The following is a 57,671-nucleotide window of genomic DNA, read 5'->3' on the forward strand; positions in this document are numbered from 1 at the left end:
AATAGTCTCATATATTGTTGTTAATTACATTTGTTATACTCAATCGCTGCTTTAATAAACTGAATAAATAACGGATGAGCTTCAAAAGGTTTAGATTTAAATTCCGGATGAAATTGTACTCCTACGAACCAACGCAGTAGCGGTAGTTCAATTATTTCTACAATCTCTTCATCTTTTGAAAAACCGCTAAATACTATTCCGTGTTTTTCAAAAATATTTTGAAATTCATTATTAAATTTATATCTATGACGATGTCTCTCATTTATTTCAAGGCTTTTATAAGCATTAGCTGCAATGGTACTTGCGACCAAACTACAAGGATAAGAGCCGAGCCTCATAGTCTTTTTTACATTTTCAATTGTTATTTTTGAGTCTTTACAGTTTTTATTTATTTTCTCAATAATTTTTGTACCGTCTACTTTAAATTCTTCCGTTACTGCATCTTTAATACCGATTAAATTCTGAGCTATTTCGATCGTCGCAAGTTGCATACCGAAACATATTCCAAAAAAAGGTATGTTATTAGTACGGGCATAGTTTATTGCTATAATTTTTCCTTTAGTTGCCCGTTCTCCAAATCCACCTGGTACTAAAATCCCATCTATATCTAATAATTTTTTATTAATATTCTCTTCAGTTAGATTTTCAGCATTTATCCATACTAAATCAATTTTGTATTTGTAATAAATACCTGCATGATCAAGTGCCTCGATTACTGATTTATAAGCATCTTTTAATTTATGATATTTAGCTATTATAGCGATTCTTACTTTTGAATTAGAATCTTTTAGCCTATTAATTATATCATGCCATTTATCTAATTTAGATGGTATGATATTAATATTAAAAAATTTTAATACTTTATTATCAAGACCTGAATTATGATATGCAATCGGTACTAAATATATATTTTTTTGATCTATTGCCGGAACAACATACTCAGATTCTATATTACACAATAAAGATATTTTATCTATTTCGCCTTTTGAAATGTTACGTTCTGCACGACACACTAGTATATTAGGTGAAATACCTATAGCGCGTAATGCTTTAACTGAGTGTTGGGTAGGTTTTATTTTTAATTCACGGGCGGTTTTAACATAAGGTAATAATGTTAAATGAATAAATAAACAATTTTCGCTTTTTAATTTGTTACCAATTTGCCTTATAGCTTCAAAAAACGGTAGACCTTCAATATCACCGACTGTACCGCCTATTTCACAAATAATAAAATCAAAACCCTTGGTGTTTGAAAGTATAAAATCTTTTATTATATTTGTAACATGCGGGATGACTTGAACAGTAACGCCGGCGTAATTTCCTAAACGTTCATCTTTAAGTAATTTTGAGTATATCGCACCTGTTGTGATGCTATCAAATTTGCATGCGGAAACTCCGGTAAAACGTTCATAATGTCCAAGATCTAGATCGGTTTCTGCTCCGTCATCGGTTACATATACCTCACCATGTTCGTGAGGATTCATAGTTCCCGGGTCAATGTTAAGATAAGGGTCTAGTTTTCGTACACTTACTCTAAAACCTTTCGCTTGCAATAGCATAGCAAGAGATGCTGCCGTTAGACCTTTACCGAGTGATGAAACAACGCCGCCGGTAACAAAAATGAAATGTACCATTATTATAAACCTAGTTTACTAATATTTTCGTAAAATGTTACTGCTTTTTTTAAGTCTTCTTCCGTATCTACGGAAATAGGAACATTCTCAACTAAACATGTACCTATAGTCATGCCGTTTTCAAGGACACGTAATTGTTCTAAACGTTCTGTTTTTTCTAAAAAAGTTGGCTTAAGAGATACAAATTTTTCTAAAGCGTTTTTGCGAAAACCATACATGCCTACATGATATAAAAATTCTTCTGCACCGTTTGGAATAAGACTACGCGAAAAATACAATGCTGTCCCCGCCGAGTCAACCGCTACGGTAACATTACTACTAGCTTTCACTGATTCCCTATCTACTTTTACTATCGGTGTAACAATATCGTATTTGCTGTTTTTTAAATATTCTATAATTTTCAAAATAGAGCTAGGTTCAATGAAAGGCATATCTCCCTGTACATTAACTATGTAATTAATGTTTTGATTATTTGGAATTAATTTAAAAGCTTCATAAGTACGATCAGTACCGGTTGGGATAGCACTATCCGTGAATATTACTTTTCCTCCGACTTTTGTAATAACGCTTGCTATCTCTTCCGAGTCGGTCGCAACATATGTATGCTCAAGGCCCGCTTGATTTACTTGTTTGAATACCCGCTCGATTAAAGTTATAGAGCCGATAAGCTGCAGCGGTTTTTGTTTAAGCCTAGTTGAACTTAGCCTTGAGGGGATAATTATAGCCACGTCCTGATGCCGCATAAACTTCCTAAGTTTAAATTAAAAAATAATTGTTGACAGATTAGCCTTTTTCGGCGATAAAGTAAAACATAATTTTTGAATATATGCAATATATTTAAGAGCTCGTAGCTCAGTCGGTAGAGCATTTGACTTTTAATCAAAGGGTCCCGGGTTCAAATCCCGGCGAGCTCACCATACTTCTACACTGTGGGTTTGTAGCTCAGCTGGTTAGAGCACACGCCTGATAAGCGTGAGGTCGGAAGTTCAAGTCTTCTCAAACCCACCATTCAATCTGCTACAACAATAAAATCTGTATTATCATAATTATAAATCAAGGTGATCATTTATTAATATTGCTAAGTTAGGATGATATTGTCAAGCTAAGGATTAGATTATGAAAAAATACAAATTTACTGAAAAAGAATAAGAAATACTAGATTATTTTGAACAAGATGAGCTTTTAGAGTTGCCTAAAAAAGAACTAGAGAGCCAAAAAATATAGCTAAAATTGCCGCAGCTAATTTTTTTAAAAAATCGGAAAGAATTAATATTAGATTGCCGTTATACGATTTAAATCATATAAAAAGAATTGCAGCACAAGAAAGAATGTCTTATCAAACTCTTATTGCTAGTGTTTTACACAAATACGCGTCCGGATATTTAAAATTAGATAAACTTAGTTAATCAATACTTTTTTTATATAAATAACATTTTTTCTCAATGAGTCTTTTTAGAGGTAGAAAAAGGTTAGAGGGTAAATTATCAAGAGCAAACCACTACCAGCTTTCTACTTTATGAGCCTCAAGATTCTGTAATTCATGCTCATTTAAACAATGAGCTTTAAGGCAAATCAAGATGTAATACTTTTGTTCTTTTTCAAAAATATCGTTAGTCACCGCTATCAATTGTGGATTTTCAATGATCAGATTTGTTTCTTCTAAAACTTTACGGATAGCACATTCTGCAAATGTTTCTCCAAATTCTAAATGTCCACCGACAGGAGCATAACTAGACTCACCATGGGAACTAATATGTTTACCTAATAAAATTTCATTCCTATTATTCAAAGATTAAAATACCGATACCGATACCGATGCGTAGGTGGTTAGTCATATCTAACTATTAACTCTGGATTGACTTATTAATATCGTATGTTAGCTTCTAAAGCAAATAAAAAAATATTGCTTATTTAAATACTGTGAGCTATTTGTAGATTATATTTAATATTTACCTGTAGTTATGAATTCTACCAATCAATTACAAAATAATAGCTTAACTAATTCTTGGCTTAAGCTTGGTATTTTATCCTTGGGATTTGCGGGTTTATATTCAATTATTTTGGTGGTACTACGTACCCCGCAATTATCAAGCTTTTTCCCAAATCCGCATATTTTCAAATCTGCTTTAATTATTCATGTTAATTTATCGGTATTGATTTGGTTATTGTCTGTTACGGCTAGTGTTTGGGGGGGTGAAACGTCATTGCGAGGAGAGGCAAAGCCTCGACGCGGCAATCTCATGAAACAATACAAAATTTCTGAGATTGCCACGCTCTCTACGTTCGCTTGCAATGACGTGTTTCGCCTTTACCCCAAACTTGCTTTTCTAGCTACTCTTCTAATCGCCATCTCCCCAATAGCCGGGCATAATCCGGTGATGAATAATTATATACCGATGCTTGAAAATATCGTATTTATTGGGGGGTTAAGCTTATTTGGTGTTACGTTGCTATTGTACGCTATAAATATTTTATATTTCTTCGATTGGACGAACTTAAATAGTCTAGTTAATTTTACCGTATTATCGACTATTATAATGTTTATTTTAAGCTTTGTTTGTTTTGGATGGTCTTATAATGGCTTGCAAAACATCATTCAAATTATTCCAATCGAGATAGAATTTTATTATGAATTACTTTTTTGGAGCGGAGGTCATTTACTGCAATTTATATATACTCAAATATTAATATTTATTTGGGTTAGTTTATTTAGAGAATTAATAGCTAGAGAAGTGAAATGTCAAAAATTCTATCTTTTCTTACTTTATTTAAATTTTATTTTCGGAATTCTTACACTTTTCGGTCATATATTTTATGATATTATCGATGGAGCCTTCAAAGTATTCTATACAAATCATATGAAATATCTAGGCGGCATTGCTCCTGTTTTATGTTTAATAGGTATGGGGGTTGAGTTGGTGTGGGTATTTGTCATCCCGCGGGATGACACGGTTACAATAAATGACAGAGTAATCAAAACCATCTTACTTTGCTCTATTACTTTATTCTTACTTGGCGGGCTTATAGCAATGAATATCACAGGTATAAATGTAGCAATTCCTGCTCATTATCACGGGTCTATAGTAGGGATTAGCATTGCTTGTATGGGGTGTAGTTATTTGGGTATTGGGAGGTATCAACGTCATTGTGAGCGACTAAAAAGAGCGTGGCAATCTCATGAGGTAATACAAAAACTCCCTAGATTATCGCGTCGGCACTTCGTGCCTCCTCGCAATGACAATATTATTAATTTTACATTTTACCTCCTAACATTCGGGCAGATTCTGCACATACTAGGTCTAGCATTCGCCGGTGGTTACGGTGTTATGCGGAAAGACCCAAATAGTGTAATGCCGATGTCAGCTAAGCTATTAATGGGAATGATGGGCGGAGGAGGGGTTATTGCTATAGTAGGCGGCTTGATGTTTGTATATATTTGTGTTAAAGTAATATTTTTTAAAAGTATAAAACTAGCACATGAGTAAACCAACTAGAGAAGAAGCTAAAGAGGCAGTAAGAACGTTACTAAAATTCATTGGTGAAGATCCAAGCAGAGAAGGGTTGCTTCAAACGCCTGATAGAGTAATTAATAGCTACGTAGAAATATTTTCCGGTTATGGAAAGGATGTAGCAGAAATATTAAATACCAAGTTTTATGAAACTTGTAATTTTCGAGATTTTATCTTACTGAATATAAAATTTACCTCTTTCTGTGAACATCATATATTACCTTTTAACGGTACAGTAGATATAGCTTATGTTCCTGATAATTGTATTGTCGGCATAAGTAAGCTAGCACGAATAGTAAATATTTTTGCTAGAAGACTACAAATCCAAGAAAAAATGACGGTACAGATAGCAGAAAGCGTGCAGGAGAATTTAAAGCCGCTTGGCGTTGCCGTTAAGATTTCTGCCGTACATAGCTGTATGTCAATGCGTGGCGTAATGCAAGATAATAGCGTTATGAATACCATGCATTATACGGGTATATTTGCCGAACAGCAGAAATATCGTCATGAGTTTTTAAACCTTACTGCTAAAAGGTGATACGTTATTAATGTCATTTCTGCGGAAGTGGGAATCCAGTCATTTTGTCATACCGCGACTTGATCGCGGTATCCAGAAAAAAATTTAAAAAAACTGGATCCCGTGGTCAAGCCACGGGATAACCAAATAAATGATTATAAATATAGCAAGAAAGTAAATAAAATATGTTATTATCAAAATATTTTTTACCTGTGTTAAAGGAAGAGCCAAGTGAAGCTCAAGTAACTTCGCATAAATTAATGCTTAGAAGCGGAATGATTAGGCAGCAAGCAGCAGGGATTTATACTTGGCTTCCGCTTGGCTTAAAAGTATTGAAGAATATCGAGAATATAGTACGCTTAAATATGAATAAAGCGGGAGCTTTGGAAGTTCTAATGCCTTGCATTCAGCCGGCACATTTATGGATGGAATCGGGACGTTTTGATAATTACGGTAAAGAAATGCTGAAATTTCAAGATCGTCACGATAATACTTTACTATTCGGTCCTACTAACGAAGATATGATTACGGATATTTTTCGTCATAATATTAAGTCATATAAGGATTTGCCGAAAAATCTTTATCATATCCAATGGAAATTTCGTGATGAGATTAGACCTCGTTTTGGTGTTATGAGAGGACGAGAGTTTTTAATGAAAGATGCTTATTCTTTTGATATAAATGAAGAAAATGCCGTTAAAACCTATAATCAAATGTATAAGGCTTATATCAATGCTTTCAGGGATTTAGGCGTGTTTGCTATCCCTGTTATTGCCGATAACGGTCCGATCGGTGGCAATTTAAGCCATGAGTTTCATATAATCGCTGAAACTGGTGAAAGTACTATTTATTACGATAAAAAATTTAAGACATTAAAAGATAATCCTGATATCGATGTAGAGGAAATTAAAAGTTGGTACGCAGCAGCTGAAGAAAAATATGAAGTAAATAAATTACCTATATCTGAACAAGAAATAACCAGCAGTAAAGGAATAGAAGTCGGGCATATTTTTTATATAGGCTCAAAATATTCGGTTAATATGAATGCACTTATTAATGATGAGTATGGTAAACTAACTCCTATAGAAATGAGTTCTTACGGCATAGGCATTTCAAGGTTAGTTGCTGCTATCATAGAAGCAAATTGCGATGAGAAAGGTATCATATGGCCTTCTAGCGTTGCTCCTTTCAAAGTTTCTCTAATTAATTTAAATATTCATGATAGTAAATGTGTAGAGCTTGCGGAAATGGCTTATAAAGAGCTATCAGATAAAAATATAGAAGTGTTATATGACGATACCGAAGCACGTCCAGGCAGTAAATTTGCAACGCATGATCTTATAGGCTCACCTCATCAAATTATAATTGGTCCTAAAAAAGCCGCAAATAATATTGTTGAATTAAAAGATCGTAAAAGTGGTGTTATAGAAGATATTGAGGTAGGTAGTCTAATGAGTGTATTGTAAAATAAAGAGATATACGTCATTACGAGAAAATTGCATAGCAATTGATGAGGCAATCTTAGGAGTTTGTTATTATTTCATGAGATTGCCACGCAGTCTACGGCTGTTCGCAATGACGATTTTGGAGTCATGCAATAAGGCTAATACCCTATGGGAATGATATAGCAAAAATATTCTGGGTAGACAATGATAGTATCATATGATACTATCATATAATGAATAGTAAACCGTCTTTTCAAATAACTAATAAAATCTTGGAGTTATCACAAGATATTTCTTATGAGCTTGGTATTTTAGCCGGTAGCAAGCTTTACTCTCAACCTATAAAACTTAGAAAAAATAATCAAATTAAAACCATCAATTCTTCTTTAGCAATTGAAGGAAATAGTTTAAGCGTAGAGCAGATAACCGATATAATAAACGACAAGCGTGTACTTGCACCTGAAAAAGATATTGTAGAAGTAAAAAATGCTATAAAACTATACAATAATCTGACTATATTTAATCCCTTCAAAATTGAATCATTATTAAAAGCACATGAGATATTAATGCAAGGATTAGTAGAAGATAACGGAAAGTGGCGTAAAGGTAATGCCGCTATATTTAAAGGCACAGAGATTATATATTTTGCCCCTACGGCACGCCGTGTATCTTTATTAATGCAGGATTTATTTGAGTTTATAGCACAAGATAAGCAAATTTCTGGAATAGTTAAAGCTTGTATATTTCATTATGAGTTTGAATTTATCCATCCTTTTTCAGACGGTAACGGACGAATAGGTAGATTATGGCAACAATTATTACTAATGCAAGCTAATAAAATTTTTGAGTATATTTCCGTTGAAAGTTTGATAAGGAATAATCAAAGTGAATATTATAGTGTTTTAAGTAAGTGTGATAAGCTTGGTGAATCGACCTTATTTATCGAGTTTATGCTTGATAAAATAGTTGCAGCATTAAGATTATATAGTAATAATATTACATATGAGGCAAATACGCCTTTATCTAGAATGGAATTTGCTAAGGTTAATTTAATAGATCAATGGTTTTCTAGAAAAGATTATATTACTGTACATAAAAATATTTCTACGGCAACGGCTAGTAGAGATTTGTTATATGGTTTAGAGCGTAAACTTTTAATAAGTAAAGGGGATAAGAATCAAACTTATTATAAGTTTGTGTAGTTTTTAATGTCATTCCCGCTTTCGTGTATGAGTGTTAACTTAAGAGAAGAAAAAACCTCTGATGCCATTTCCGCGAAAGCCGGAATCCAGTACTTTAAAGCTTTTTAAAAGCTCGATTTATCTTGCTTTACCCCTAGATTTCTGCTTTCGCAGGAATAACATCATATCACTGATTCAAAAAGAGATTAACATGAAAAATTTTATAAAATATTTGTTTTTCACCGGTCTATATATAGTAGTGACGATAATAGTTGCTTATATGGTTTTGGCTCAAACTATTCCTAATGATGGGCAGTGTCATATGATGGATAGACCGTTTGTTATTCATTACATCTTAGCAGCAATTATTACCGCTTTACCGACACTAATTTTAATATATAGTAAAAAGAAAAAGTAAATATATGATCGGTCAATTAAGTGGTAAAGTTGATTCCCAAGGCGATGATTACGTTATAATTGACGTAAACGGGGTAGGGTACTTAGTCTATGCTTCAGGTAAAACTTTAGGTAAACTTGCTGAAGGGGAGTTTTATAAACTATTTATCGAAACCCATGTTAGAGAGGAACATATTCATCTTTACGGTTTTTTGACTCTAGAAGAGAAGATTTTTTTTAATTTACTACAATCAGTAAACGGTATAGGTACAAGAATGGCTTTATTTATCTTATCAAGCCTTACGCCTTCAGATATTCAAATTGCTGTAAATAATGAAGATAAAAATATATTTAAAGCAATATCCGGAGTAGGGGCTAAACTTGCTGAACGTATAGTGCTAGAGCTGAAAGGTAAAGTAGCGAAAATATCAAGCGGTTCAGCTATTATTAAAGAGAGCTTAAATATTAAGAATATCACACCCGTTGCAAGTAATGAAGTAATAAAAGCTCTAGTAAATCTAGGATTTTCTAGATTTGAAGCTCAAAACGCTGTTCAAGGCATCATTACCCAAAATCCCGAAATCTCTATTGATGAATTAATCAAAACAGCCCTGAAAAATCGAAATTCTAATTTTTAGTTGATAAATTAGCAGTTATTTTACCTATTAATTTTAATTACTAAAATTAATAGGTAAAATATATGTCCAAGTTAATAGAATATTTAGGAAAAATACAGGCTGAAGAAATATTAAAAGAGCTATAGAAAGACCCTGCTACTTTAAGTATTACCGAGGTTAATTTTGTACCACAATCACCGGTATTTGCAGCTGCTGGATACTCTAAAATTCCTGAAGATGCTTTAAAATGGGTTATTTAATGCTTTACAAGGAGACGCTACTATAAAGTACTTAAGTACTGATAGTTTTGCGTGGAGTTTAAAATCAATAAAGTTATTTGCTGAATTTTTTAAAGATCCGCTATGCCGCATTACCGACATTAGTTTTATAAATGCTTTGAATAATGTTAATAAGATAGATGTTCTTTTAGATACCTTAAGAGTAAACGAAACAAAAATAAGCGATTTAGATATAAGTGGGATATTTTTTGATAATAATGTTCCTGCCTGATCCTCATTTGTTAAAAATACTAAACTTGCCGGATTGAATTTTTCATTAAGTACAGAAGTAAGCGAGGAATCAAAGAAAGCCTTATCGGATGCTATAAAATAGAATAAAAGCTTAATTGGATGTAATATTTTAGGTTATAAGATAGGAATGAAATCTCAAGATAGACAAGAATTGGACGCACAAATTACAGAAATAACTGATAAAAATAACCTTACTCTAAAAGATGTAGCAGAAGTTTTGAAAAATTATTATGAAAATCCTAATATAATATTATCAAATGAGATATTTGGCCATTATTTCAAGTTATATAAAGGATTAAGTCAAAATTACCTTAAAGAAGAATTACAAAACTTAGGCGTCACTGATACAGAAAAATTTTTTGAAACCGTAGATAAACTTAGAGAAGGGGTAACTAGTTTCTATGAAGAGGGCTAATATAAAAGTCTAAAATAATTTATAGCATAAAACTATTTTTTGGCTATTATTAGTCATTATATTCGATTTAAAATAATGACTAATATATTATCACCTGAAAAAAGTGAAAATGATCAAGAATTGCCGATAAGGCCGTCATATTTGCAAGAATTTGTCGGTCAACAGCAGATTAAAGAAAATCTTTCGGTATTTATTAAGGCTGCAAAATCTCGAAATGAGCATCTTGATCATACTTTATTTTACGGTCCGCCCGGGCTTGGTAAAACTACGCTTGCTAAAATTATCTCTAACGAAATCGGCGGTAATTTTAAATCCACCTCCGGTCCTGCTATACTTAAGGTAGCTGATCTTGCTGCTATTCTTACCAATCTTGAAAAGAACGATGTATTATTTATTGATGAAATCCACCGCTTAAATACTGCGGTTGAAGAGGTTTTATATCCTGCTATGGAAGATTTTGAGCTTGATATAATTATCGGTGAAGGATCTGCCGCAAGGTCAGTGAAAATAACCTTGCCGAAATTTACCTTAATCGGTGCTACCACACGCCTCGGGCTGTTGAGTAATCCTTTGCGTGATAGGTTCGGTATCCCTATGCGGCTAAATTTTTATAATACCGAGGAATTGAAGAAAGTTCTAAATAGAGCAAGTAAACTACTTGATATTGATTTGACCGATTCGGGTTCTGAAGAAATAGCTAAAAGAAGTAGAGGAACGCCACGAATTGCATTAAGATTGCTTCGTCGTATAAGAGATTTTGCAGCAGTTGACGGTAAATCAAGAGTAGATAAGGAAATCTCTGATTTTGGGTTAAATCGTTTGGAAGTTGATCGCATAGGACTTGATAGCAATGATTATCGTTATCTAAAATTCATAGCGGATAATTATAACGGCGGTCCTGTCGGAATTGAAACGATTGCAGCTGCCTTATCTGAACAACGTGATGCACTTGAAGAAACCATAGAGCCTTATCTTATACAGATAGGTTTACTACAAAGAACTCCTAGAGGTAGGGTAATCACGATTGCCGCTTTTGAGCATTTGAAAATGCCTGTACCGAATCAATCACATCATCAATTTAATATTTTTAACGAGAATGAATAACAATAATTTAAATGATAACTACACAGCCGCAGATGTTATAAAAAGGCTGATAAAAGATCATGTTAAACCTTACGCAAATAAAATATATTTTTCGATATTTTGTATGGTTGTTGCAGCACTTTGTACGGCAGTGATCGTACATGCGGCTAGACCTATTATTGATAAGGTTTTTTTAACGCATGATAAGGAAATGCTTATAATAATGCCTATAGTGCTTACTGTAACTTTTGTTATAAAAGGAATTTCAGAGTATTATCAGAATTATCTAATAAAATTTGTTGGGCAGAGGGTACTAAACGATTTACAGATAAAAATGTATGAGCATTTGTTATTTGCCGATATTTCTTTTATTCAAAACCAATCTTCAGGACGTTTAATATCTCGTTTTACTAATGATATTTCTTTGATGCGTGGAGCTGTTTCTAACTTACTTGTCGGATGTGCTAAACATTTCCTAACTGTAGTATGTTTAATAGCAACAATGTTTCATTTAGAACCGCTATTATCTTGCGTAGTTTTTCTTGTTTTCCCTTTAGCTGTTTATCCGGTGCAAAGGATGGGTAGAAAGATAAGAAGAATATTTGCACAGTCACAAGAAGAGCTTGGGCATTATACCTCTCGGCTTGATGAAACATTTCAGTCAATTAAGATTATTAAATCTTTTGTAGGCGAACAAATAGAAAGTAATAGAGCATCGTTGATTATTAATAATATTTTAGAGTTCTACAAAAAAACATCTAAGCTAGATGCGATGGTTTCACCGATTATGGAGGGTTTAAGCGGTCTTGCAGTTGGAGGGATGGTATGGTATGGAGGTAATCTAGTCCTGGAGGGGAAAAGTACGCCAGGGGCTCTTTTTGCTTTTTTGGCTTCTTTTGCAGCGGCTTATAGACCGTTTAAAAGTTTGGTATCGTTAAATATTAATTTGCAAGAAGGAATAGCAGCAGCTAAGAGGGTATTTAGTATTTTGGATACCGAGCCTCTTATTAAAGATCATGAAGATGCTAAAGACGTAGATTTATATAATCCACAAATTACTTTTGAAAAACTAGCTTTAAGGTTTGAGAGTAAAATAGCTATAAAATATATAGATTTAAGGCTAGAGCCTCATAAAATTATTGCGTTTGTCGGGCGTTCAGGTAGTGCTAAGACTTCGCTTAGTAATTTATTAGTGCGTTTTTATGATCCAAATGAAGGAAGAATTTTAATTAATAATCATGATATTAAAGATATTAAGCTTACTTCACTTAGAGGTCAGATTTCCTTAGTTACTCAAGATACTCATTTATTTGATACAAGCGTTGCAGAAAATATAGCATACGGTCAGGAAAACGCTACAAGAGAAGAAATAATTAGAGCAGCAAAATATGCCGATGCTCATGAGTTTATTATGCATCTGCCGAATGGTTACGACACGCAGATAGGGGGGCAGGGGACGACTCTTTCAGGCGGTCAGCGTCAGCGTTTATCTATTGCTAGAGCTTTCTTAAAAGATGCCCCTATTTTAATTTGGGATGAAGCAACAAGTAGCTTAGACCAAGCTTCCGAACAGAAAATTCTAGAATCGTTAAAGAAATTACGCCAAGGAAAAACCACTTTAATTATTACGCATCGTTTAAGCAGTATTACCGATCTTGATAATATTATCGTCATGAAAAACGGTGAGATTTGTGAACGAGGAACTCATACACAATTGCTTAAGAATAAAGATGAATATTATAGGTTGTATAATAAGGAGTTAAGAGAAAATGGTTGATTTATAAAGTAAATAGCTTATATTTATTAATTATTATTACAACACTAATATTTTCGTCATTGCGAGGAAAAATTGAAAATTTTGACGAAGCAATCCAGTAAAAAATGCATAGCATTTTTTTATTATTTTCCTAGATTGTCATCACGTTGGGACTATGCCCCTCCTCGCAATGACGATTTAATGAAATATCACAATGCGCATTACCAAGATTTTTAAAGACTATCGATTATTTGAAATATTTATTTTAGGAATAGTTAGCGGTATGCCGCTGGTTATAATTTTTTCTACTCTTGCGGTATGGTTAAAAGAATCTGGTATAGATATCGCCGTTATTACTACTTTTGCGGTTGCAAGGTTATCATATTCGTTAAAAGTATTTTGGTCGCCTCTAGTCGACAATTTTAAAATACCTTTTTTAAGTAGGTGGGGACATCGCAAAAGCTGGCTTATATTATGTAGCTCTTTAATGGCTTTAGTACTAATTGCTATGAGCAAGGAAAATCCTGAAGTTTCTTTAACTTCTTTCTATTTTTTGACTATATTATTAGGCTTTTTATCTAGCACGTTTGATATTGCCGTTGATGCGTTGCGTATAGATAAGTTTGATCAAGAAACACAAAGCATAGCTAGTGCAACCGCTGTATTCGGTTATCGAATCGGTATGCTTATTACAGGGGCAGGTGCTTTGTACCTTGCAGAAATAACTGGAAATAATTGGCAACTAACTTTCTGTGTTATAGCTATAATATTTGTCGTTGCAACGATATTTATAATAACCGTAAACGAAAAAGAATTAGTAAGAGAAAAAATTAATATTATTTCTATTACTTCATGGATTTCTACAGTAATTAATCCTTTCAAGGATTTTTTCAAAAGAGAATTTGCTGCAACTATTTTACTTGCGGTAATATTTTTTAAATTAGGCGATGCTATGCTTGGAGCGGTTGCCTCACCTTTTTATATAGAGCTTGGTTATACAAAAGGCGAAATAGCAATAATAGCTAAACTTTATGGATTGATTGCAACCTTAGTCGGCGGTTTTGTCAGTGGTATTGTAATGTATAGGGTGGGGAATTTTAAAGGTTTGATTATTACCGGTATTGCCCAAAGCTTAACGCATTTTGCATTTATTTGGCTTAATCATCAGCCTTCTTCTTTTGAAGCTTTATTAATTGCTATTACTATAGAGAATTTTGCTGCCGCTATGGGTGCTACTGCTTTAGTCGGATATATAGGTAATTTATGTAATAAAAAATATTCCGCAACACAATATGCTTTACTTAGTAGTGCTAGTAGTTTATGTAACAATACTGTCACTATTTATGCTGGAAAACTCGTAAATATGATGGGCTGGGACGGTTTTTTCCTCTTTACTATAATTTTAGCCTTGCCTGCTTTGTTTATATTAATGTATCTTAATAAAAAGGTTAATGTGTAGTAAGTATTATTTTCATTGTCATTGCGAGCGACCGTAGGAAGCGTGACAATCTAGGAAAATAATAAAAAAATGCTATGCATTTTTTACTGGATTGCTTCGTCAAAATTTTCAATTTTTCCTCGCAATGACGAAAAATCACACTTGGTTTAATTTGAATAATATTTTATTTAAAATGTTTAGGAAATTTTTATTACCTTATATTTTTGTCGTAACATTTTTCTTTGCGCCTATAAGCGAAGCAAAAAAAGCCGTAAAAAATACCCCTAAACCTCCTGTTCAAACTAGTTTAGTAATTGATGCAAAAAGCGGTAAAGTGTTGCAGGCCCATAATTCACAAATTCGGATTTACCCCGCTTCTTTAACTAAGCTAATGACTCTATACTTAATGTTTGAAGCAATTGAAGCCGGTAAGTTACCTTTAGATAAAAAATTACTTGTATCAGCAAAAGCTTCAAAAATGCCACCGTGTAAACTGGGTTTAAAAGCAGGGGAAACTATAACCGTTCGAGAGGCAATTAATGGATTAATTATAAAATCTGCTAATGATGCTGCTGTAACGGTTGCTGAGGGCATGAAAGGTTCAGAGAAAGCTTTTGCTCATTTAATGAATGTTAAAGCTAAACAGCTCGGTATGAAGAATACCTATTTTAAAAATGCTTCAGGTTGGCATGACCCATTGCAGCAAACTACCGCAAGAGATATGGCTAAACTTGCTATGGCTTTGAAGAGAGATTATCCTAAATTTTATCCGTTATTTGCTAAAACCAGCTTTGTATTTCGTGGAAATGTAGTAAACGGACATAATAGGGTTACTAAAAATTATCAAGGTGCAGAAGGGATGAAAACAGGTTTTCATACACCGGCAGGTTATAATTTAGTAACTACTGCTTCTAGGAACGGTAAATCATTGATTGCCGTTGTTACAGGTGGTAAAAGTGCCGCATCTCGTGATCAAAAGATGATGGGGCTATTAGATCAGCATTTTAATATTAAGCCTATAGTCCCTAAACCTTCAATCAAGCTTGCCTCTAATAATAAATCTACTACAAAAGCTAAATCAAAAATAATAAAGAAAAAGAATATACGTAGTTGATATGTATCGTCATTGTGAGACCACAAAGTGGTCGTGGCAATCTCATGAGGTAATACAAAAACTCCTGAGATTGCTTCGTCGAAACTTAAGTTGCTCCTCGCAATGACGTTAAAAATAGAGCCATGCAACAACGCCTACGACTATTGACGATTTAATATTCACACATTTTTTAAGGAGTTACTGCCAATTTATACTTTAAATTTATAAGTTTTATATGACAATTAACGCTACATTTATTGTTGTTTGTAACTTTATTAGATGAAGATTTTTTAGAGTTTTTAGCTAAAGTTTTACTTTGTGGTTTTTTTAGATTAATATTTTTTAGAAATTTCTCAGTTTCATTAGGTAAATATTCTATTTTTACTTTAGTTATACCTTGATTTTTAAATGCTAAAATTTCAGCCGCTTTTTGAGAAACATCTATTATACGATTTTTCTTAAAAGGACCTCTATCATTAACCATTAAAATTACTGCTTTATTATTGGCTTTGTTGGTAACTTTAACTAAGCAAGGGAGCGGAAGAGTTTTATGTGCAGCAGTTAATAAATTTCTATTAAATCTATCGCCATTAGCTGTTTTTTTACCGTGAAAACCGTCTTTAAGTCCACCGTACCATGAGGCATAACCTGTTTCGGTAAAAGATTTAGGGTTGTGAGGTTTGTAAGTCTTTCCTTTTATTTTATAATTTTTACCGACTTTATAATGTCCTTTATAAGTTAGATTATGAGGATCATCTTTTGATAATTCTTTGTAAGAATATTTGTGGGAATAAGGTAATCTTTTTGAGGTATTACAACCGCTTAGACCAAAACAAAAAATTAACAAAAGTAATAAACCCTTTGCATAACTTGCTCCTAAAGGTAATTTGTATACCTTTGATACTTTAAGATTTGGTAAGTCAAATTTCGGGATTCGCCTGTGTTCACGTATTTTTATACGCTGTGCAGGCTCACCACTTATTTGATTTCCAACTTTTGAAATATCTGCGGTATACGTCAATCCGGTACTCGCATCCTCACGTACTAAAGTGTATGCTGCAGTGCTACATGCCGTGTTTCCTTCAAATTTCTCTTTATTAGCTTCATTCTGCAAGAGGTCTAATTTGAATTTATGATTCTTCACTATTATCATTATTGGTGTTAAAGTTATTCATTATTTTAGCGTAACACACAACTTTTTCAACACCTTTTATTTTTGATGCAATAGAAGCAAGCTTTTCTAGCTCTTCTTCTGATCTTGCAACTCCAAATAAATAAACAATATTATCTATAGTTAGAATAGTATAATTAGCAAATTTAATGTCTTTTCTGACTAAATTTTTAGCTTTAATTTGCGTGGTTATCATACTATCTTTAGTATATTGGGCTAAGTCAAAATGATTACTGTTTTTATTTACTTTCAACTCATTAATAACTTCTTTTACGCTTTTTTGATTCCAAGCAATTTCTACGGCTTTTAACGCATCAGATTCTTTTTGAATATTTCCTGTTAATAATACTCTTCCTTGTGATACTTCAACCTTTATTTTAGCACCTAAATCTCTAAAATTATTTTTTACTAAATCAGCTTTAATGCTGGCAGAAATCCTTGAATCATTTAATGTTTCAGATATTGGTTGATCTTTTGAAGCAACAATACCGGTAGTGGTTGCTGCGGTAAAAATAGCAGGTAAACAAGCAGATAGACTAAAAGAAAGAGCTATAAAAATTAGAACTCGTAATATCATAACAATAGTACCCTACGATTTTTAAAAAGCCATCGGTGTTATCTCTGTGAAAGCAGGGATCCTGTGTCATCCCGCGACTTGATCGTGGGATCCAGCTTAAAATACTAATATTATTAGTATTTTAAGCTGGACCCCGTCGTCAAGCTACGGGGTGACACAGTGGATTTTACCGGTCCATGCAACAACACCTACGTGGTAATGACATAAAGTAAAAATAGTAAGATATTATATATCATATCTTACTATCCGGTAATTTATTCTTTAATAAAAGAGGTAATTGCAGTAAAATAAATATAAAAGTAATAGGTATTACACCGAATACTTTGAATTTTACCCATGTTTCATCTGAGCAATTACGCCAAACTACTTCATTAACTACAGCCATAAAAAAGAAAAAAGCCGCTGTTCTATAGCTTAAGGTTATCCAACTTTCTTCTTTAAGACGTACTATACTCTCTAAAGCATATTTGATAAAAGGATTTTTTCTTATACCGCTCATGAGAAATATTATTCCAAAAATAACATATAATATAGTAGGTTTGATTTTTATATACATTGAATCGCCGCTAATTAAAGTAATGCTTCCCGAAACTAATAAAACAGTTGTAGAAATAATAGAAAGCTTGGATACTTTCTTATCTATAACATAACAAAGGGTAATACAAATAACAGAGGTAATAAGCATATAAAGAGTAGCGTGTTGTATACCGCCTCCATAAAAAAAGCCTGCAAAAAATGCTATTACCGGACCAATTTCTGATAAAAGTTTTAACATATTTAATTTAATTGTTCTCTTTGATAAAATTAATTTGATTCATTTTTTTGTACTGATATTAAGTTATTTTTGGAATATCTTAATTTTATTTGTATGAAAATATTTATCAGTAATATAGTAGTAAAATAAGCCAGTACTTGTAGCCCGTTAGGTCTTGCAATATAACCGGTAACAACATGTAAGATTTTACCTATCATACTTCTATCTGCTACTAACCATGAACTATCCCAAAGTTGATCGGATAAAAACATAATTAGACCGGAAGAGGTTAAAATACCTGCAGCACTTGCTGCAAATCCGCCTGCTATTAGCATTAATAATATGGTAGAGATTTTAAAAATATATTTTTGATTAGCAATCTTAATGAAACCGAAATATATTACTAAACCAAGTAAGAAGCCACTTGTAGCACCTATTATCACTCCTTGCAAGTAAATACTGCTTGATATTGTTTCAACTGAAGATATACTATATACTAAAATAATAATTTCTGCACCTTCTCGTAATATAGTAGTGGCAACTAAAAAAAACAACATGAAATAACTGGCATTACCTTCATGAATTTTTACTGATAAGTCGTTTATATGTTGCTTTACTTTTATACCGTAACCTTGCATCCATATTATTGTCCAGCTAATCAGAATTGTTATTAGTATCATAATTCCGGAATCGAATAACTCGTCGCCTATTCCGCCAAAAGATAAAGATAATTTACGTGTAAAAAATGCAAAAATTGAAGCAAATACTACTCCAAGCATTACTCCAGCAATAATATAAAGACGAGATTTTTCTATTTGTTTTGTTACGACGAGTATTACACCAAGTAATAAGGATATTTCTAAACATTCACGAAACACTACTAAAGCAATTTTAAACATATTTTTTATCTAATCATTAACAATTATAAAACCCTGAGCCGTATCTTGATGAAAATCTCCAAAAAATTCATATTTTCCGGACTTGAGAGGTGCAAGTATAATATGTATTGACTCATTTGGCATAACTATTTTTTCACGATGTAAATCATGACTTTCAAACTCTTCTACCGTATCATCTTCATTATGAACAATTAACCTTATCTTAGTCGATTTTGGTACTTCAACTATATTCGGAACAAATTTATGATCTTGTATAGCTATCTTTACTTCTAATATATTATCGTTTGTTTTATTATCGGAACTCTTACTTGTAGAGATATAAATAATTACTGCTAAAAATATTAAACCTACTAATATAATAATATTTTTGTTTTTTTTAATAATTTCCATACTATAATTAAAGTTTAAAGTAAGATGCTTATATACTCGTTTAATTTGAGTTTTAAATTTTTAATAATTACAAAATTTATCCTGCAATTTTTATTAATGCTATAAGATATACAATTATTATCATTATGACAAGGATAGATAATAAAATATAATTTTTTTGTCTTTGAATTTTATTTTGTTTCATATTTATTTAATTTTGTTTAAAGTCTCCTAGTTCAAGCAAAAGATATTCATTTGTCGGTAATGATTCATGAGAAATAATTTTATTTATGTTAGAACCTAAAGTTTTAAATGTTTTGCCTTCAGCAATAACACTGCGTGTTCCAATCGTTACTTTACCTTGCAAGGCGTAAGAAAAAATTAAAGGATATGTAATATCGCCGATTTTCATATCTATTTGTTGTCCTTTTGCTTTTGAATCATATAGTATTTTACCGTTTGATAAGCGAGTAATTTTAGCATTAAAGCTTACTTTTTCACCACATAATAAAGGAACACGATAAGCTATCTCATCGTCATAAATTTTAACTTCATTACTTTTAACAAAATTTTGCGGTAATATGGATTTTAAAATTACATTAACTTTATAATTATAAGCATCATCGAAGATAATATTATTACTATTATTAACAGCATATTTTGCCGGAATAATAGCTTCTCGTGCTTCTCCTACCATCATACCGATTATTACATTATCTAAGCCAAGCATTACAGGAGCAGAGCCTAAAGTAAAAGTCTTAGTATCTTCAGATATTAAAGTATTGTTCATATCTGATATTTGATAAAATACGGTAACTACATGTCCGCAAGAAGCGGGACCGATATTACCGCTACCGAGCGTATTAATTTTGAACAGTGTTTTTACTAAATCCTTACGTACTTCAATAGTGTAATCATTAGGATTGATAGGTCCATTTAACGGTTGTAAAATATTTTCAAAAAATGCTTTCCCTTCTTCGGTTTTAAGAGCATTTATTACTATTTTTGAAACCGTACGTTCAAATAAGTTGCCGTTTAATGAAATAGGAGGTTCATTATTTATACTAGTTTGGTTTTCATCGGTAGATGAATTATTTGAAGCCGTTTGCTCTACAGTTGTAAGATTATTGTTGTCGGGAGATATTTTTAACTTTACTATATTGTAAAGTATTAGAATTACAATTATTAAAGATAAAAATTTTTGCATATATATATAATATTTTTAGTATAACAAAGTTTACTATAACAATCAATTACTTAATAATCAAATGAGAATAAAAATAATTTGATTAATAAAAATAATTGATTTAAATTTAGATGCAGAATTTTATAAATATAGCGGTGAAAAGTGAAAAAATTTATATTTTGTTTTTTATGTTTATGGACATTAAACATATTTGCTGCTTCTAAAACTTACCCTAATAAGCTTAATCGTTGTAAAATTACTAGAAATATATTTAATGATTATGAACCGAAAGTTTTTGAAACTACTAATAATTTATTACGTAAAACAGGAAGATTATCAAAATTTTACGGTGAAAGGATATTAATTAAAGGAAAAGTATTAGATCAAAATTGCGTGCCGGTTGCGGATGCTAAAGTTTATTTATGGCAAGCAGGAAGCGGGGGTAAATATCCTTACGAACCTTTAAAAACTAGAGTTGATAAAAGAAGATTTACAAGTAAAAGCGATTCAAGTTTTACCGGTTCCGGTATTGCTACTACTAATAATAAAGGAGAATATTACTTTATTAGTATGTTGCCTTATACATCTTCTCGTTATTTGAGAAGTGCAAATATAAGAATAGAGCATCCTAGTCTTACTACTCTCGAAACACGCTTAGACTTATCTGATCAAAATATGTGTGATAATGAGTGCGGTGAAGTAAATCCGATATTGATCGAACCGCAAGAAAATATGCCGTCTTATTGTTTTGACTTAGTTTTGCAAGGTACGACGCTTAAGAGGTATTGATACAGTACGTCATTGCGAGGAAAATTACGAAGTAATTTGACGAAGCAATCTCAGGATATTTGACGAGATTGCCACGCAGTCTACGACTGCTCGCAATGACGTTTTGCCTCTTTCTGCGGTGCTTCTAAAGGCTTTTTTATACCACAACTACATAATGTAAGTGCTAATACGAATAAATAAAATGTCTTCATTACTATAAATTATTATATGACCTTAAGAAATTATAATAAATATCTTATATATATTATAGTATTTTTATTATCTATAATAATTTTTATTCCTAAAATTCATGCTAGGCTCTATAAGCAGCCTAAGGATAAATTAGCATTTTTAAGAGGTTCAAGCGTTCCTGATAATATAATTTTTTTTGATGAAGAAAAAAATCAATATTCTCTTGATCAGTTTGAAGGAAAGACTATATTGTTAGTGTTTTGGGCTACTTGGAGTGCTCCTTGTGTCAAAGAAATGCCTGACCTTGATATGTTGCAAAAAGATTTTAGGAAATTACCTTTTTCAGTAATTCCGATTTCAGAAGATTATCAAGACATAAAAGTTGTGAAAGAATATTTTAAAAGCTATCAAATAAGATATTTGCCGATTTATCATGATTATAGAAATGAATTATTTAAAGCCTTATGGGTTGTTAGTTTGCCGACTAGTATATTAATAGACCCAAACGGCAAAATAGTAACTAGCTTTGTCGGCAATACAAATTGGTATGACGAAAAAGTTAGAGGTACTATTTTATCTGCCATTTCCGGAAATTATCCTGAACCTAAAAATAGTTATAACGCGCAATCTCTGAATAAACCGGCTAAGCCTTTGCTGCCAATAAAAAAGGATGCTCTATAGTAACTCCAAGTAAATAGACGAAGTGTAATTTGGAAAAGAGCAAGGAGTCTATAAGGCGAGGAGCGGAGCGTATACTTAATAGGTGAGTACCGCAGATCTTATAAGACAACATAGCCAATTTTTCAAATGAAACGAGTATATTAAATTAAAAATGAGTAAAATTAATGAATGAAGTAAATAAATCAACTATGGCGAATGCTGAATTTGATCAGATAATAACCAAACGACAGATAAGTAAATTAGACCAATTATTTGCTTCGGTTTTTGGTAATTCTAAAGAGGTGATTGCCGTTTTACGCCTTAGCGGTGTTATCGGTAAAGTAAGTACTATGCAATCGGGACTTACGTTAGAATCATTAAATGCACTAATAGAAAAAGCTTTTAAAATAAAGAAATTAAAAGCATTATGTTTAATTATTAATTCTCCCGGCGGTTCTCCGGTACAATCTGAACTTATTGCAAAACGTATTCGTGATCTTGCTGAAGAAAATAAAATAAAAATTTATAGTTTTATTGAAGATATGGCGGCTTCAGGCGGATATTGGCTGGCTTGCAGCGGTGACCGGATATATGCTTTGCCGAGTTCGGTTATCGGTAGTATCGGAGTAGTATCAAGCGGATTCGGTTTTCATGAAGCAATTAATAAACTTGGGATAGAGAGAAGAGTTTATACAGAAGGCAAGAATAAATCAGTATTGGATCCGTTTAAACCTATTAATAAAGATGATCTTAAAATTATCAAAGATTTGCAAAAGCAGGTTTATGAACATTTTATAGAATATGTAAAAACAAGAAGAGCAGGGAAGTTAACTCAGCAAGACGAAATTTTATTTAACGGTGAATTTTGGGCAGGGCAAACGGCGCTTGATTACGGCTTAATTGATGGCATAGGTGATATGTATAGCGTAATGAAAGAAAAATTCGGTGATAATATTAAGTTTCAATATCTGTGTGCTAAGCAACCTTGGCTTAAAAAGAAACTTGGCATGGGAAGTAAGATATTAACCGATAATCTTGCTCATTCTTTAATTGATGCGGTAGAAAATAAAATTATTAACGATAAATTTGATATGAAATAATATGACAATAACACAAGTTAAAATTAAAAAACTAGAAAATTTTTCCGGCAGTTTGCCGGAATATGCTACAGAGCATAGTGCGGGGATGGATTTAATAGCCGCAAACGAGCAACCTATAACAATAAAAGCAGCCGCAATACAGCTAATTCCAACAGGCATCGCTATAGCACTACCGGATTCGTTTGAAGCCCAAATAAGACCCCGTTCGGGTCTTGCCGTTAAACACGGTATCACGGTTGCTAATTCACCCGGTACTATTGATGCAGATTATCGAGGTGAAATAAAGGTCATTCTTATTAATCTCGGTAAAGAAGATTTTATTATAGAAAAAGGCATGCGAATTGCACAGATGATAATCGCAAAGTACGAACGTATATTATGGGAAGAAAGTAGTAGTCTTATGGAAACGATGCGTGGTAGCGGTGGCTTTGGTTCTACTGGTGTTTAGTGGGTCTCTATGTCATTCCCGCGTAGGCGGGAATCCAGAAAAATAACCTTAATATTGATACAAAAATTACATATTAGATAAACCTATAAAAAATAAGTTTTTTATAGGTTTTACTGGATTCCTGCTTTCGCGGGAATGACATTAACGAGCCATGCAACAACGCTTTTAGTAGCTCGTAATGACTATTAGGTATCCACGCAACAAATCATAAAACTTATGAAAATCACAATAAAATTGTTAACCTCTATATTGTTGTTATTAGCTTTGAAAGTAAATGCTAATTCTGATGCTGTAGATAATGTTAAGCAAGTTTTTACCTATATCGATCAAAAAAATTGGTCACAAGCCGAAGATTTAGCTCTAGAAGTAAATAATAAAATTTTAACAAAAATTGTACTTTCTCAGAAATATTTAGATAATAAATATTCAGATAATAGTTTTGAACATGTAATAAGGTTTTTATGCAATAACCCGGATTGGCCTCAAAATAAGCTGCTTGAAGAAAGAGCAGAAGAATATCTAAATAATAATACAAATAAAAAAGTCATTGTTGATTGGTTTAGTAAACATCCTCCTCTTACCGGCAAAGGTTATAAATTTTATGCAGCAGCTGCAAGTAGTTTAATCAAAGATCAGAAGATATTACTACCTATTATTAAAGAGGCTTGGGTATACGCCAATTTCACTCCTGAAGAAGAAAATGCATATTACAATAAGTGGCATAAATATTTAACTGCGAGTGATCATTTAGAGCGAATAGAAGAACATTTATGGAAAAATGATATTAGATCTGCTGAGCAATCCCTGAAATATGTAGAGCAAGGTTACCGTAATGCTTTTAAAGTCCAAATTGCGATTATAGGTAAATCGCCAAATGCTGAAAAGCTTTTTAAAAGTGTTCCTGAAAAATACTATACTTCCGGTTTATTATATCGTTATTTAGATTTTAAAAAAATGCAAAAGCCGACAAAGGAAATTATTACTTTGTTTAAGAAAGCTAAAAATAACCGTAAACATTTTGCTAAATGGTGTCGTATTCAGTCCTATTATGCTCGTGAATTCATCGATTACAAAGATTTTGCTAATAGCTATAGAATGGCAACGCTTCCTTTTGCTACTTGTCCTGAAACTATAAGGGAGCAGGAGTGGCTTGCGGGCTGGCTTTCTTTAAGTTTTTTAAAAAAGCCTGATCAAGCATTAGTACATTTTAATAAGTTTATTAAAGTTGTTAAGACTCCGATTAGTTTGGCACGTGGGTTTTATTGGCTCGGTCGTACTTATGTAGCAAAAGGCGATAAGCAAATGGCTAGAAAATTTTACGAGCAGGCAGCTAAATATTCTTTTACCTTTTATGGGCAGGTAGCAAATATTGAATTAAATAGGACAAAGTTAGTTTTACCTCCTATTCCCGTAATAACTTCTGAAGAAAGGAAAATTATAGAAAATAAAGAGATTATTAAAGCAATAAGGTTATTGGTTAAATATAATAAAAACTACTTAGCCCTGATATATTCCAAAGCAGCAATGAAAAATACTAAAAATTCTGCAGAAATTCAAATAATTGCGAATATTATTAAAGCCAATAATAATACTAATCATATGGTTGAGGTGGCAAAAATTGCTGCCCAAAATAATGCTTTTATTCCGGATTGTGCTTTTCCAACGCCTTATAATCTAGTAGGTTTGCCTATCCCACCTCATTTAACTTATGGAATAATTAGACAAGAATCGGTTTTTGATCATAAAGCAGTAAGTTATGCAAATGCTATGGGGCTCATGCAACTTATTAAAGGTACTGCTTGTGATACCGCAAGATCCATAAATGTTAAATGTAATGTAGCAGACTTAACTAGAAATCCGGTATATAATATTAAACTTGGTGCGCATCATTTCAAAAAATTATTAGATAATCATAAAGGTTCTTATATTCTATCCATTGCTTCTTACAATGCCGGAAGTCATAATGTAGTAAAATGGATAGATAGGTTTGGTGATCCAAGGGATATAAAAGATACAAGAAAAGTTATTGACTGGATAGAACTTATACCTTATCGAGAAACAAGAGATTACGTTCAAAGAGTACTTGAAAATGTTCAGATTTATCGGGTAATCTTAAATAAGAATAGTAGTTTGTACTTTAAGCGTGACTTACATGCTTGTGATATAGCAAAAAGTTAATTTCTATTAGTGTTTTATTTTGACATATAGTAATATATAAGTATAACATCGACACTAATTAAAAACTATGAATTAAGGAGGAGAGTATGAAAAAATTAGAGCAACACTTTAAAAAACAGCGCAATGATAACGATATTCAAGTAAAGAAATATAAAAACGATCTTAATGTAATCGGCATTAGATATGACCATAAATTTGCACATGTTGCAGTTCCAAATCATGCTACCGGCGGTTTTGAATATTTTAAATGGGATTGGATGACAAGCATTACGGGTAGTCATTCAGAAATAGTACCAAGATTTAAGAAAATAGTAAGCATTTTAAAAGAAGCTCAAAGTAACCCAGCCCAGTATGAAAACTTAGTATCTAACTTGGATGCTAGTACTAAAAATGCACTTGAGGTTACTATTAAGAGTAATAATATTACTGTACCGATACAAGACACTAATAAGGTAATGTCAGAAATATTATCAGGAATGCAAACATGGCTAGATACAAAAAGTCATATCCCTATGGACCTTAAACAAAAATTCTTAGATTTAGGTTCTAATCATTTAGAACTATTCATAAAAGCTGCTTATAACAAATTTAACAATAAGTGGATAGTTAAAGAGTTTGTTGATAATGCTGTAAAAACTGGAGAAGAAGGTAGAAAATATCTAGCCGATTGTGATTGTAGTGCAACTGACCAGCTATGGACAAAGCTTGTTGAACCTATAATAGAAAACCTTAGAATAAGCGAAAATTCAACTGATAAATCTGAAGATGATGAAATATCAGAGGCTTCGGCGAATAAACTTGGAGCAAAAGTAAAGACTTTAGCACTATCTAATACTCATGAACTACCAGCACAAAAAGAAGCATTAAAGCTTGTATATGATATGAGGAAAGGTAATATAGATAAAGCAACTGTTGTTAAGAACATTAATTTTTTTGGTCAGGACGATACTGTATTAGGTGGGTCTGTAGAATATAGTGGCCTTACTATTGACCAAATCAAGGCTAAAGCAGTAGAGATTGCCGGTGATGATGCTGCTTTAGAATAGCTTCTTAAGGTTATTCGCATTTTCTATGTCATGTCTGTCCCTAGCTAAAATGGGAATCCAGTGCTTGCCTCTGTCATAGCGTGGCTTGTCCACGGTATCTAGAAAAAATAAAATAAAGACTGGATGCCGTGGTCAAGCCACGGCATGACATAGTAGGTTTACCTGTTCAACAATACCTATCAATTATATTCATGATTCTTAAAAATATATCTTTACTAATAATATTATTTTTTTCAATATCAACTTTTTCTGCTGGTCATAGTCTAAAAAATATCTCTATTACTGTTGTTGCTCCGGCAACAGGAGCGGATAATAAAACCTTGTCGGATTTAAAAAATATTAATGGACTAAATTTACAAATTTCTTCTAAGTGTTTTGCTAAAGGTAAGCTACCCTTTCTTGCAAGTAGCGATGAAGTAAGATTTAATTGCCTGCGGGATGCATTATTTGATGAGTCTGATAATATAGTATGGAGTTTACGAGGTGGTTACGGCTCTGCGAGAATAATTCCCGATTTACTAAAGCTATCAAAACCAAATAAAGAGAAATTCTTTATAGGATATAGCGATATAACAGCGTTACATCTTTTTCTATCACAAGAATGGGGCTGGAAAACTATTCACGGCAGTAATATAGCCGATCTCTTAAAGCCGGAACAAGATCAAGGTAATTTTACCAAGCTTGCTGAAATATTAAAAGGTAAAGTAAAGCAGGTTACTATAGATAATTTAGTGCCTCTTAACGATATGGCAAAATCAAGTGATCTTGTTAACGGCAAACTAACAGGCGGTAACTTAACTATGGTGCAGACTAGTATAGGAACGAGTTGGCAAATAAAGACTAAGGGCAAAATTCTTTTTTTAGAAGATGTGAATGTAGTTCCTTTTAGATTAGATCGTGAGCTTTTACACTTAAAGCAAGCAGGGTTATTTGAGGATGTTAAGGCTATAATATTTGGTTCATTTGGTAAAGATCTTGATGCCACAATGTTAGTGCTTCGTAATTTTGCAGATAGTTTAGATATACCGGTATTTAAAACAAATAGATTCGGTCATGAAAAAATTAACGATCCGATTATTTATAATACGAATAGTAAGATTATTAAAAGTAAAGAATTTAAGTTAGTGATGGGGTTGTAAGCACTATTGCGAGCAGTTGCTAAGCCGTCATTGCGAGCGACTGAAAGCCTTGTTGCATGGTTTGTTTATGTCATATTCCCGCGTAGGCGGGAATCCTAGGGTAAAGCGAGATAAATCGAGCTTTAAAAAAAGTTTTAAAGTACTGGATTCCTGCCTACGCGGGAATGACATAATTAGCCTATCGACTCAAATGCAAATAATCATTATACGTTGATAAATTCAAATCATAAGAAAAGAATTTATTTGTAATATAATGTTCAAGTAATTTTACTAATCCTGCTTTATGTCTATTTAAAGTCTCGATGCTTAAAGCTATTTCCGTTGTGTGCACATAAGGTTCGGTACTAGTTATTTTTACGTAGGCGATAGTAATATTGTTATTTATAACTGGATTCCTGCTTTCGCGGGAATAACACAAAAGGGGCTGGGGATGACATAAAAGGGACAGAGAATTACATTTCGTAAATCCGTTTTCTAGTAACATCAAACTTTCTATGATAAGTTGCGGAGAGAGTCCAAGCTCTATTTCTTTCTTAGTCGGAATAGTACCGGTCTTATAATCTAGTATAGTTATATTGTTTGATTTACTTATTTCAATTCGGTCAGCTATACCGATTATTTTTATATCTTGACCTACAATATTTAGCCGTAACTCCCCTTTAGTTTCAAAATAGATTTCTTTGCAGTTTTTTCGGCGTTCTATATCAAATAAAATAAAAGCTTTGCTGAAAGCCGTGAGTTTTATTTGCCAAGTTTTTTTTGTGTAGCTTGGTAAAATAGTGCTATATAAAATATGATTACCGATATTTATTAAAGCATTTTGTTTATCAAGCAAATTTAAATTAATATATTGTTTGTCGTAATTTTTAGAATATTCCTCTAAAACTTTATGAATCAAATTACCGAAATCCGATATTTTAGGTTCTTCCCATATATGATCTTTTTTACGTAGTCCAAGAATTTTCTTAGCATAAAAACCGTATGGGTTTCTTATTAATGTTTCTATTTCGGTTACTGATAAGGTGGTTGGGAAAGAGGGGCTGTGGATCTCAATACTCTTGTCATACCGTGGCTTGACCACGGTATCCATATAATTACTGGACCCCGTGATCAAGTCACGGGGTGACACAGAACCTTTTTCTAGCTTCAAAAATAAATTACTCGGCACTGACAGTTTCCCATCATATTTTTTAGCATTCAGTATAACTATTTGCTTATTTTGTAGAAATAAATTGAAGTAATCTGAATATAGAGTAGGGGCAATTTCATCGTAATCTATATTTAGTATCTGCAATGCTTTCTTGCTAAGCCATGGGTGAGCTTTAGCACTAAGTGTCCAGTTTTCATTATTAAAATGCGGTAATATAATTAAGTCAAATTCACATAATGCTAAATCTTCAGGCCGTCCTATAATAATACTAGCAGCGTCGGTATTTTTGTAATATTTAATATTAGAAAGTAAAAAAGAAAAAATTTTAGGAAAATCCTTTTTATCCGTTGAATTTATATATTTACTATATGCAGTTAAATTTGTTAAAAACTCAAGTAGTTCTGCTCCTCCTTCTTTTTCCCAAATAGTAGGCAAAAGTTTTTCAGTTATTTCTTTAGTTAAGGTTAGAATAGCTTGTATATTGTGTGGAGTATCGGTAAATAAAATATCTATTAAGTTACGGCAATACTCTCTTATATCCTCATTATCAAATTGTAATTGCAATAAATATTTCGGTGAGGATATAAAACGGTTTTTATTAGATAGCATTAACTCTAACTGCTGCACAGTAGGGCAGTTAATTAAAGGATTTTTAAGTAATAAAAATAGAAGTTTTAAATCAAAATTATTACATAATATTTTAATAATGGACGTTAGTAATTCACCTATATTAGTAAGCCTTAAGTCATTACCTAGTAGATCTTCATATTTGTCTAAAAAATTACAATATACTCTTTTAAGCTTATTATTATTTGTAACGATTGCAATCCGTCTGTCTTTATTACGGCTACATATATAAGATATTTGTTTAGTTTCTTCATAAATGTCATTAGGTTCATAATAAGATATACCATCGCTAATCTGCTTGGAGGCAGGATTATAGTGAATTATGTAATCCTTTAATTCTTCTTCAAATCTTTTAAAAAAAACATTAGGCTTGAATATTCCGGCGAGTATTACCTGCTTATGTCCTGTTTTTATTTTTATTATTTCTTCTTGTAATAGCTTTAATTTATAAACTGCTTTAGTTTGTTTTTGAGTAAACGATATTTCTTCTTGCCATCTTAAAAAGCAATATTCTAGAAATTTATAAATCTTTTGCCAATAGTTAGAATTGTTATAGACTTCAATTAATTTTATATCGATATTATTGATTATAAGATCATTAAACAATTTTCTTAAAAGTTCTGCAGCTTTTAATGATTCATTTTTATTCAAAGGTAATTCTTTATATTCGGTGATAATGGATGATAAAATAAGTAATTCTTCTATTTTAGATATATAATCCGAATCGATTTTTTTTGAAATAAGAGAATTAAAAGGAATAATGATAGGTAATTTAATTTTATATTTATCGGTTAAAATCTTCTTTAATTCTAGGCATGAGAAATTATTAGGCAATATTATTTGAACTTTTGTATCTTTACCTAATTTATCAATGATATACTCAGCAAAACTTTTCAAAAAAGAATAATCAGCAGTCATAAATAATGTTTTTGACGATAATATAGCAGATCAAAGGTCCGAAATCTTATTTAAAATGATAATATAGTACAATGTGGACCTGTAATTTATGGTCAGTATCAACTAGAAGGCAATGGTAGAGGTTCTACTTTCGTATATGAACGCTCTAAAAATTCCGTATGTTGTTGGCCGCTTGGATATGAATATAATAAAGCGTTTGTAATATGTTCATCTAATGATGTTAAAAACTAATATTTACTTACTAACTTTTACGAATTCTTTAAATAATTCTAAATCTACTCCATTATCGTTAAGATATTCAGGATGCCATTGAACGCCGATAACAAATTTATGTTTCGTTGATTCAATGGCTTCAATTATACCGTCTTCTGCTGTTGCAGATACGATAAGATCATTACCAAGTTGTTTAGCAGCCTGGTGATGAGTCGAATTAACCATAGTTTGTAGTTGATTATTAGCTATTTTAGCAAGTTTAGTATTTGCTTCTATATTAATTGCATGCGAAACGATGTTTTTAGGCGAAGGTTGTGTATGATTAATTACAGTTTCAATATAATCAGGAATATGTTTAATAAGCGTACCCTTAAAAATAACGTTTAATAACTGCATACCTCGGCATATTCCTAAAACCGGAATATCTCTCTCTAATGCTTTCTTTAAAACTAATATCTCAAAATTATCACGTTCTTCATTGGAAACTACTATATCTTCGGCGTATTCCGGCTCATAAAATTTAGGATGTATGTCCTCATCACCGCCTGGCATTACAACACCATCAACAAGTTCCATAAGCTGATTTATTGTATCACTTTGATAAGGTAATAATAGCGGTACACCGCCGGCTGCAATAATCGCATCGGTATAGTTTCTTCGCAAGGCGTACCATGGAAAAGCAGCGTAAGTATATTTTTCACAATTTTGAGCTAAATCAGGTGTAACACCTATTATCGGTTTTTTATACATTTTATTATCATTTTATTATTTTTCTGTCAGCTATGTCATTCTTCATAGTACCGGACAGTTCATAAAGGTCCTATCATTGCAAGCCAGCATTTATGCTGACGTGGCAATCTCAGGAGTTTTTTTATATTATCTTATGAGATTGCCGCGTCGTTGCTAACGCAACTCCTCGCAATGATGATGACTTGGCATCCACGCAGCAAAGCCACTATTACCCCTCAATATGCGGTGGTGTTTCAAAAGTATGGAACGGCGGTGGTGAGGTAAGTGTCCACTCTAATGTGTCTGCTCCTTCTCCCCAAGGATTGTTTGGACAATCTTTGCCGTATTTTAGCGTATAGAAAACGATAAATACAAAATAAAGGGCAGCAAACATAGAAATACCTGCTCCTATCGACGAAACCATATTCCAGCCGGCGAAAGCTTCAGGGTAGTCCGGTATTCTTCTTGGCATGCCCGCAAGACCTAAGAAATGCTGCGGGAAGAAAGTTAAATTAACGCCTATAAAGGTAATCCAAAAATGAATTTTGCCTAAAATGTCCGGATATTGTTTACCAGATATTTTGCCAAACCAATAATAAAAGCCTGCAAATGCCGTAAATAAAGCACCGAGCGACATTGTATAATGGAAATGTGCAACAACATAATATGTATCGTGCAGAACTCTATCAAGTGCCGAATTTGATAGGATTATGCCGGTTACGCCGCCGATCGTGAATAATATAATAAATCCTATCGAAAATAGCATAGGAGTTGGGAATGTAATCGAACCACCCCACATAGTCGCTATCCAGCTAAATATTTTAATACCCGTCGGAACTGCTATAATCATCGTTCCGGCAGTGAAATATATAAGTGCATTATAAGAAAGCCCAACAGTAAACATATGGTGAGCCCATACGATAAATCCAACAAAGCCTATGATCACCATAGCCCCGATCATACCTTGATAGCCGAATATAGGTTTGCGTGAAAAAGTTGAAATAACTTGACTTACTATACCAAAGCCTGGAAGTATTACGATATATACTTCAGGATGACCGAAAAACCAAAATAGATGCTGAAATAATACAGGATCACCGCCGCCGTCAGGCTTAAAGAAAGTAGTTCCAAAATTACGATCTGTAAGTAGCATAGTAATAGCTCCACCAAGTACCGGCATCGCAAGAATTATTAGAAATGCGGTAACTAAAATAGACCAAACGAATAACGGCATCTTGAAAAGTCCCATTCCCGGAGCTCTCATATTAAAGATAGTAACGATTAAGTTAATTGATCCAAGGATTGACGATAGACCGGTTAAATGTAAACTGAAAATAGCCATATCAACGGCTGCACCGGGGTGACCGCTTAAATTACTTAAAGGAGGGTAGAGCGTCCAGCCCGTTCCTGGCCCACCGTCAACAAAAGCTGATCCCATAAGTAAAAGAAAAGCAGGCACTAGTAGCCAAAAACTGATATTGTTAAGGCGTGGAAATGCCATATCGGGAGCCCCTATTAACAGAGGTACGAAATAGTTACCAAAGCCACCGAACAAAGCCGGCATAATCATAAAGAATACCATAATAACCGCATGTGCTGTGATAAGCACGTTATATAGCTGGAAATCATGATTTAAGAAAGTGCCGCCGGGCATTGCAAGCTCTAACCTAAAAAGCAGTGAGAACAAACCTCCGACAATTCCGGCAAAAACGGCAAATATGATATACATAATGCCGATATCTTTGTGATTGGTAGAAAAAAGCCATCGCCTCCAACCGTGTGGGGTGTGGTGGCCATCGTGATAAATTTCGGTAGTAGTTATATCCATAATGATTATTCTGCCTGTTTTAATTTTTCGATATCTGCTCCAACAATTGCCGGAATATTCCGAGTGATTTTATCATAATCCCAATCCCACCATTGAATTTCAAGTAATTGCTCAACTATCTCATCAGGAAATCTATATCTTTGCAGGATTACCGACAACAATACTATACTAATACCCATAGCAATAGCACAAAATTTTCCTATAATCAATTTAGCAAAATAAGCTCCTCTAACATTTTCATATTCAAATTTCTCAGGGTGATTAGCGTCATTGTAATAAGTGTAATCTCCGACTATTATATTTAGATTATGGATAAAATGTTTTAAAAATATCGTTTCTTTTGCTTGTTTAGGAAAAAGATGGGGATAAGGGTTATTGTGGTTAGTCATATATTAAAAAATTTAAAGTAATAGTTTTAGTTTATAAAATACTTGCGTTATAAATTACCATGCTTCTTTACCTGCTGAATCATCACTACTTAATAATTTCTTGATGTCGATTAGAATCGGTTATATCGTTTAGTAATTTATCTAGTTCAGATATTTTTGTATTATAATTTTCCATAGAACTTCTAAATATAATTAGTTAGCTACCAATTTTGGCTTCTTGCCATTCATAGCAGTCTTATTCTTGCTTGCAATCCAATTGTCGAAATCCTCTTTACTTACTACTTCTATAGCAATCGGCATGAAGCCGTGATGGATGCCGCATAGTTCGGAGCATTGTCCGTAATATACGCCTTTTTTAGCCACTCTTGTCCAGGTTTCGTTTATTCTGCCTGGGACTGCGTCTATTTTAAATCCAAGTGATGGAACGGCAAAACTATGTATTACGTCACCTGCGGTAATGAGAAACCTTACGGTAGCATTTTCAGGGATAACAATTCGATTATCAACATCTAATAATCTTTTGTGGTTAGGTTTTAAATTCTCATCAGAGATCATTACGCTATCAAATTCTAAATTATCATGATCAGGATATATATAATGCCAATACCATTGATAACCTACTACTTTAATAGTTAAATCCGTTTCGGGTATTTTTTCGGCATGACGCAATATTTTAAAAGACGGCACTGCAATAATAACTAAAATTATTATAGGTATTACAGTCCAAATTATTTCTATTAAAACATTATGTGAAAATTTTGCCGGTACGGGATTATTTTTTGCATTAAATCTGATGCATACAAAGCCAAGTAATCCGGCAACAAATAAAACAATAGCTGTTGAGATATAAAGCAGAAAATTATGAAAATGATGTAATTCCTCCATAATCGGACTTGCCGGCGGCTGGAACGTTACTTGCCAAGGTAACGGTTCGGAAGCAAAGCAATTACTGCTAACAATCAAAAAACAAATTAAAGCAATAGACATTTTTCCAAATTTCGCTTTTGGAGGTAATGTATACGTCAATCCGGTACTCGAATCCTCACTTACGCTTTTGTACTCTGCGGTTCGAGGGGAAGTGTCTTCTTTAAATTCCTCTCTATAAGCTGGTTTGGAAAGATGTCTAATAATATTTTTCATAGCACATATAAAGTTATTTACATTTAATATAAATGGATATACAGTTTTATTAAAGTAAAAATCGATAAATTTTTGTAAAAACTACATATTTTTAATAATATTTGAGCTAGAAAGTGTACCTATATTAGGATGTTGCAGTAAGTCAATAACTTACTATTACTTTCGCATTTCTTAATTTTGCTTGAATTTATTTATTAACTGAGGATCGTGCTTTGTTACGGCGATTACAGAAGGACAAATATTTTGCACTAACCGAGCATAATCATTAAAATCTTTTAGTTTAGGTAATATAAGTACTTTATCAACAAATGTGAAAGAACTTAAAATTTTTGCTCGTTGTAATTGATTATGGATAGGTTGACGTTTTTTATATTTAATAATTGTTTCATCCGGCTCTAAAGCAACGATTAAGTATTTACCGTGTTTTTTTAGCTTTGCGTAGAAATTCTATATGACCGTAATGTAATAAATCAAAACAACCGCCTACTAGAACTATGTCACTATTTATAGGACAGTTTTTATTTAAAGAAATATTCTCATAATATTCTATTTTGGGTAATTTGACAGTATTATGGCTAGATGAGCAGGACATAAGATTTATAAAAATTAATAAAAAATTAATACAAATAGGAAAAGTCTAGGCATAATATTTATCTATATAAGTTAATAAAAATTAACTTATATAAAAAATTAAATTTTAATCAATAAAAAACTAATTAAGACAGAAATAAAACAAAATTTTACAATTTTCTATTGTAATTTGTTTGTATATAGTTCATATTATTACTAGTAATGAAAAATTGATTCAAATAATCTTCAGAGCAATTTTAATGAATGATACCGCACTATCTTATGATTTTAATGGCATATTACCATCATCTTTTATTAGTGCACGTCTCAGGAAAATCCTCACCTCTGCCTCCTTATTATTATTTATAGGATTAGTTGTTTTTGTCTCTTTTGCTGTTAATAATTATGTTAACAACACTTTATCCATAACTTTAGTACAACCTGATAGTAGTGAAGAAGAAACAATTTCATTTAAAGAAGTAGTAGTAAAAAAAGGCGATACTATAAAGTCAATTTTGATAGAACAACATATCCCTAAAAATGAAATAGACAAAATTGTAAGTTTAATAAAGGAGGGAAAATTATCTTCTGCTCTTAAAATAGGGCAGCAAATTACTTTTGAATATGAAACAAAAATTATCGAAAACGAGGATGAAGATTTAACCTCAGAGGTAGCATTCTTAAATAAAATCGTTATAATTATCGATAAGCTAAAAACTATTGAAGTAATTAGAGAAGGTGATAATTTTAAAGTTGAAGAAATTGTAGTACCTTTAAGTAAAAAAGTTGCTAAATCGTCGGTAAGTATTGAGGCAAATTTTATGTCAGCTCTTAAAAAACTGGGCTTATCGGATAACAGTATAATAGAGCTGATTAATGCTTATGCTTATCAAATCGATTTTCAGCGTCAAATAAAAAGCGGTGATACTGCAACCGTAATAACGGAAAAATACGTAACGGAAGATGGTAAATTTTCCCACCACGGTAAAATTCTATATGTTTCATTAAATCTTTCAGGGAAAGAATATAATATATATCGTTATTCTCATGACAATAACGCAAATAATCATGCATTTTTTTCCGAAGACGGTAAAAGCGTAAAAAGAAGCTTACTTAAAACTCCGCTAAAAGTTATAAAAGTTTCTTCACATTACGGTAATAGAAAGCATCCGATACTCGGTTATACTAAAATGCATAGGGGGGTTGACTTTGCAGCTCCAACCGGTACGCCTATATATTCCGCAGGAAACGGAGTTATAACAGAAATAGGTTGGAAGTCGGGTTATGGAAAATTTATTCAGGTAAAACATAGCGGTACGCTATCTACTGCTTATGCGCATGCTTCAAATTTTGCAAAAAATTTAAAAGTGGGAAGTATCGTAAAACAAGGACAAATCATCGCATATGTCGGAAGTACCGGCAGAGCTACAGCTCCACATTTACATTATGAAGTTAAAATTGATGGCAAACATGTTAATCCTATGTCAGTTAAAACAACACCGGGTATAGAATTAAACGGAAAAAATTTAGAGAAATTTAAACAATTTAAAAAAGAAATAAAAACTTTAAGTGTTAAGCTTGATAAGGAATTGCAAGCTGATAAAGCAGCCACAGTTTCATTGTAGAGTGAATCCTTGTCATACCGTAATCAACTTGGTGTTGTACGACTCTTATGTCATTCCCGCGAAAGCGGGAATCTAGTAAAATCTATAAAAAACTTGTTTTTTATAGGTTTATTTTATCAAATATATAATTTTGTATTAATATTAAGGTTGTTTTTTCTGGATTCCCGCTTTCGCGGGAATGACATTTTCAATTATGCTCCCACTATTAAAAAAACTATATCTCACATTTGCTCGTAGTAGTCGTATAATAATAACCTTAGTGATTATTGATCAGTTAAGTAAATGGTGGTTTATTGATAATTTGAGATGGAAGCCGGGCTTAATGCTTAAGGTTACTTCTTTCTTAAATATGGTTTATACTTGGAATTACGGTATTAGCTTTGGTCTAATGCGTGAATATTATCAATATAGCAATGCTATTTTCTTAATAACGAACACGATTATTGTCTGTTATTTATATTATTTGATGATACGTTCAAAAACGATCGGAAGCTTTGCCGGTTATAGCTTTGTAATCGGCGGAGCTGTTGGTAATCTAATTGATAGATTTTTTAGAGGAGCAGTTTTTGACTTCATCCATTTTCATTATCAGAATTATAGCTTCCCCGTATTTAATTTAGCTGATTGCTTTATTACAATAGGAGTAATTATCTTAATAGAAGATTATTATAGTACTAAAAAAGTTATTGAAGAAAAGGCTAAGGGGAATTATGATAATGCTCAAATTGAAGCTATGGCTGAAAAAATTCGTAATACCGATAAGGGTGGTAACGATAAAATAGCCTCCTTGCAAAATTAAACTTATAGAGAGGAATTTGAAGGAAACACAGAACGCAGAACCGTAGCGTAGTAGACCTACGTGAGGATTCAAGTACCGGATTGACGTACAAATTACCTCTAGAAGTTCATTTTGCAAGGAGGCTATTATAATTTTAATTTATAGGTGTTTAAGTGAAAAAGATTTTTGTATTATTTACTGTTTTATTAATTACTTCTGCTTGTAGTAAAAAGTTAAAAGAAACCGTAGGTATATCAACAGTTGGACCTAATGAGTATCAAGTACAGCGTGCTAAAGCACTAGAAGTTCCGCCTCATTATTATTTACCTGATCCTGGGCATAGCAAAACAACTTACAGTAATGTAAAAGGACAAGGTGAATTTAATGAAGGTGAACAAGCATTAATGCAGGACATGCATTAGTATACTTGATCAACTTCAAAAATTGGCTACGTCGTTTTACAAGATCTGCGGTGCTTACGTATTAAGTATACGCTCCGCTCCTCGACTTGTAAACTCCTTGCTCTTTTTGAAGTTGATCTTCATATACCTGTTCTTGAATACTACGACTGCAATGTTTTTTCAAATTAATTCATGAATTCTCATACAAAACAAAAAATAGGTGTTTTTGGGCTTGGTAAAACCGGTATATCGGTTTACGAGGAATTGCAAAATAATGATGTAATTGTTTATGATGATTTAAAAGCAAATAGAGATATATTTGAAGAATTATATAGTAAAACCGCTATCGCTGCTTTATCTGATTCAAGATGGCAAAATTTAGATACAATTGTCTTAAGTCCTGGAATTCCTTTAACGCATGAGATAGTCAATATTGCAAAAAGTTTTAATATTCCAATCACTTCCGATATAGACTTATTATTTGCAAAATCAAAAAACTTAAAATTTATAGCTATAACCGGTACAAACGGTAAAAGTACTACTACTGCTTTAATAAGCCATATCTTAAATAGTAGCGGTTTAGACTATCCGGTTGCCGGTAATATTGGAGTTTCTGCTTTGCAAGCTAAAGCAAGTAAGGATGGATATGTACTTGAATTGTCTTCTTTTCAGCTAGATCTAGTAAAAACCTTTACAGCTAAAATAGCCGTGCTTCTTAATATAACTCCCGACCATTTAGATAGACATCAGGATATGACCTGCTATATTGCAGCAAAATCTAAGATCTTTGATCGAATGGATCAAGAGAGTTATGCGGTAATTAATATCGATAATGATTATTGTCGTGAAGTCTTTATAAAATTGCAGCAAGAGCAGCGTATAAAGTTAATTCCTTTTTCGGTTGCTCAAATTCTTGAAAACGGTATTTCGGTAGTTGATGATAAAATTAGCGCTAATTTTTTTGATGATATAAGTTTTGAATTACAGCATAATTCAGAAAGTTTTAGACAAGATGAATTTCAAGGTGAGCCTGCGGAGCCGGAGTGTATAAAAATACGTGAGCACAGGCAAGACCTGCAAACTTCGCTTGTATCAAGCTTTATGCATTATGCTGTACCTTTTAATAAAAACCTGCAAGGAGTTCATAATTGTGAGAATATTGCAGCAAGTTATGCAGTAGCTAAAATAATAGGAGTAGAACCTAAAAAAATACTTGAATCTATAAGTAGTTTTCAAAGTTTACCTCATAGAATGCAATATATCGGTAGTATAAATAATATAAGTTTTTACAATGATAGTAAAGCGACAAATGCCATATCTGCCGTGCAATCAATTAAAGCACTCGATAATATTTACTGGCTTGCGGGAGGAATTCCTAAAGAGGGTGGTATTGAGGAAATAAAGCCTTATTTCAGTCACATTAAGAAAGCTTATTTTTATGGTCAAGCTAAAGAAATATTTGCAAATACTGCTAAGAATATAGTAGATTTTGTAATATGTGATAATCTTGAGCAGGCTTTCGATCTTGCTTATAAGGATGCAGTAGGTGATAACGCGGAGGTAAAAAATATCTTGTTAGCACCTAGTTGTAGCTCATATGATCAGTTTAAAAATTTTGAAGAGCGTGGCGAGTTGTTTATAAAATTGTGTAGTATCCTGTCACTCCGTGGCTTGACCACGGGGTCTAGTTAAAAATACTAAATAATATTAGTATTTTTTATTGTTTTTCTGGATACCGTGGTCAAGCCACGGAGTGACATCGAGGGTGTTTTCCGATCCATGCAATAACATTATAAATATAGCCATAATTGAATAACTATAATATGCATAACGAAATATCTAATAACTTTATAAAATTATGGTGGCGGAGTACCGATAGGCAAATAATAATTTCTTTAATTATCTTATTTGCTTTTAGTCTAATGCTTGTGACTACCTCAGGTTCAGCAGTAGCAAGTAGAATAGGTCTTGAAGAAAGTTATTTTGCATCTAGACAAATATTTTATTTAGCTGCCGCTTCAGGACTTATATTATTATTTTCATGTCTTAATAAAAAATGGTTAAGGCGTTTTGCAATAGTTGGATTTATTGCTAGTATAGTTTTATTAATAGCAGTTAAATTTTTTGGCTATGAAGTAAAAGGCGCAGTGCGATGGATTAATATTCTAGGTCTATCTATTCAACCTTCGGAATTTATCAAACCGTTTTTTGCAGTTGTTACGGGCTGGATATTATCGCTAAAATTTAATGATGATTTTCCAAGTTTTACGATTTGTGTAATACTTTATTCTATTGTTGCTATTCTCTTAATTATTCAGCCGGATTTTGGAATGCTTGTAATGATTACGGCAGTTTTTGGTATTCAACTGTTTATTGCGGGTATGCCGATATTTTGGATTGTTTTAGCCGGTTTTTTAGGAATGATAGGAGTAACTATTGCTTATTTTTGGTTACCGCACGTAACGCAAAGAATTAATTCGTTTTTAGATCCAGATAGTAGCGAGAATTATCAAGTTAGTAAGTCTCTTAAGGCGTTTGAGCATGGCGGGTTATATGGACGAGGTCCAGGGGAGGGGGCAGTCAAGCAGGTACTACCCGATTCGCATACGGATTTTATTTTTGCTGTAGCAGGTGAGGAGTTTGGAGCTATTATTTGCCTTATTGTTATAGGTATATTTGCTTTTATAGTATTAAGAAGTCTTATTAAGTTATTAAACGAAACAGATAAATTTGTACAATTCGCTGCTAGCGGTATAATTGCACAATTAGGGCTTCAGGCAATAATTAATATGGGTGTGACTTTACATTTACTTCCTACTAAAGGTATGACATTACCGTTTATTAGTTACGGTGGTTCTTCAACGCTTGCAATAGCTATCGCTACCGGTATGCTTCTTGGCTTTACAAGATACCGAACGCCGTTAAATTCGTACAAAATTCGTAATATTGAAATATGAAAAAAATCATTTTGGTAGCAGGAGGGACGGGGGGACATTTTTTTCCGGCAGTTGCTCTTGGAGAAGAATTAATCAAACGTGGCTATGAAGTGCATTTTATTACTGATTTAAGATGCAAACAATATATAAAGCAGGATATGAAAGTAATTTTTCATATCCTAGATTTAAAACGCTCAGGTAATATTTTCTTGTTTTTACCTAGGTTATCAATTGCAGTTTTAAAGGCTATTAAATTATTATATAATATGAAGCCTTCCGTTACTGTAGGGTTTGGCGGTTATCCTGTTATAGCTCCAATGTTTGCGGCAATTTTTTTAAGAGTACCGATTATAATTCATGAACAGAATTCTTACCTTGGAAAAGTTAATAAATTTTTTGCAAGCTTTGCTAAAAAGATAGCTATTTCTTATGAAAAAATAAAGAATTTACCGGAATTTGCAAAAAGTAAAATAGTAGTTACCGGTGGGGTAGTTAGAGAGAATATTAGGGAATTAAAGGTTATAGAAATGTCGTCCCGTGGCTTGACCACGGGGTCCAAAAAGTCTTTAATAAAAGCACTGGACTCCGTGGTTAAGCCACGGAATGACAAGCTTTTTACAATATTCATCTTTGGCGGTAGTCAAGGAGCTAAGTTATTTTCAGAGCTGATACCTGCAAGTATCCAAATTTTGATGCAAAAACAGCCAAGTCTTGAATTAAATATAATCCAGCAAGCGGCATTAGATGATCAAGTAAAAATAAAAGATATATACTCGAAATTAAACATTACCTATGAATTTGCTGAATTTTTTGATAATATGGCATTGCAATATAAAGAAGCCGATTTAGTGATTTCAAGAGCAGGAGCATCTACTATAGAAGAATTGACCTATATAGGGTTACCGGCAATCTTTATTCCACTGCCTAGTGCTGCGGATAATCATCAATATTACAATGCACAATTATTGGAAGATGAAAAAACAGGATGGTGTTTAGAGCAGAATAATATTTCTGCAGGAAAATTAGCAGATAAAATACTCGATTTGATAAGTAATCCAAAAATATTAGAGGATGCTTCACAAAATTTATTAAAAAGAAGAAAAGAAGGGCATAAGCTATTAAGTAACCTAATAGAAGAGGTGATTTAGATTTTGTTTTCCGTCATTGCGAGGAAAGACTGTAAGTTTTGACGAAGCAATCTCGTGCTAAAGTCCTGAGATTGCCACGCTCCTTTTAGTCGCTTGTAATGACGGAGTGGAGACATACAACAAGACCAAAAATACCTCAGAATAACAATAATTTAATTAAGCACATAGCAGTTCGGCTCTTTATTCTTGCAAGTTTGGCTATTATGTGGCATTAATCATATTAGACTTTCTGCATAACTTGCTTCTAAGGGTAATTTGTGCGTCGATCCGGTACTCGTATCCTCACGTACCAAAGCGTACGCTGCGGTGCTGTGTTCCGTGTCTTCTACAAATTCCTCCTTATTAGCTAAGTTGTACAGGAAGTCTAATAAAAGTTTTGGAATAATATAAATATATGTTAAAAAAAATTATAATATTATTTTTAGGAATGTTTTTACTTTCAGCTTGTACAGATAATTTTAGAAGCTATTTTCAAAGATCAGCAAATAACAGATTGGTTGATAGCAAAGGTGCTAAAGGCGGCAAGAGAAAACCTGTATATAATAATAAATATATTACTTTGGCTAAAAAGAATATAGTAGAAGATAATCTTGATTATGATAACGATGATGACTATGATAGTGATAGTCCTTTAAGAGGAGAAAGAATCGATCCTGTAAAGAGAAATCGTGAAATGTATCTTAAGATGATTAAAAGGGATATAGCAAGGCAAAAAGTAGAAGCCGGTTTCGCTGAATCCGATGATGATATGACTTTAAGTAGAGCGAATAAAAAGGTTAGAAAAGACGATAGCGATAAAGAAAAAAAGATACAAGAGGAATTAAATCAGATAAAAGCCATGCTTAGAGAAACTAAGCGTGATATATCAAAATATACTTGTCCAAATGCTGTAGTAAATCAAAATTATGCCCCGCCCGTTACAAATTATGAGCCTGTAAATTATCCACCGGTAAAAAATAGTAAGCCGTATAATAACAATTCTAAGGTAAAGCAAAAATTTATCCTTGAAGATGATGATAACGGCAGTAATGCTTGTTCGATATAATAAGCCTATTCTTAGCTAAAAGCAGAAATCTCCAGTCTTTAGATATATACAGCAATCTCTGATATGATATATTTATCACTATCAATAGGTTTATTATTTATTAATAAAAATTAATATTTGAATATAGAAATATGTTAAATTTATTAATAGGTATATTATGAAAAGTAAACTCTCAGCAAGTACTGCTAGTCTTACCTTTATAAAAGGCCTTCAAAACCCTATTGTTACTGAAATAAAAGAATTAACAAAAAAATTACATTTTTAAAGATCAAGAGCTTGAAAAAGCTTACGGTATGGCTTCAGATGATGTTTCTATTCAAGCAACAAGAGAACAGATATTATATGTTTTAAGAGCTGTGGAATCTGCAAAACAACATTCAACAGACAAGACACAAGCATTTATTAAATGACTAAGGTATTTGTGTTGCTTACTCATTTGCTAATTATAAAAGAAGCGGTAAGGACATACTAGAATTTGTATCACCTTATTTATTAAAAAACGCATCTGATATGGAATATATTAAGGCATATATTCCTGAAGCATATATAAAAGAAAGTAATAAAAATGATGCTATGGAATTGCTTGGTAAACGAGAAGTAAGAGACTATTTAGATCAAAAGTCTTATGAGTTAGTAAGCACATCGCCTGTACCGTCTACTCCTTCTACAACGGACACATTTAATTATGATAGTGATGAAATTACGGTTGCTGGAGAAGAGAACACGATGCCGAATACTGAACACGCTTGATACCACTGTCACGCCGTAGCTTGTCCACGGGAGCTAGTCAAAAATACTAATATTATTAGTATTTTTAGTTATTTTCTGGATATCGTGGTCAAGCCACGGTATAACGCCGAACGAGTTTCTCGCGCCATACAACAACATTAAGATTTCCAATTTAATTCCGGATAGTTTCTAATTTCAGCTTTATAATTGCTATGCTTTAACCATTTCTTAGCTGTTTCTAAATATAGGCAAATTATCGGTGTGATGTATAAAGAGTAAGTAATTGCAATGTGTGAGTAAACCTCCCACTACTGCAGGCCCTAGTGATCTTCTCTCTGTTCTTGTTGCTCCGACTCCAAGCGCAATAGGCATAGTTCTCATTAAGGCAGCTAGGGTAGTCATCATAATCGGTCTGAATCGTATTATACATGCTTCATAAATTGCTTCATGCCGAAGATTTATTGCCAGTTCTCTCAAGTTCTAAGGCAAAATCGATAATCATGATAGCGTTTTTCTTTACTATACCGATTAACATTATAAGTCCGACAAATCCGTACATATCAAGTTCGCTATTAAATATTAGTAGAGTGAGTAATGCTCCCAATATAGCGGTAGGTAGTCCTAAAAGTATAGTTATAGGATGCGCAAAACTTTCATATAACATGCCAAGGATGATGTAAATAACTATAACGGCAAGTCCAAGCAATAAGCCAAGATCGGAAAAAGACGACTGACATGCCTGAACTGTTCCTTGGAAGCTTCCCGTAATCGTAGCCGGCATTTGTAACTCTCTTATTGCTTGATTAACTTTTGGAACGGCATCACTAATTGAATATCCATCTTGCAGGTTAAATGATACCATAACTGAAGGTAATTGCCCGAAATGTGAAATACTAAGCGGGCCAACAGTGTTAACAATTTTAGCAAGGGTAGTTAGCGTTACTAAATTGCCGCTTGTGGAGTTAATATTGACTAAAGATAACATTGATGAATCTGTTTGATATTTAGGATCTAGCTCTAAAATAACGTCATATTGAGCTGTTGGGGTATATAATGTGGAAATCTGCTCAGCACCGTAAGCTGCATATAAGATATTCTGGACGTGCTCGACTGATATACCGAGTTTTGCAGCCTTATATCTATCAATCTGCACTAAAGTTTATGGCTGTGCTATTTGTAAATCCGAAGTTACGTTAATAAAACCTGGCAGTCGTGCGAGCTTGTCCTTTAATTTCGGTGCAAAGCTAAATAGCACATCTTGATCGAGTTCTTGCATAGTATATTGATATTGGCTTTTGGTTGCTGGTCCGTCGATCGTAATAGTAGGTACGTTCTGGATATATACCCTTAAACCTACTAAATGATTTAGTTTTGAACGTAACTGATCTATAACGGCGTCAGCTCCTATTCTTTGATCACGAGGTTTTAAGCTAATCAAAATTGTACCCTGATTTACGGCAGAGTTTCTACCTGAAACACCTACGGCAGAAAAAAATGAATCTATATTAGGATTTTTAAGTAATACATCACTTACTTGTTGCTGTTCTTGCACCATCGCATCAAAAGAAATAGTTTGAGCGGCGTCGGTAAAAACTAAGATTTGTCCCGTATAGGATAAGGCATAAAGCCTTTGTGTACTTTCCCAAATAAATAAGCCGTTGCGATGATTACTAAGAGAAAAATATAAGCATAGTAGTTTTTGAATGCTCTACTACTGTTTTTAGACTGCTACCATATTTTTGTTTGACATATTCAAAGGCTTTGTCGGTTAGTGGTAGGTCGTTATTGCGAGGCGTCAAAGACGCCGTGGCAATCTCGGTTGGTTGTCCTGAGAGTGCTTCGTCACTACGTTCCTCGCAATGACGATCCCTCAAAAACACATTACATAACATAGGAGTTACGGTTATCGAGATAACTCCCGAAAGCAAAATAGTGGTAGTAATAACAACGGCAAGTTCGTGCAGTAGCTTCCCTAAAATTCCGCTCATAAATAATATTGGGATGAATATCGTCATTAGGGATAAAGTCCTTGAGACGATAGTAAATTCTATTTCTTTAGTACCGTTAATACATCCTGCTATTTTACTCTCGCCTTTTTCCATATGTCGTGTTATATTTTCAAGCACTACTATTGCATCATCCACGACAAAACCCATCGCAAGCGTTAGAGCCATTAAAGACATATTATCGATGCTATAACCGAATAGATATATAAAGGCAAAAGTACCGACAACTGATAAAGGAAGGGCAATAGTCGGAATAATCACGGACCGTCAGTTATGTAGAAAGAGAAATATAGCAATCACTACGAGTATTAAAGCGAGTAGCATAGTAAAATTGGTATCATTTACCGATTCTCTGATATAGAAATTGACCTATCAAACATGATATTAATATTAATGCCCTCAGGGATTTGCCTGCGAAGCAACGGCAATACTTCTTTTATAGAGTCGACTATTTCAATAGTATTAGTAGTATCCGGTTGTTTTTGAATAGCAAGTATTACCCCCGGCTTATCCCTATACCAAGCGGCTATTTTATTATTAGCTACGCTATCAATGGCTTTCCCAATATTTTTAAGAAAAAGCGGATTACCGTTTTTATAAGTTAATATTAACTCATTATATTCTTTAACATTTTGTAATTGCCCAGGGGCTCTAATGCTTGAGTAGATATCTGTACCGTATAAAGCTCCGGTCGGTAAATTAACGTTAGCAGAGCTGATAATGTTTGATACTTGGTCAAGCCCTATATTATTTGCTGCCATTTTAACAGGGTCAATCTGCACACGCACTGCATATTGCTGTGAGCCGTAAACTTGTATCTGTGCAACACCCGGCAGCATAGATAAACGCTCAGCCATAATTGTTTCGGCGTAATAGTCCACGGTATATAAGGGGAAGAGTCTCAGAGGTTAAAGATAAATAAAATATAGGTGCGTCGGCAGGATTTACTTTACAATATGAGGGCGGGGTAGGTAAGTCGTTCGGTAGTTGCTTGTATGTCTTGTGCCGCTGCATCTATATTTCGGTCTAAATTAAACTGCAAAGTAATTTGAGTAGTACCGTTACTATTAACCGAACTCATCGAGTCAATATCTGATATCGTCGAGCATTGCTTTTCAAGCGGTAATGCAACTGAAGATGCCATAGTAGTAGGGTCAGCTCCAGGCAAGCTTACTGAAACCGGAATAGTCGGGCAGTTGATGTCAGGTAAAACGCTTACCGGTCATATCCTATAGCCGAATGCTCCAAACAGCAAAATAGTTGCCATGAATAAAGTAGCAAGAACCGGACGCTTAATAAATATTTCTGAAATACCCAATTATTTTTTCCTGTTTTATGGATTTTTTCTGTCATACATATCGTCATTGCGAGCGACTGTAAGCAGCGTGGCAATTTCATGAAATAATGACAAACTCCTAAGATTGCTTCGTCAATTACTTTGTAATTTCCTCGCAATGACGATTTGACACTACTCCTCCCTAACACTCACCTCTGCTCCGTTAGATAATCGTAGCTGCCCGTTGGTGATTACCGTTTCTCCCTCATCTATACCGCTTTTAATAACAATAAAATCATCATTAGAAAACACTATATCTATATTCTTGACCACGGCTTTATTATCTTGATCGACAACAAATATATAAGGACCTTGATCGTTAGTTTGCATGGCTTTAGACGGAACTATTAAAGCCTCTTGTTCGATGTAAATCGTTAGGGATACACGAACACACTGTCCCGGCCATAATATTTCGTTTTGGTTAGGTAGTGTTGCTTTAACTTTGATAGTGCCGCTATTTGGATCAATCGAATTATCGACAAAAACGATCTCACCGTCTTTAATTTCTTGGTCGCTTACGGTTCTAACCGTCAAAGTTAAATGATTAGATTTTTGAGATTTATTAATACGATCGAGATATTTTTCAGGTACGGAGAAGCTGACATAAATAGGCGAGCTAGTATTGATAGTTACTAGACGCACAAAATCCGGCGATACTAAATCACCTATATCCACATTACTCTCACTAAGTTTACCATCAAAAGGAGCTACTATTTTTGAATACTCGATTTGTAAATTAGCGTCTGCAATAATTGCTTTATCGCGTTCCACGGTGGCCCTAAGCATATTCATATTAGTTAGCATCTGTAAATACTGCTCTTCCGAAACAGCTTTTTCCTCGTATAAAGCACGATATCTTGCCTCTTCTTTTATAGCATCTTCAAGGTTATAAGTATCACTTAGTAAATTTGCTTGTGCTTGCTGTAATTGATTTTGAAAAGGACGAGAGCTGTAATTGATTTTGAAAAGGACGAGAATCGATTTCATATAATCAATCACCTGTTTTTACTTCTTGTCCGTCATCAAAATTTACACTTAATATTTGGCCCGTAACTTGAGATTGAATATCGGCACTTTGGTCAGTTTCAGCTACTCCTGCAAGTTCTATCACATCAGATACGTCTTTTCTGATAACTTGTGTTACCTCAACCGGAGCTGCTATAGTGATTTGTTTACTGCTTTTATTATGATGTTTTATTACCCAAACCACTAATATTACTATTTAGTACTAGTAATGTTATCAATATCAAATTCCGCATTATTGTTTTAAGCATTGTTATTTGCCAAAATCAAAAATAGGTCCTGCTATGTTGCCGCCTACCTGCCAAGTCTCAGCTGAGTTAGTAAACAGAGTATTAAGTTTATTGCTACCGAATCCTAATAAGCCTGTTAAAGAAATTTGTGGAAAAAGATTAAAGTAACTTATAGTGACGTTACTTATAACTGATAAACGTACCGCTGCCTTGCTATACTAACTTGCAAGGAAAGTTTTTTTAGCTGATTCGCTAGCGTTGGCGGCTGCCTCTATAAATCCAGCTCGTAATTAAGCACGCTTGCTAGCCCCAAATGATTAGAGAATTTCGGTTCATTCGGTGCTTTTGTTTCTTTACTGTTTTTTGTTTGATTTGCTCCGCCTTGTAAATTGATTTGTGGAAATCTATAAGAATTAATAAGGTTAAGCTGTGCTTGCGCTGCTAGCACATTACTCATTGCCAGCTCAATATCGGAGTTACCGGTTAAAGATTCTTCGATTAGGTTATTTAACACCGGATCGTTAAATTGCAGTCACCACTTGGAGGATGCATTATTATTTTGTTCTAGAGAATAATTATTCCAAGTAGTAGGTAATGAGAGTTTAGGGGGAATATTATCGTGTTTTGCATTACAACCACATAGAAAAAATGATGAAATCGATAAAACTAGAATATATTTTAAGTAAATGCAAAATCGGCATATGAAGTTCATCGATTAGGTTCATTAAAATAAATTCATATTACTTAATATTAATTATGAATCTTTAAACCGTTATGTCAATATAGACTATTATTTGTTCAACTAACTATTTTTATAATTACGTAATAATGTTGCTATAGCATATTTTAGAAAGCTTGATATAAGTGAATTTTGCAGGATTCGCTTGTGTGTTCACGTATTTTTATAAGCTGTGTAGGCTCACCCTTAAATTCATCTTATCTGAAGCTTTCTAAAATATGCTGTAACTTTTCAGAAACAACTTTAATTTCATAATTTTGTTTGAGAGTAAGGTAGGCGTTTTTAGAAAATTCTTTTGCTTTTATAGGGTTCTCTATTAGATAGACAATTTTTGCTGCTAAATCTTCAGCAGAGCCGGCTTTACAAATAAGCCCGTCTTGCATGTCGTTTAAGATTGCTGCAGGCCCTTCAGTATCTGTACTAACGATAGGCATGCTTGCCTCCATTGCTTCAAGCACTATAATTCCAAACGGTTCATGAAGAGACGGTAAGCAAAAAATATCTATTTGTTTAAAGAATTTATCTCTATCGTTAACCCATCCCGTAAATGATATTTGATCTTGTAAATTAAGTTTATGTGCTAAAGCAATTAAATTATCTTTTTCTTCGCCGCTTCCACCTATAACTGCATGAAGATCATATTTTTTTTCTTTTAAAATTTTGATAGCTTTAATAAAAACATCAACACCTTTCTTAGCTACAAATCTTGCTAGTACACCAATTACGACAGGTTTTCTATATGTTTTATTTGGAATAAAGTCTTTAGCAATATTTATCATATTCGGTAGGATGCATATCCTAGATTCGGCAAAGTGATTTTTTAATAAAAATTCTTTCATATGATGCGTCAAGGCAATAACAAAATCACATTTACGTAGTCCTTTTAAACTATAATTATGAGCGATACCGATTAATTTTATATTTTGTGATTTAGCAAATTTACTAAAATTTATTGCTCTGTTACCGTGTGCTATAATTATATCGGGTTTAGTCTTATGAATTATATACTTAAAAATAAGTACCGAGAGTAAATCAAACGGTACTATATTAGGTAGTTTTAAGCTTTGTTTGTGTAGAAAGGAATTTATTTTTGCCTTGTAAGAAGTGATATTTATAACCTCAATTTTTTGCATCTCTAAAGCAGTGCTATAATCTAAAAATGCTTGTTGAATGCCGCCAAGGTCACGACTTAGCATAATATTAAGGATCTTCATTACTTTAATTGCTCGATTTCTTTTTCTGTTAAACCGGTAAAATCTATAATTTTATCTAAAGGTTTATTTTTTGCTAACATTTTTTTAGCTATAGAAATTTTTTGTTTTGCTTCCCCTCTGGCTTCCCCTTTAGCTTCAGTATCCATAATTTTCTGCTCTTTTACGGCTAGATTATCCATTTCGGTTTTTATCATTTTTTCATAAGTATTTAACTCTTTTTCAGACCAACTAGCTTGATCCAAAGCATAAAAAGCTTTTTTAATAATAAAATCATGACCTATCAAATTCTCCATTTCTTCTAGAGTGCTTTCATGTGCATGTTTAAAGAAATATGCCCATTTTTCTTGAAGGTTCTCTAATTGATCTAATTCTTTATTAAATTTCTCAAGCTCTAAAAATATAAAATAAAAATCTTGTAGGTTGTTCTCATAAGTTTTAGTATCAAGTAATCTATGATTTGATCTCCAATCTTTTTTATCGGGCAATAAAATAAAATCGGCAATAGCTAAGAATATTACTCCTCGAAGTTTTGCATATACTGCCATTTTTTTTATGATCTTCATCTTTGTTTATTATTTTTCTTGAATAGGCCTTTGCTGTATAAAGCTGAGCTCGTTTTTCAAAACCTGGATGTTTGCTGACCTGCATCTCTACAATAAATTGAGTACCGTATTTATCTCTACATAATACATCAACTATAGATTGTATATAAGCAGTAATGTCGGAACCTTAGATTTTTTTAAAAAAGTAACTTCGGTAATTATTTCTTTTCCCGTATAACCTAAAATGTTATTTAGAAAATGAATAAGTATATCCTTATTTTTTTCTGTACCGAAAATTTTTAAAAATGCATAGTTATTTTTAGGGTCTAAGAAACGTGAAATTAGCATAATAGTCTATATTTTTATATATCATCACTTCATTATAGCAAATTCCAAGAAATTTGCTATAATACAATTTCCTAATATGTAAAACATTATGATTAGTAAAATTAATTTTGTAAAAATGCATGGTCTCGGTAATGATTTTGTTATTGTTAACAAACGAGATTTATCAAGTTCATATGATTTATCGCAGTTAGCAAAAAATATGGCTGAGCGTCATACAGGTATTGGTTGCGATCAGTTTATTATTTATGAAGAGCATAATGATTTTTATGAAATGATTATATATAACATAGACGGCTCTAGTGCTAAATTATGCGGTAATGCTACAAGATGTTTAGCCAAGTTAATTTATCTTGATACGGGAAAGCAAGATATTACCGTAATGGTAGGCAATAAAAAATTGCTATGTAATGTCAATGATGAAAATAATATTAGCGTTAATGTAGGAAGCGTGAGTTTTAATGAAGCTTGGATGCCAAGTCGTGATAAAGTTTGGGAATTTGCAGAGCGTTATATGATTGATTTAAAGGAAACTATTTGCGTTGATATAGGTAATCCGCATGTAGTTATTTTTAGTAAGTTAGAACCTCAAGATCAAAAAATTGTCGGTGAAAGATTGCAGGCTAAGGAATTATTCGCAGATGGGGTAAACGTTAATTTTGCTGAAGTAAAAGATAATAAAATCTATTTATCCGTTTGGGAGCGGGGGGCAGGGTTAACGCTTGCTTGCGGAAGCGGAGCTTGCGGTAGTTTTGCTGCCGGTTTAAAGCGCGGTTTTATTCATTCACCAAGTACTATAGTCTTTAAGCACGGTAACCTTACTATGAAAGAAGAAAACGGTAATATAATAATGCAAGGGGCAGCTACGCTTGTAGCACGTGGGGAATATTATTGTGAGCAATAATTTAAGACAAAACGTAGTAACATTTGGCTGTAGACTTAATATTTACGAAAGTGAGATAATACGAAAAAACTTGGAATTGTCGGGTATCGATAATGTAGCAATATTCAATACTTGTGCGGTAACTAAAGCATCTGAGAAACAAGCAAGACAAGCTATACGCAAGGCTAAAAAAAATAATCCTGATTTAAAAATTATTGTTACCGGCTGTAGTGCTCAAACAAGTCCGCAAATGTACGGTAATATGCCGGAAGTTAACAAAGTTATAGGTAATGAAGAGAAGTTATTACCTAATTACTACCAAATTACCGATGCAAAAATAACAGTTAACGATATAATGTCGGTGAAAGAGACGGCAAGTCATTTAGTAAGTAGCTTTGACTGTAAGTCTCGTGCTTTTATTCAGGTACAAAACGGTTGTGATCATTTTTGTACTTTCTGTATTATCCCTTATGGTAGAGGAAAAAGTAGATCAGTAGCAATAGGAGCTATAGCAGAGCAGGTAAAGCATTTGGTATTAAACGGCTTTAAAGAAGTAGTTTTTACCGGTGTCGATGTCACGGCTTATGGTAGTGATTTGCCAGGAAGTCCAACATTCGCACAAATGATTAAACGAGTGTTGAATTTAGTCCCTGAATTAAAGAGGCTTAGATTATCTTCAATAGATGTTGCAGAAATAGATGATGAACTTTTTGAGCTTATAGCTTATAGTGAAAGGATAATGCCGCATTTTCATATTAGCTTGCAAGCAGGTGATGATATGATATTAAAACGTATGAAAAGACGTCATAATAGAGCAAACGTAATAGAGTTTTGTCGGAAGCTGCGGGCAATAAGACCGGAAGTATCTTTTGGTGCGGATATTATAGCTGGTTTCCCGACTGAAACCCCTGAAATGTTTGAAAATACAAGAAAATTAATTTCAGAAGCGGAATTACAATATTTACATGTTTTTCCTTATTCGGAAAGAGAAGGAACGCCTGCAGCACGTATGCCACAAGTACCTAAAAATATAAGAAAAGAAAGGGCAGCAATTTTAAGACAAGAAGGGCAAAACCAGTTGACCGAATTCTTTAAAAAACATATAGGACAGAAAGTGGAGTTATTAGTAGAGAATAATAATATTGCCCATACCGAAAATTTTATTCCGGTAAAGCTAGATAAACCTTTAGAAATAGGGCAGATATTTAAAGCGAAGTTGGTGGCGATAGAAGAGAATTATATGAAGTGTATGTTGGTTTAACGTCATTGCAGGGAGGTATTGTTGCGTAGATACTGAAGGTCGTCATTGCGAGGAGCCGTAGGTGACGCGGCAATCCAGAAAATAATTAAAAAAATTCTGATTTACAGAATTTTTAACTGGATTGCTTCATCAATTGCTATGCGATTTCCTTGCAATGACGGATAAACAGGTCCACGCAACAATGCCCGCTCGCAATGACGTTCTACCGTACAATAAAAAATCAAAAACAAAAAAACAATCATGGAAAATATAGAAACAATATTAAGGCTTGCTGAGGACAAAATCTTATTAGTACAAAACTTAAAAGCTCTGCAAGAATATAAAGTAGAATTTTTAGGCAAGAACGGTATAGTGACCGGTGAGCTTAAAAAATTAGGTAGTTTAAATGAACAGGAACGTAAAGAATTTGGCTTAAAAATCAATAAATTAAAAGATAAAATACAGAATATAATAAAAGCAAAAGCAGAAATTTTAGAGGAGCAGGAACTAAATTTTAAACTTGCTGCCGATAAAATTGATTTAACAATCCCTGCACGGAGATATAAACAAGGTTCTATTCATCCAATAACACAATGTAGTGAGGAGTTAATACAAGTATTTTCGCAGTTTGGTTTTACTATAGAAAACGGACCGAATATCGAGAATGATTTTCATAATTTTACCGCTCTCAATTTTGAAGATGATCATCCCGCAAGGCAAATGCATGATACTTTTTATTTGAAAAGTCAGGCAAATAATAAGCCGCTGTTATTACGCACTCATACCTCAACAGTGCAGATTAGAGCTATGAAAAACGGCAAACCGCCTTTTAGGTTTATAGCACCGGGTAGGACTTATAGATCGGATTCGGACATGACGCATACGCCAATGTTCCACCAAATAGAAGGGCTTGTTATGGATAAAAATATCAATATGGGACATTTAAAATATGTTATCACGACATTTATAAAAAGCTTTTTTGAAAATTCTAATATTGAATTACGTTTTAGACCCAGCTTTTTCCCATTTACCGAACCTTCTGTCGAAGTTGATATTCGGATGAATAAAAACGATAAATGGCTTGAAGTCCTCGGTTGCGGGATGGTTCATCCAAACGTGCTTAAAAATGTTGGTATCGATAGCAGCGAGTATCAAGGTTTTGCTTTTGGGCTTGGAGTAGAGCGTTTTGCAATGTTAAAATATAATATCAAAGATTTAAGACAATTTTTTGAAGGCGATATGCGTTGGCTTAAACATTATAATTTTGGGAGCTTTGATATACCGAATTTAGCAGGAGGACTTACGAAATGAAATTTACGTTATCATGGTTAAAACAATTTTTAGAGACATCGGCTTCAGTTACTGAAATTGCCGAAGCCCTAACAGCTATTGGCCTTGAAGTGGAAGAGGTGATAGATAAAGCGGCGGAATTACAAAAGTTTGAAGTAGCATATATTACAAATATTAAACCTCACCCGTCAGCTGATAAATTAAAGCTTTGTGATGTTGAGACTAAAAGCGGTATGCTGCAAATAGTTTGTGGTGCGCGTAATGCAAGAGCAGGTATAAAAGTAGTACTTGCAAATATCGGAATAGAAATACCAAACGGTAAATTTAAGATTAAGGAATCTGTTATTAGAGGCGAAAAAAGCTGTGGTATGCTTTGCTCTGAAGAGGAATTACTGCTAGCTTCAGAGTCTGAAGGGATTATAGAGCTATCTGAAGATGCCGTAGTTGGAGAGAATTTTACTAAATATTACGGTTTAGATGATCCTATATTTGTTATTAACGTTACTCCTAATCGTGGTGATGCACTTGGAGTTTACGGCATCGCAAGAGATTTAGCAGCTAAAGGAATAGGAATACTTAAAGAGCTAGAAATTTCGGCAATAAAGAGTACATTTATTTCTAAAATGAAGCTTAACGTGCAAGATAAGGCAGCCTGTCCGTTATTTACTTTTAGAGAGATAAGAAATTTAAAAAATAAACCAAGCCCTGATTGGTTACGGAAATTATTAAAAAATGTTGGGGTAAAAACTATTTCAAGCTTAGTGGATGTAACAAATTATATTTCCTATAGCTTTGGGCAGCCGATGCATGCTTACGATGCAGATAGGATAAAAGGGGGAATTACTGTAGCACGTCATTGTGAGAAGCGTAGCGACGAAGCAATCTCAGGACAACAAAATGAGATTGCCACGGCTGCTTTGCAGCCTCGCAATGACGTAACTAAATGCCACGCCCTAAACGGCAAAGAATATTTACTTACAGAAAATGATTTAGTTATAAAAGATGAAAGCGGTATTCAAGGTCTGGCCGGTGTCATTGGCGAGGCTGATAGTAGTTGTACTGATAGTACGACTAATATAATACTCGAGGCTGCTTGTTTTAATGCTAAAATGGTTGCAGCTAGCGGGCGAAGGTTCCAAATTGATACGGATGCTAGATATCGTAATGAGCGTAATATCGATAGAAATTTTACGGAAAAGGCTTTGGATATAGCAACTAATCTTATTTTGTCAATATGCGGAAACGGTGAAGTATCGGAAGTAGTGAAAGTCGGTGAAAAAGAGTCACAAAAAAAACCTTTAGATTTTTCAGCATGTTATTTAGAAAAAATTACAGGAATTAAACTAAATATCAACGCGATAGAAGCCATATTAAATAAACTAGGATTTATTACGGATGTTAAAGGTGAGATTATAAAGGTAATAGCTCCTTCTTGGCGTCACGATATAACTATTTTAGAAGATATAGCTGAAGAAATCGCTCGTATTTACGGCTATGATAAAATAGAGAGTATAAAATTACCTGAACTAGACCAAGATAATAATAAGCTAAGAGAGCATAAAAGAATATCTAGTTTTAAAAGGATATTAGCAAGCAAAGGCTATGATGAGGTAGTAACTAACTCTTTTATGAGTAGTGAAGATGCAAAGTTGTTTGCTGAATTAAAAGAAGAGTTATTTTTGCTTAATCCTATTAGCATAGGAGACAATTATATGCGTCCTACTATACTGCCGAATTTGTTAAGTATAGTAAGTAAAAATCTAGCACGCTCTATAAAAGATATGGCTTTTTTTGAAGTTGGACCAAGTTTTATAGATTTAAATACGGAAGCAACTTATTTGACGGCAATTATAAGCGGTTCATATAATAATAAAAACCCTCATTCGCTTGGACGAGGCTATGATGTTTTTGATCTTAAAGGCGATTTAGAGTTGGTAGCTGATTATGCAGGACTATCTATAGATAAATGTATAGCAACAAATGGGACAGCATTGCCACAATATTATCATCCAACTAGAGCAGTAAATATAGGGCTTGGTAAAAATTTATTAGGTCATTTTGGGCAGATACATCCTAAAATCTTGAAATATTACGATATTAATCAGGAAATATTTGCATTCGAGCTAAATATTACGAATTTGCCGTTGATAAAAGCTAAATTTGGTCAAAAAGACGAATTTGCAGTATCGGATTTCCAAGCTAATTTTAGAGATTACGCATTTATTGTTGGTCAAGATCATAGAGTCGGTGAAATAATATCATATATAAATAATTTTAATAAAAAGCTTATCAAATCAGTTATATTATTTGATATTTATAGCGGTGATAAATTACCTGAAGGTAAAAAATCTATAGCGGTTAAAATAGAGCTACAAGCAGATGATCGGACGTTATCTGATACTGATTTAAATTCGTTCAGTAAAGATTTAGTTGCTGCCATCTCACAAAAATTTCAAGGAACATTAAGAGAATAACAATATGTTAAAATTAATAGTT

Annotated in this window: 55 protein-coding genes, 2 tRNA genes and 6 pseudogenes (1 of these 63 running past the window's edge); 36 read left to right on the forward strand and 27 right to left on the reverse strand. The window is 33.1% G+C overall.

Features of this window, described 5'->3' with window-relative positions; all coding sequences use genetic code 11:
* Nucleotides 1-20 precede the first annotated feature (20 nt).
* Complete coding sequence (locus RSL_RS02715) at nucleotides 21-1,634, reverse strand: CTP synthase (RefSeq protein ID WP_014273422.1); 1,614 nt, start codon at nucleotides 1,632-1,634, stop codon at nucleotides 21-23.
* Between the two features lie 2 nt (nucleotides 1,635-1,636).
* Nucleotides 1,637-2,377 carry a 3-deoxy-manno-octulosonate cytidylyltransferase gene (locus RSL_RS02720; RefSeq protein ID WP_014273423.1) on the reverse strand — a complete coding sequence of 247 codons (741 nt, stop codon included), beginning with the start codon at nucleotides 2,375-2,377 and terminating at the stop codon, nucleotides 1,637-1,639.
* Between the two features lie 98 nt (nucleotides 2,378-2,475).
* Between RSL_RS02720 and RSL_RS02725 the strand changes: the two genes are divergently transcribed.
* Nucleotides 2,476-2,551 (forward strand) — tRNA-Lys (locus tag RSL_RS02725).
* A 14-nt stretch (nucleotides 2,552-2,565) separates the two neighbouring features.
* Nucleotides 2,566-2,642, forward strand: a tRNA-Ile gene (locus RSL_RS02730).
* 490 nt (nucleotides 2,643-3,132) lie between these two features.
* On the opposite strand, the gene RSL_RS07625 is transcribed toward RSL_RS02730, so the two are convergent.
* Nucleotides 3,133-3,423, reverse strand: coding sequence for a nucleotide triphosphate diphosphatase NUDT15 (locus RSL_RS07625; RefSeq protein ID WP_014273424.1), 291 nt, complete (start codon nucleotides 3,421-3,423; stop codon nucleotides 3,133-3,135).
* 172 nt (nucleotides 3,424-3,595) lie between these two features.
* Here RSL_RS07625 and RSL_RS02740 point away from each other — a divergent pair, with 172 nt between their 5' ends.
* The 12 genes and pseudogenes from RSL_RS02740 to RSL_RS10850 all read left to right on the forward strand — a co-directional run.
* Complete coding sequence (locus RSL_RS02740) at nucleotides 3,596-5,119, forward strand: cbb3-type cytochrome c oxidase subunit I (RefSeq protein WP_014273425.1); 1,524 nt, start codon at nucleotides 3,596-3,598, stop codon at nucleotides 5,117-5,119.
* Nucleotides 5,112-5,681 carry a GTP cyclohydrolase I FolE gene (gene folE, locus RSL_RS02745; RefSeq protein WP_004995901.1) on the forward strand — a complete coding sequence of 190 codons (570 nt, stop codon included), beginning with the start codon at nucleotides 5,112-5,114 and terminating at the stop codon, nucleotides 5,679-5,681. The genes RSL_RS02740 and folE overlap by 8 nt, the downstream gene beginning before the upstream one ends.
* Nucleotides 5,682-5,845: 164 nt before the next feature.
* Entirely contained in the window at nucleotides 5,846-7,126 is a 1,281-nt protein-coding gene (gene proS, locus RSL_RS02750; RefSeq protein WP_014273426.1) for a proline--tRNA ligase, read from the forward strand.
* A 212-nt stretch (nucleotides 7,127-7,338) separates the two neighbouring features.
* A complete protein-coding gene (locus RSL_RS02755) occupies nucleotides 7,339-8,307 on the forward strand; it encodes a Fic family protein (RefSeq protein ID WP_014273427.1) in 969 nt (322 codons plus the stop codon).
* 190 nt (nucleotides 8,308-8,497) lie between these two features.
* Nucleotides 8,498-8,704: a hypothetical protein gene (locus RSL_RS02760; protein WP_004995893.1), complete on the forward strand. Its 207-nt coding sequence runs from the start codon at nucleotides 8,498-8,500 to the stop codon at nucleotides 8,702-8,704.
* A 4-nt stretch (nucleotides 8,705-8,708) separates the two neighbouring features.
* The gene (gene ruvA, locus RSL_RS02765) at nucleotides 8,709-9,320 is read left to right on the forward strand and encodes a Holliday junction branch migration protein RuvA (RefSeq protein WP_010977169.1); all 612 of its coding nucleotides are present in this window, start codon (nucleotides 8,709-8,711) and stop codon (nucleotides 9,318-9,320) included.
* A gap of 636 nt (nucleotides 9,321-9,956) precedes the next feature.
* Complete coding sequence (locus tag RSL_RS02775; RefSeq protein WP_014273429.1) at nucleotides 9,957-10,244, forward strand: hypothetical protein; 288 nt, start codon at nucleotides 9,957-9,959, stop codon at nucleotides 10,242-10,244.
* Nucleotides 10,245-10,319: 75 nt separating this feature from the next.
* Complete coding sequence (ruvB, locus tag RSL_RS02780) at nucleotides 10,320-11,348, forward strand: Holliday junction branch migration DNA helicase RuvB (protein ID WP_004995885.1); 1,029 nt, start codon at nucleotides 10,320-10,322, stop codon at nucleotides 11,346-11,348.
* Entirely contained in the window at nucleotides 11,341-13,104 is a 1,764-nt protein-coding gene (locus tag RSL_RS02785; RefSeq protein ID WP_014273430.1) for an ABC transporter ATP-binding protein, read from the forward strand. Before ruvB ends, RSL_RS02785 begins: the two co-directional genes overlap by 8 nt.
* 193 nt (nucleotides 13,105-13,297) lie before the next feature.
* Nucleotides 13,298-14,542 carry an AmpG family muropeptide MFS transporter gene (locus tag RSL_RS02790; protein WP_014273432.1) on the forward strand — a complete coding sequence of 415 codons (1,245 nt, stop codon included), beginning with the start codon at nucleotides 13,298-13,300 and terminating at the stop codon, nucleotides 14,540-14,542.
* Nucleotides 14,543-14,714: 172 nt separating this feature from the next.
* Nucleotides 14,715-15,635 (forward strand): D-alanyl-D-alanine carboxypeptidase family protein, encoded by a 921-nt coding sequence (locus RSL_RS02795; protein WP_004995869.1) that lies wholly within the window; start codon nucleotides 14,715-14,717, stop codon nucleotides 15,633-15,635.
* A 7-nt stretch (nucleotides 15,636-15,642) separates the two neighbouring features.
* Nucleotides 15,643-15,742 (forward strand): annotated as a pseudogene (locus RSL_RS10850) (lytic transglycosylase domain-containing protein); the annotation flags it as partial.
* A gap of 62 nt (nucleotides 15,743-15,804) precedes the next feature.
* Here RSL_RS10850 and RSL_RS02800 read toward each other — a convergent pair.
* The 6 genes from RSL_RS02800 to RSL_RS02825 form a co-directional block, all read right to left on the reverse strand.
* Nucleotides 15,805-16,767 (reverse strand): septal ring lytic transglycosylase RlpA family protein, encoded by a 963-nt coding sequence (locus RSL_RS02800; RefSeq protein ID WP_012736917.1) that lies wholly within the window; start codon nucleotides 16,765-16,767, stop codon nucleotides 15,805-15,807.
* Nucleotides 16,745-17,362, reverse strand: coding sequence for a BON domain-containing protein (locus RSL_RS02805; protein WP_014273435.1), 618 nt, complete (start codon nucleotides 17,360-17,362; stop codon nucleotides 16,745-16,747). Before RSL_RS02805 ends, RSL_RS02800 begins: the two co-directional genes overlap by 23 nt.
* A gap of 232 nt (nucleotides 17,363-17,594) precedes the next feature.
* On the reverse strand, nucleotides 17,595-18,137 hold the full coding sequence (locus RSL_RS02810; protein WP_004995863.1) for a septation protein A: 543 nt from the start codon (nucleotides 18,135-18,137) through the stop codon (nucleotides 17,595-17,597).
* Nucleotides 18,138-18,166: 29 nt separating this feature from the next.
* Nucleotides 18,167-19,015, reverse strand: coding sequence for an FTR1 family protein (locus RSL_RS02815; RefSeq protein ID WP_014273436.1), 849 nt, complete (start codon nucleotides 19,013-19,015; stop codon nucleotides 18,167-18,169).
* A gap of 9 nt (nucleotides 19,016-19,024) precedes the next feature.
* On the reverse strand, nucleotides 19,025-19,405 hold the full coding sequence (locus tag RSL_RS02820; RefSeq protein ID WP_012719649.1) for a cupredoxin domain-containing protein: 381 nt from the start codon (nucleotides 19,403-19,405) through the stop codon (nucleotides 19,025-19,027).
* A 190-nt stretch (nucleotides 19,406-19,595) separates the two neighbouring features.
* On the reverse strand, nucleotides 19,596-20,591 hold the full coding sequence (locus RSL_RS02825; protein ID WP_014273437.1) for an FKBP-type peptidyl-prolyl cis-trans isomerase: 996 nt from the start codon (nucleotides 20,589-20,591) through the stop codon (nucleotides 19,596-19,598).
* A 141-nt stretch (nucleotides 20,592-20,732) separates the two neighbouring features.
* Here RSL_RS02825 and RSL_RS02830 point away from each other — a divergent pair, with 141 nt between their 5' ends.
* The 7 genes from RSL_RS02830 to RSL_RS02860 all read left to right on the forward strand — a co-directional run bounded on the left by RSL_RS02830 (nucleotide 20,733) and on the right by RSL_RS02860 (nucleotide 28,101).
* On the forward strand, nucleotides 20,733-21,359 hold the full coding sequence (locus tag RSL_RS02830; RefSeq protein WP_010977179.1) for a dioxygenase family protein: 627 nt from the start codon (nucleotides 20,733-20,735) through the stop codon (nucleotides 21,357-21,359).
* Nucleotides 21,360-21,566: 207 nt separating this feature from the next.
* A complete protein-coding gene (locus RSL_RS02835) occupies nucleotides 21,567-22,211 on the forward strand; it encodes a TlpA disulfide reductase family protein (RefSeq protein ID WP_014273438.1) in 645 nt (214 codons plus the stop codon).
* A 164-nt stretch (nucleotides 22,212-22,375) separates the two neighbouring features.
* A complete protein-coding gene (locus tag RSL_RS02840; protein ID WP_014273439.1) occupies nucleotides 22,376-23,290 on the forward strand; it encodes a S49 family peptidase in 915 nt (304 codons plus the stop codon).
* A 1-nt stretch (nucleotide 23,291) separates the two neighbouring features.
* A complete protein-coding gene (dut, locus tag RSL_RS02845) occupies nucleotides 23,292-23,738 on the forward strand; it encodes a dUTP diphosphatase (protein ID WP_010977182.1) in 447 nt (148 codons plus the stop codon).
* 216 nt (nucleotides 23,739-23,954) lie between these two features.
* A complete protein-coding gene (locus tag RSL_RS02850) occupies nucleotides 23,955-25,916 on the forward strand; it encodes a lytic transglycosylase domain-containing protein (RefSeq protein ID WP_014273440.1) in 1,962 nt (653 codons plus the stop codon).
* Nucleotides 25,917-26,002: 86 nt separating this feature from the next.
* A complete protein-coding gene (locus tag RSL_RS02855) occupies nucleotides 26,003-26,962 on the forward strand; it encodes an SrfF family effector protein (protein WP_014273441.1) in 960 nt (319 codons plus the stop codon).
* A gap of 191 nt (nucleotides 26,963-27,153) precedes the next feature.
* Complete coding sequence (locus RSL_RS02860; RefSeq protein WP_014273442.1) at nucleotides 27,154-28,101, forward strand: LD-carboxypeptidase; 948 nt, start codon at nucleotides 27,154-27,156, stop codon at nucleotides 28,099-28,101.
* 178 nt (nucleotides 28,102-28,279) lie between these two features.
* On the opposite strand, the gene RSL_RS02865 is transcribed toward RSL_RS02860, so the two are convergent.
* From RSL_RS02865 to RSL_RS09895, 6 genes are all read right to left on the reverse strand, one after another.
* The gene (locus RSL_RS02865) at nucleotides 28,280-30,796 is read right to left on the reverse strand and encodes a PD-(D/E)XK nuclease family protein (RefSeq protein ID WP_014419792.1); all 2,517 of its coding nucleotides are present in this window, start codon (nucleotides 30,794-30,796) and stop codon (nucleotides 28,280-28,282) included.
* Between the two features lie 234 nt (nucleotides 30,797-31,030).
* Nucleotides 31,031-31,759 (reverse strand): gamma-glutamyl-gamma-aminobutyrate hydrolase family protein, encoded by a 729-nt coding sequence (locus tag RSL_RS02870; RefSeq protein WP_010977188.1) that lies wholly within the window; start codon nucleotides 31,757-31,759, stop codon nucleotides 31,031-31,033.
* 208 nt (nucleotides 31,760-31,967) lie between these two features.
* A complete protein-coding gene (ctaD, locus tag RSL_RS02875; protein WP_010977189.1) occupies nucleotides 31,968-33,566 on the reverse strand; it encodes a cytochrome c oxidase subunit I in 1,599 nt (532 codons plus the stop codon).
* A gap of 5 nt (nucleotides 33,567-33,571) precedes the next feature.
* Nucleotides 33,572-33,955, reverse strand: a complete 384-nt coding sequence (locus tag RSL_RS02880) for an LbetaH domain-containing protein (protein WP_014273444.1) — start codon at nucleotides 33,953-33,955, stop codon at nucleotides 33,572-33,574.
* Nucleotides 33,956-34,147: 192 nt separating this feature from the next.
* Nucleotides 34,148-35,095 (reverse strand): cytochrome c oxidase subunit II, encoded by a 948-nt coding sequence (gene coxB, locus RSL_RS02885; RefSeq protein ID WP_014273445.1) that lies wholly within the window; start codon nucleotides 35,093-35,095, stop codon nucleotides 34,148-34,150.
* 415 nt (nucleotides 35,096-35,510) lie between these two features.
* On the reverse strand, nucleotides 35,511-35,687 hold the full coding sequence (locus RSL_RS09895; protein WP_231287756.1) for an adenylyltransferase/cytidyltransferase family protein: 177 nt from the start codon (nucleotides 35,685-35,687) through the stop codon (nucleotides 35,511-35,513).
* A 238-nt stretch (nucleotides 35,688-35,925) separates the two neighbouring features.
* Between RSL_RS09895 and RSL_RS02890 the strand changes: the two genes are divergently transcribed.
* The 7 genes and pseudogenes from RSL_RS02890 to murG all read left to right on the forward strand — a co-directional run bounded on the left by RSL_RS02890 (nucleotide 35,926) and on the right by murG (nucleotide 42,553).
* Entirely contained in the window at nucleotides 35,926-37,290 is a 1,365-nt protein-coding gene (locus tag RSL_RS02890) for a M23 family metallopeptidase (protein WP_014273446.1), read from the forward strand.
* A 193-nt stretch (nucleotides 37,291-37,483) separates the two neighbouring features.
* Nucleotides 37,484-38,089 carry a signal peptidase II gene (gene lspA, locus RSL_RS02895; RefSeq protein WP_004995831.1) on the forward strand — a complete coding sequence of 202 codons (606 nt, stop codon included), beginning with the start codon at nucleotides 37,484-37,486 and terminating at the stop codon, nucleotides 38,087-38,089.
* Between the two features lie 3 nt (nucleotides 38,090-38,092).
* A pseudogene (locus RSL_RS08605) lies at nucleotides 38,093-38,208 on the forward strand (palindromic element RPE1 domain-containing protein); the annotation flags it as partial.
* Between the two features lie 33 nt (nucleotides 38,209-38,241).
* The gene (locus RSL_RS02900; RefSeq protein WP_004995830.1) at nucleotides 38,242-38,490 is read left to right on the forward strand and encodes a DUF3035 domain-containing protein; all 249 of its coding nucleotides are present in this window, start codon (nucleotides 38,242-38,244) and stop codon (nucleotides 38,488-38,490) included.
* A 171-nt stretch (nucleotides 38,491-38,661) separates the two neighbouring features.
* On the forward strand, nucleotides 38,662-40,161 hold the full coding sequence (murD, locus tag RSL_RS02905; RefSeq protein ID WP_014273447.1) for a UDP-N-acetylmuramoyl-L-alanine--D-glutamate ligase: 1,500 nt from the start codon (nucleotides 38,662-38,664) through the stop codon (nucleotides 40,159-40,161).
* Between the two features lie 131 nt (nucleotides 40,162-40,292).
* The gene (gene ftsW, locus RSL_RS02910) at nucleotides 40,293-41,426 is read left to right on the forward strand and encodes a putative lipid II flippase FtsW (RefSeq protein WP_014273448.1); all 1,134 of its coding nucleotides are present in this window, start codon (nucleotides 40,293-40,295) and stop codon (nucleotides 41,424-41,426) included.
* Nucleotides 41,423-42,553 (forward strand): undecaprenyldiphospho-muramoylpentapeptide beta-N-acetylglucosaminyltransferase, encoded by a 1,131-nt coding sequence (gene murG, locus RSL_RS02915; RefSeq protein ID WP_012736897.1) that lies wholly within the window; start codon nucleotides 41,423-41,425, stop codon nucleotides 42,551-42,553. The genes ftsW and murG overlap by 4 nt, the downstream gene beginning before the upstream one ends.
* A 224-nt stretch (nucleotides 42,554-42,777) precedes the next feature.
* Here murG and RSL_RS07655 read toward each other — a convergent pair.
* Nucleotides 42,778-42,936, reverse strand: a pseudogene (locus tag RSL_RS07655) (palindromic element RPE1 domain-containing protein); the annotation flags it as partial.
* An 11-nt stretch (nucleotides 42,937-42,947) separates the two neighbouring features.
* Here RSL_RS07655 and RSL_RS02920 point away from each other — a divergent pair.
* The gene (locus tag RSL_RS02920; protein WP_014273450.1) at nucleotides 42,948-43,598 is read left to right on the forward strand and encodes a hypothetical protein; all 651 of its coding nucleotides are present in this window, start codon (nucleotides 42,948-42,950) and stop codon (nucleotides 43,596-43,598) included.
* Nucleotides 43,599-44,108: 510 nt separating this feature from the next.
* A complete protein-coding gene (locus RSL_RS09130) occupies nucleotides 44,109-44,348 on the forward strand; it encodes a hypothetical protein (protein WP_014419795.1) in 240 nt (79 codons plus the stop codon).
* A gap of 36 nt (nucleotides 44,349-44,384) precedes the next feature.
* On the opposite strand, the pseudogene RSL_RS10865 reads toward RSL_RS09130, so the two are convergent.
* The 8 genes and pseudogenes from RSL_RS10865 to RSL_RS02960 form a co-directional block, all read right to left on the reverse strand.
* Nucleotides 44,385-44,486: pseudogene (locus tag RSL_RS10865) on the reverse strand (permease); the annotation flags it as partial.
* Nucleotides 44,487-44,555: 69 nt separating this feature from the next.
* Nucleotides 44,556-44,732: an efflux RND transporter permease subunit gene (locus tag RSL_RS10435; protein WP_081463600.1), complete on the reverse strand. Its 177-nt coding sequence runs from the start codon at nucleotides 44,730-44,732 to the stop codon at nucleotides 44,556-44,558.
* A gap of 40 nt (nucleotides 44,733-44,772) precedes the next feature.
* A pseudogene (locus RSL_RS10440) lies at nucleotides 44,773-45,882 on the reverse strand (efflux RND transporter permease subunit).
* Between the two features lie 115 nt (nucleotides 45,883-45,997).
* Nucleotides 45,998-46,594: an efflux RND transporter permease subunit gene (locus RSL_RS10445; protein ID WP_014419798.1), complete on the reverse strand. Its 597-nt coding sequence runs from the start codon at nucleotides 46,592-46,594 to the stop codon at nucleotides 45,998-46,000.
* An 80-nt stretch (nucleotides 46,595-46,674) separates the two neighbouring features.
* Nucleotides 46,675-47,190, reverse strand: a complete 516-nt coding sequence (locus tag RSL_RS10450; protein ID WP_014410663.1) for an efflux RND transporter permease subunit — start codon at nucleotides 47,188-47,190, stop codon at nucleotides 46,675-46,677.
* A 92-nt stretch (nucleotides 47,191-47,282) separates the two neighbouring features.
* Nucleotides 47,283-47,501 carry an efflux RND transporter permease subunit gene (locus tag RSL_RS10455; protein WP_010977204.1) on the reverse strand — a complete coding sequence of 73 codons (219 nt, stop codon included), beginning with the start codon at nucleotides 47,499-47,501 and terminating at the stop codon, nucleotides 47,283-47,285.
* Between the two features lie 300 nt (nucleotides 47,502-47,801).
* On the reverse strand, nucleotides 47,802-48,656 hold the full coding sequence (locus RSL_RS07095) for an efflux RND transporter periplasmic adaptor subunit (RefSeq protein ID WP_081463604.1): 855 nt from the start codon (nucleotides 48,654-48,656) through the stop codon (nucleotides 47,802-47,804).
* A gap of 4 nt (nucleotides 48,657-48,660) precedes the next feature.
* Nucleotides 48,661-48,879 carry a biotin/lipoyl-binding protein gene (locus RSL_RS02960; RefSeq protein WP_014410664.1) on the reverse strand — a complete coding sequence of 73 codons (219 nt, stop codon included), beginning with the start codon at nucleotides 48,877-48,879 and terminating at the stop codon, nucleotides 48,661-48,663.
* A gap of 70 nt (nucleotides 48,880-48,949) precedes the next feature.
* Between RSL_RS02960 and RSL_RS09085 the strand changes: the two genes are divergently transcribed.
* A complete protein-coding gene (locus tag RSL_RS09085; RefSeq protein ID WP_155809230.1) occupies nucleotides 48,950-49,090 on the forward strand; it encodes a hypothetical protein in 141 nt (46 codons plus the stop codon).
* A gap of 103 nt (nucleotides 49,091-49,193) precedes the next feature.
* On the opposite strand, the gene RSL_RS02965 is transcribed toward RSL_RS09085, so the two are convergent.
* The 3 genes and pseudogenes from RSL_RS02965 to RSL_RS10980 form a co-directional block, all read right to left on the reverse strand.
* A complete protein-coding gene (locus RSL_RS02965; RefSeq protein WP_014419801.1) occupies nucleotides 49,194-49,436 on the reverse strand; it encodes a TolC family protein in 243 nt (80 codons plus the stop codon).
* Between the two features lie 422 nt (nucleotides 49,437-49,858).
* Nucleotides 49,859-50,875, reverse strand: a complete 1,017-nt coding sequence (locus tag RSL_RS02970; protein WP_012719669.1) for a glycosyltransferase family 4 protein — start codon at nucleotides 50,873-50,875, stop codon at nucleotides 49,859-49,861.
* Nucleotides 50,875-51,765: pseudogene (locus RSL_RS10980) on the reverse strand (Rpn family recombination-promoting nuclease/putative transposase). The gene RSL_RS02970 and the pseudogene RSL_RS10980 overlap by 1 nt, the downstream one beginning before the upstream one ends.
* Nucleotides 51,766-51,853: 88 nt before the next feature.
* Here RSL_RS10980 and dapF point away from each other — a divergent pair.
* From dapF to dnaN, 5 genes are all read left to right on the forward strand, one after another.
* Nucleotides 51,854-52,666 (forward strand): diaminopimelate epimerase, encoded by an 813-nt coding sequence (dapF, locus tag RSL_RS02985; protein ID WP_010977213.1) that lies wholly within the window; start codon nucleotides 51,854-51,856, stop codon nucleotides 52,664-52,666.
* A complete protein-coding gene (gene mtaB, locus RSL_RS02990) occupies nucleotides 52,641-53,906 on the forward strand; it encodes a tRNA (N(6)-L-threonylcarbamoyladenosine(37)-C(2))-methylthiotransferase MtaB (RefSeq protein ID WP_014419803.1) in 1,266 nt (421 codons plus the stop codon). Before dapF ends, mtaB begins: the two co-directional genes overlap by 26 nt.
* Before the next feature lie 240 nt (nucleotides 53,907-54,146).
* The gene (gene pheS, locus RSL_RS02995; RefSeq protein ID WP_014273456.1) at nucleotides 54,147-55,196 is read left to right on the forward strand and encodes a phenylalanine--tRNA ligase subunit alpha; all 1,050 of its coding nucleotides are present in this window, start codon (nucleotides 54,147-54,149) and stop codon (nucleotides 55,194-55,196) included.
* Nucleotides 55,193-57,649, forward strand: a complete 2,457-nt coding sequence (gene pheT, locus RSL_RS03000) for a phenylalanine--tRNA ligase subunit beta (RefSeq protein ID WP_014273457.1) — start codon at nucleotides 55,193-55,195, stop codon at nucleotides 57,647-57,649. Before pheS ends, pheT begins: the two co-directional genes overlap by 4 nt.
* Before the next feature lie 4 nt (nucleotides 57,650-57,653).
* Nucleotides 57,654-57,671, forward strand: the 5' portion of a protein-coding gene (gene dnaN, locus RSL_RS03005) for a DNA polymerase III subunit beta (RefSeq protein WP_014273458.1). Its footprint extends 1,122 nt past the window's final position; 18 of the gene's 1,140 nt are visible here — the first part of the coding sequence; its start codon is at nucleotides 57,654-57,656; the stop codon falls past the right edge of the window.

It is taken from the genome of Rickettsia slovaca 13-B, assembly GCF_000237845.1.
GTDB lineage: Bacteria > Pseudomonadota > Alphaproteobacteria > Rickettsiales > Rickettsiaceae > Rickettsia > Rickettsia rickettsii.

Excerpts from the sequence above, each read along its gene's own strand:
- RSL_RS02800 (WP_012736917.1), bottom strand. The coding sequence starts at position 16,767 with ATGATAATAGTGAAGAATCATAAATTCAAATTAGACCTCTTGCAGAAT.
- lspA (WP_004995831.1), top strand. The coding sequence starts at position 37,484 with ATGCTCCCACTATTAAAAAAACTATATCTCACATTTGCTCGTAGTAGT.
- coxB (WP_014273445.1), bottom strand. The coding sequence starts at position 35,095 with ATGAAAAATATTATTAGACATCTTTCCAAACCAGCTTATAGAGAGGAA.
- RSL_RS02850 (WP_014273440.1), top strand. The coding sequence starts at position 23,955 with ATGAAAATCACAATAAAATTGTTAACCTCTATATTGTTGTTATTAGCT.
- ruvB (WP_004995885.1), top strand. The coding sequence starts at position 10,320 with ATGACTAATATATTATCACCTGAAAAAAGTGAAAATGATCAAGAATTG.
- murG (WP_012736897.1), top strand. The coding sequence starts at position 41,423 with ATGAAAAAAATCATTTTGGTAGCAGGAGGGACGGGGGGACATTTTTTT.
- pheT (WP_014273457.1), top strand. The coding sequence starts at position 55,193 with ATGAAATTTACGTTATCATGGTTAAAACAATTTTTAGAGACATCGGCT.
- ctaD (WP_010977189.1), bottom strand. The coding sequence starts at position 33,566 with ATGGATATAACTACTACCGAAATTTATCACGATGGCCACCACACCCCA.
- RSL_RS02815 (WP_014273436.1), bottom strand. The coding sequence starts at position 19,015 with ATGTTTAAAATTGCTTTAGTAGTGTTTCGTGAATGTTTAGAAATATCC.
- RSL_RS02970 (WP_012719669.1), bottom strand. The coding sequence starts at position 50,875 with ATGAAGATCCTTAATATTATGCTAAGTCGTGACCTTGGCGGCATTCAA.
- RSL_RS10450 (WP_014410663.1), bottom strand. The coding sequence starts at position 47,190 with ATGGCTGAGCGTTTATCTATGCTGCCGGGTGTTGCACAGATACAAGTT.
- RSL_RS02795 (WP_004995869.1), top strand. The coding sequence starts at position 14,715 with ATGTTTAGGAAATTTTTATTACCTTATATTTTTGTCGTAACATTTTTC.
- proS (WP_014273426.1), top strand. The coding sequence starts at position 5,846 with ATGTTATTATCAAAATATTTTTTACCTGTGTTAAAGGAAGAGCCAAGT.
- RSL_RS02740 (WP_014273425.1), top strand. The coding sequence starts at position 3,596 with ATGAATTCTACCAATCAATTACAAAATAATAGCTTAACTAATTCTTGG.
- RSL_RS10435 (WP_081463600.1), bottom strand. The coding sequence starts at position 44,732 with ATGATGACTACCCTAGCTGCCTTAATGAGAACTATGCCTATTGCGCTT.
- RSL_RS02920 (WP_014273450.1), top strand. The coding sequence starts at position 42,948 with ATGTTAAAAAAAATTATAATATTATTTTTAGGAATGTTTTTACTTTCA.
- dapF (WP_010977213.1), top strand. The coding sequence starts at position 51,854 with ATGATTAGTAAAATTAATTTTGTAAAAATGCATGGTCTCGGTAATGAT.
- ruvA (WP_010977169.1), top strand. The coding sequence starts at position 8,709 with ATGATCGGTCAATTAAGTGGTAAAGTTGATTCCCAAGGCGATGATTAC.
- RSL_RS02880 (WP_014273444.1), bottom strand. The coding sequence starts at position 33,955 with ATGACTAACCACAATAACCCTTATCCCCATCTTTTTCCTAAACAAGCA.
- RSL_RS02810 (WP_004995863.1), bottom strand. The coding sequence starts at position 18,137 with ATGTTAAAACTTTTATCAGAAATTGGTCCGGTAATAGCATTTTTTGCA.
- ftsW (WP_014273448.1), top strand. The coding sequence starts at position 40,293 with ATGCATAACGAAATATCTAATAACTTTATAAAATTATGGTGGCGGAGT.
- RSL_RS02835 (WP_014273438.1), top strand. The coding sequence starts at position 21,567 with ATGACCTTAAGAAATTATAATAAATATCTTATATATATTATAGTATTT.
- RSL_RS02760 (WP_004995893.1), top strand. The coding sequence starts at position 8,498 with ATGAAAAATTTTATAAAATATTTGTTTTTCACCGGTCTATATATAGTA.
- folE (WP_004995901.1), top strand. The coding sequence starts at position 5,112 with ATGAGTAAACCAACTAGAGAAGAAGCTAAAGAGGCAGTAAGAACGTTA.
- dut (WP_010977182.1), top strand. The coding sequence starts at position 23,292 with ATGACAATAACACAAGTTAAAATTAAAAAACTAGAAAATTTTTCCGGC.
- RSL_RS02720 (WP_014273423.1), bottom strand. The coding sequence starts at position 2,377 with ATGCGGCATCAGGACGTGGCTATAATTATCCCCTCAAGGCTAAGTTCA.
- RSL_RS02870 (WP_010977188.1), bottom strand. The coding sequence starts at position 31,759 with ATGTATAAAAAACCGATAATAGGTGTTACACCTGATTTAGCTCAAAAT.
- RSL_RS09895 (WP_231287756.1), bottom strand. The coding sequence starts at position 35,687 with ATGTCCTGCTCATCTAGCCATAATACTGTCAAATTACCCAAAATAGAA.
- RSL_RS02755 (WP_014273427.1), top strand. The coding sequence starts at position 7,339 with ATGAATAGTAAACCGTCTTTTCAAATAACTAATAAAATCTTGGAGTTA.
- RSL_RS02820 (WP_012719649.1), bottom strand. The coding sequence starts at position 19,405 with ATGGAAATTATTAAAAAAAACAAAAATATTATTATATTAGTAGGTTTA.
- RSL_RS02890 (WP_014273446.1), top strand. The coding sequence starts at position 35,926 with ATGAATGATACCGCACTATCTTATGATTTTAATGGCATATTACCATCA.
- RSL_RS07095 (WP_081463604.1), bottom strand. The coding sequence starts at position 48,656 with ATGAAATCGATTCTCGTCCTTTTCAAAATCAATTACAGCTCTCGTCCT.
- RSL_RS02805 (WP_014273435.1), bottom strand. The coding sequence starts at position 17,362 with ATGATATTACGAGTTCTAATTTTTATAGCTCTTTCTTTTAGTCTATCT.
- RSL_RS09130 (WP_014419795.1), top strand. The coding sequence starts at position 44,109 with ATGGAATATATTAAGGCATATATTCCTGAAGCATATATAAAAGAAAGT.
- RSL_RS02855 (WP_014273441.1), top strand. The coding sequence starts at position 26,003 with ATGAAAAAATTAGAGCAACACTTTAAAAAACAGCGCAATGATAACGAT.
- RSL_RS02785 (WP_014273430.1), top strand. The coding sequence starts at position 11,341 with ATGAATAACAATAATTTAAATGATAACTACACAGCCGCAGATGTTATA.
- RSL_RS02775 (WP_014273429.1), top strand. The coding sequence starts at position 9,957 with ATGAAATCTCAAGATAGACAAGAATTGGACGCACAAATTACAGAAATA.
- RSL_RS02865 (WP_014419792.1), bottom strand. The coding sequence starts at position 30,796 with ATGACTGCTGATTATTCTTTTTTGAAAAGTTTTGCTGAGTATATCATT.
- RSL_RS02860 (WP_014273442.1), top strand. The coding sequence starts at position 27,154 with ATGATTCTTAAAAATATATCTTTACTAATAATATTATTTTTTTCAATA.
- RSL_RS02840 (WP_014273439.1), top strand. The coding sequence starts at position 22,376 with ATGAATGAAGTAAATAAATCAACTATGGCGAATGCTGAATTTGATCAG.
- RSL_RS02790 (WP_014273432.1), top strand. The coding sequence starts at position 13,298 with ATGCGCATTACCAAGATTTTTAAAGACTATCGATTATTTGAAATATTT.
- murD (WP_014273447.1), top strand. The coding sequence starts at position 38,662 with ATGAATTCTCATACAAAACAAAAAATAGGTGTTTTTGGGCTTGGTAAA.
- RSL_RS02825 (WP_014273437.1), bottom strand. The coding sequence starts at position 20,591 with ATGCAAAAATTTTTATCTTTAATAATTGTAATTCTAATACTTTACAAT.
- RSL_RS02715 (WP_014273422.1), bottom strand. The coding sequence starts at position 1,634 with ATGGTACATTTCATTTTTGTTACCGGCGGCGTTGTTTCATCACTCGGT.
- pheS (WP_014273456.1), top strand. The coding sequence starts at position 54,147 with ATGGAAAATATAGAAACAATATTAAGGCTTGCTGAGGACAAAATCTTA.